The organism is Candidatus Izemoplasma sp. (genome assembly GCF_982632705.1).
The window spans coordinates 1-57,671 of sequence record NZ_CEXEES010000002.1 but is presented as its reverse complement, the minus strand read 5'-3'; the positions used below and the strand labels follow the sequence as shown (position 1 = coordinate 57,671).

53 protein-coding genes and 1 other annotated feature (1 of these 54 running past the window's edge) are annotated in these 57,671 nt (G+C 33.0%); of the genes, 39 read left to right on the top strand and 14 right to left on the bottom strand.

Annotated elements, in window-relative coordinates; genetic code table 11:
* From ispE to asnS, 5 genes are all read left to right on the top strand, one after another.
* Window positions 1–42: the 3' portion of a 4-(cytidine 5'-diphospho)-2-C-methyl-D-erythritol kinase gene (gene ispE, locus AC2LE6_RS00620; protein WP_484477294.1), read on the top strand. The gene continues 801 nt to the left of window position 1, outside the view; 42 of the gene's 843 nt are visible here — the last part of the coding sequence; its start codon lies beyond the left edge, outside the window; the stop codon is at window positions 40–42.
* A gap of 91 nt (window positions 43–133) precedes the next feature.
* The gene (gene spoVG / locus AC2LE6_RS00615) at window positions 134–397 is read left to right on the top strand and encodes a septation regulator SpoVG (RefSeq protein ID WP_484477293.1); all 264 of its coding nucleotides are present in this window, start codon (window positions 134–136) and stop codon (window positions 395–397) included.
* Between the two features lie 125 nt (window positions 398–522).
* Window positions 523–1,500 carry a ribose-phosphate diphosphokinase gene (locus AC2LE6_RS00610; protein WP_484477292.1) on the top strand — a complete coding sequence of 326 codons (978 nt, stop codon included), beginning with the start codon at window positions 523–525 and terminating at the stop codon, window positions 1,498–1,500.
* A 58-nt stretch (window positions 1,501–1,558) separates the two neighbouring features.
* Entirely contained in the window at window positions 1,559–2,734 is a 1,176-nt protein-coding gene (locus tag AC2LE6_RS00605; RefSeq protein ID WP_484477291.1) for a DNA recombination protein RmuC, read from the top strand.
* A 38-nt stretch (window positions 2,735–2,772) separates the two neighbouring features.
* Window positions 2,773–2,972, top strand: a binding site (T-box leader).
* 45 nt (window positions 2,973–3,017) lie between these two features.
* On the top strand, window positions 3,018–4,406 hold the full coding sequence (gene asnS, locus AC2LE6_RS00600; RefSeq protein ID WP_484477290.1) for an asparagine--tRNA ligase: 1,389 nt from the start codon (window positions 3,018–3,020) through the stop codon (window positions 4,404–4,406).
* Window positions 4,407–4,445: 39 nt separating this feature from the next.
* Here asnS and AC2LE6_RS00595 read toward each other — a convergent pair whose 3' ends face one another.
* From AC2LE6_RS00595 to AC2LE6_RS00580, 4 genes are read right to left on the bottom strand one after another with little or no spacing between them, the layout of a single operon-like run.
* Complete coding sequence (locus AC2LE6_RS00595; protein ID WP_484477289.1) at window positions 4,446–5,348, bottom strand: SPFH domain-containing protein; 903 nt, start codon at window positions 5,346–5,348, stop codon at window positions 4,446–4,448.
* A gap of 19 nt (window positions 5,349–5,367) precedes the next feature.
* On the bottom strand, window positions 5,368–6,039 hold the full coding sequence (locus tag AC2LE6_RS00590; RefSeq protein WP_484477288.1) for an RDD family protein: 672 nt from the start codon (window positions 6,037–6,039) through the stop codon (window positions 5,368–5,370).
* On the bottom strand, window positions 6,039–6,473 hold the full coding sequence (locus tag AC2LE6_RS00585; RefSeq protein WP_484477287.1) for an NfeD family protein: 435 nt from the start codon (window positions 6,471–6,473) through the stop codon (window positions 6,039–6,041). Before AC2LE6_RS00585 ends, AC2LE6_RS00590 begins: the two co-directional genes overlap by 1 nt.
* Window positions 6,474–6,475: 2 nt before the next feature.
* Window positions 6,476–6,862, bottom strand: coding sequence for a hypothetical protein (locus AC2LE6_RS00580; RefSeq protein WP_484477286.1), 387 nt, complete (start codon window positions 6,860–6,862; stop codon window positions 6,476–6,478).
* Window positions 6,863–6,996: 134 nt separating this feature from the next.
* On the opposite strand from AC2LE6_RS00580, the gene AC2LE6_RS00575 reads away from it, so the two are divergent.
* The 3 genes from AC2LE6_RS00575 to AC2LE6_RS00565 all read left to right on the top strand — a co-directional run bounded on the left by AC2LE6_RS00575 (window position 6,997) and on the right by AC2LE6_RS00565 (window position 10,061).
* Entirely contained in the window at window positions 6,997–7,815 is an 819-nt protein-coding gene (locus tag AC2LE6_RS00575) for a tRNA lysidine(34) synthetase (RefSeq protein WP_484477285.1), read from the top strand.
* Window positions 7,816–7,902: 87 nt separating this feature from the next.
* Window positions 7,903–9,627: a phosphoenolpyruvate carboxykinase gene (locus tag AC2LE6_RS00570; RefSeq protein WP_484477284.1), complete on the top strand. Its 1,725-nt coding sequence runs from the start codon at window positions 7,903–7,905 to the stop codon at window positions 9,625–9,627.
* A gap of 59 nt (window positions 9,628–9,686) precedes the next feature.
* Window positions 9,687–10,061 (top strand): YybH family protein, encoded by a 375-nt coding sequence (locus tag AC2LE6_RS00565; protein WP_484477283.1) that lies wholly within the window; start codon window positions 9,687–9,689, stop codon window positions 10,059–10,061.
* Window positions 10,062–10,083: 22 nt separating this feature from the next.
* On the opposite strand, the gene mnmE is transcribed toward AC2LE6_RS00565, so the two are convergent.
* Entirely contained in the window at window positions 10,084–11,445 is a 1,362-nt protein-coding gene (gene mnmE / locus AC2LE6_RS00560) for a tRNA uridine-5-carboxymethylaminomethyl(34) synthesis GTPase MnmE (RefSeq protein ID WP_484477282.1), read from the bottom strand.
* 55 nt (window positions 11,446–11,500) lie between these two features.
* Here mnmE and AC2LE6_RS00555 point away from each other — a divergent pair, with 55 nt between their 5' ends.
* The 20 genes from AC2LE6_RS00555 (at window position 11,501) to AC2LE6_RS00460 (ending at window position 35,326) form a co-directional block, all read left to right on the top strand.
* On the top strand, window positions 11,501–11,977 hold the full coding sequence (locus AC2LE6_RS00555; RefSeq protein ID WP_484477281.1) for a hypothetical protein: 477 nt from the start codon (window positions 11,501–11,503) through the stop codon (window positions 11,975–11,977).
* Between the two features lie 87 nt (window positions 11,978–12,064).
* Window positions 12,065–14,056 (top strand): DNA polymerase III subunit gamma/tau, encoded by a 1,992-nt coding sequence (gene dnaX, locus AC2LE6_RS00550; RefSeq protein ID WP_484477280.1) that lies wholly within the window; start codon window positions 12,065–12,067, stop codon window positions 14,054–14,056.
* 2 nt (window positions 14,057–14,058) lie between these two features.
* On the top strand, window positions 14,059–14,364 hold the full coding sequence (locus AC2LE6_RS00545) for a YbaB/EbfC family nucleoid-associated protein (protein WP_484477279.1): 306 nt from the start codon (window positions 14,059–14,061) through the stop codon (window positions 14,362–14,364).
* A gap of 12 nt (window positions 14,365–14,376) precedes the next feature.
* Window positions 14,377–14,976: a recombination mediator RecR gene (gene recR / locus AC2LE6_RS00540; protein ID WP_484477278.1), complete on the top strand. Its 600-nt coding sequence runs from the start codon at window positions 14,377–14,379 to the stop codon at window positions 14,974–14,976.
* 73 nt (window positions 14,977–15,049) lie between these two features.
* Window positions 15,050–15,313: a hypothetical protein gene (locus AC2LE6_RS00535; RefSeq protein WP_484477277.1), complete on the top strand. Its 264-nt coding sequence runs from the start codon at window positions 15,050–15,052 to the stop codon at window positions 15,311–15,313.
* A 257-nt stretch (window positions 15,314–15,570) separates the two neighbouring features.
* Window positions 15,571–16,716, top strand: coding sequence for an ABC transporter ATP-binding protein (locus AC2LE6_RS00530; protein WP_484477276.1), 1,146 nt, complete (start codon window positions 15,571–15,573; stop codon window positions 16,714–16,716).
* The gene (locus AC2LE6_RS00525) at window positions 16,709–17,629 is read left to right on the top strand and encodes a carbohydrate ABC transporter permease (protein ID WP_484477275.1); all 921 of its coding nucleotides are present in this window, start codon (window positions 16,709–16,711) and stop codon (window positions 17,627–17,629) included. The genes AC2LE6_RS00530 and AC2LE6_RS00525 overlap by 8 nt, the downstream gene beginning before the upstream one ends.
* A gap of 11 nt (window positions 17,630–17,640) precedes the next feature.
* Window positions 17,641–18,699, top strand: a complete 1,059-nt coding sequence (locus AC2LE6_RS00520) for a carbohydrate ABC transporter permease (RefSeq protein WP_484477274.1) — start codon at window positions 17,641–17,643, stop codon at window positions 18,697–18,699.
* 37 nt (window positions 18,700–18,736) lie between these two features.
* Complete coding sequence (locus AC2LE6_RS00515) at window positions 18,737–20,215, top strand: extracellular solute-binding protein (RefSeq protein WP_484477273.1); 1,479 nt, start codon at window positions 18,737–18,739, stop codon at window positions 20,213–20,215.
* A gap of 23 nt (window positions 20,216–20,238) precedes the next feature.
* A complete protein-coding gene (locus AC2LE6_RS00510) occupies window positions 20,239–21,684 on the top strand; it encodes an immunoglobulin-like domain-containing protein (RefSeq protein WP_484477272.1) in 1,446 nt (481 codons plus the stop codon).
* Between the two features lie 29 nt (window positions 21,685–21,713).
* Complete coding sequence (locus AC2LE6_RS00505) at window positions 21,714–25,373, top strand: immunoglobulin-like domain-containing protein (RefSeq protein WP_484477271.1); 3,660 nt, start codon at window positions 21,714–21,716, stop codon at window positions 25,371–25,373.
* Between the two features lie 101 nt (window positions 25,374–25,474).
* Window positions 25,475–26,614 carry a thermonuclease family protein gene (locus AC2LE6_RS00500; RefSeq protein WP_484477270.1) on the top strand — a complete coding sequence of 380 codons (1,140 nt, stop codon included), beginning with the start codon at window positions 25,475–25,477 and terminating at the stop codon, window positions 26,612–26,614.
* A 98-nt stretch (window positions 26,615–26,712) separates the two neighbouring features.
* Window positions 26,713–27,651: a DHH family phosphoesterase gene (locus AC2LE6_RS00495; protein ID WP_484477269.1), complete on the top strand. Its 939-nt coding sequence runs from the start codon at window positions 26,713–26,715 to the stop codon at window positions 27,649–27,651.
* Window positions 27,648–28,610 carry a DHH family phosphoesterase gene (locus tag AC2LE6_RS00490; protein ID WP_484477268.1) on the top strand — a complete coding sequence of 321 codons (963 nt, stop codon included), beginning with the start codon at window positions 27,648–27,650 and terminating at the stop codon, window positions 28,608–28,610. The genes AC2LE6_RS00495 and AC2LE6_RS00490 overlap by 4 nt, the downstream gene beginning before the upstream one ends.
* 143 nt (window positions 28,611–28,753) lie before the next feature.
* Complete coding sequence (locus AC2LE6_RS00485; RefSeq protein WP_484477267.1) at window positions 28,754–30,478, top strand: Na/Pi cotransporter family protein; 1,725 nt, start codon at window positions 28,754–28,756, stop codon at window positions 30,476–30,478.
* Window positions 30,479–30,549: 71 nt separating this feature from the next.
* A complete protein-coding gene (locus tag AC2LE6_RS00480) occupies window positions 30,550–31,215 on the top strand; it encodes a response regulator transcription factor (RefSeq protein WP_484477266.1) in 666 nt (221 codons plus the stop codon).
* A 92-nt stretch (window positions 31,216–31,307) separates the two neighbouring features.
* Complete coding sequence (locus AC2LE6_RS00475) at window positions 31,308–32,537, top strand: sensor histidine kinase (protein WP_484477265.1); 1,230 nt, start codon at window positions 31,308–31,310, stop codon at window positions 32,535–32,537.
* Window positions 32,538–32,656: 119 nt separating this feature from the next.
* A complete protein-coding gene (locus AC2LE6_RS00470; RefSeq protein WP_484477264.1) occupies window positions 32,657–33,031 on the top strand; it encodes a DUF1934 family protein in 375 nt (124 codons plus the stop codon).
* The gene (gene rpoE, locus AC2LE6_RS00465) at window positions 33,031–33,612 is read left to right on the top strand and encodes a DNA-directed RNA polymerase subunit delta (protein WP_484477263.1); all 582 of its coding nucleotides are present in this window, start codon (window positions 33,031–33,033) and stop codon (window positions 33,610–33,612) included. The genes AC2LE6_RS00470 and rpoE overlap by 1 nt, the downstream gene beginning before the upstream one ends.
* 115 nt (window positions 33,613–33,727) lie before the next feature.
* Entirely contained in the window at window positions 33,728–35,326 is a 1,599-nt protein-coding gene (locus AC2LE6_RS00460; RefSeq protein WP_484477262.1) for a CTP synthase, read from the top strand.
* Window positions 35,327–35,354: 28 nt separating this feature from the next.
* On the opposite strand, the gene AC2LE6_RS00455 is transcribed toward AC2LE6_RS00460, so the two are convergent.
* Window positions 35,355–35,786 (bottom strand): hypothetical protein, encoded by a 432-nt coding sequence (locus tag AC2LE6_RS00455; protein WP_484477261.1) that lies wholly within the window; start codon window positions 35,784–35,786, stop codon window positions 35,355–35,357.
* A 10-nt stretch (window positions 35,787–35,796) separates the two neighbouring features.
* Entirely contained in the window at window positions 35,797–36,321 is a 525-nt protein-coding gene (locus tag AC2LE6_RS00450; RefSeq protein WP_484477260.1) for a LytTR family DNA-binding domain-containing protein, read from the bottom strand.
* 279 nt (window positions 36,322–36,600) lie between these two features.
* Here AC2LE6_RS00450 and AC2LE6_RS00445 point away from each other — a divergent pair, with 279 nt between their 5' ends.
* From AC2LE6_RS00445 to AC2LE6_RS00410, 8 genes are all read left to right on the top strand, one after another.
* Window positions 36,601–37,995, top strand: coding sequence for a TldD/PmbA family protein (locus AC2LE6_RS00445; protein WP_484477259.1), 1,395 nt, complete (start codon window positions 36,601–36,603; stop codon window positions 37,993–37,995).
* On the top strand, window positions 37,995–39,302 hold the full coding sequence (locus tag AC2LE6_RS00440) for a TldD/PmbA family protein (RefSeq protein ID WP_484477258.1): 1,308 nt from the start codon (window positions 37,995–37,997) through the stop codon (window positions 39,300–39,302). Before AC2LE6_RS00445 ends, AC2LE6_RS00440 begins: the two co-directional genes overlap by 1 nt.
* A 106-nt stretch (window positions 39,303–39,408) precedes the next feature.
* On the top strand, window positions 39,409–42,114 hold the full coding sequence (locus tag AC2LE6_RS00435; RefSeq protein WP_484477257.1) for an HD domain-containing phosphohydrolase: 2,706 nt from the start codon (window positions 39,409–39,411) through the stop codon (window positions 42,112–42,114).
* Between the two features lie 174 nt (window positions 42,115–42,288).
* The gene (fba, locus tag AC2LE6_RS00430) at window positions 42,289–43,155 is read left to right on the top strand and encodes a class II fructose-1,6-bisphosphate aldolase (RefSeq protein ID WP_484477256.1); all 867 of its coding nucleotides are present in this window, start codon (window positions 42,289–42,291) and stop codon (window positions 43,153–43,155) included.
* A gap of 11 nt (window positions 43,156–43,166) precedes the next feature.
* Window positions 43,167–43,991, top strand: coding sequence for a ZIP family metal transporter (locus tag AC2LE6_RS00425; protein ID WP_484477255.1), 825 nt, complete (start codon window positions 43,167–43,169; stop codon window positions 43,989–43,991).
* Window positions 43,984–44,565, top strand: coding sequence for a hypothetical protein (locus AC2LE6_RS00420; protein WP_484477254.1), 582 nt, complete (start codon window positions 43,984–43,986; stop codon window positions 44,563–44,565). The genes AC2LE6_RS00425 and AC2LE6_RS00420 overlap by 8 nt, the downstream gene beginning before the upstream one ends.
* Before the next feature lie 93 nt (window positions 44,566–44,658).
* A complete protein-coding gene (cysE, locus tag AC2LE6_RS00415; protein ID WP_484477253.1) occupies window positions 44,659–45,216 on the top strand; it encodes a serine O-acetyltransferase in 558 nt (185 codons plus the stop codon).
* A gap of 51 nt (window positions 45,217–45,267) precedes the next feature.
* On the top strand, window positions 45,268–47,283 hold the full coding sequence (locus AC2LE6_RS00410) for an HD domain-containing phosphohydrolase (protein WP_484477252.1): 2,016 nt from the start codon (window positions 45,268–45,270) through the stop codon (window positions 47,281–47,283).
* Between the two features lie 8 nt (window positions 47,284–47,291).
* Here AC2LE6_RS00410 and cysK read toward each other — a convergent pair whose 3' ends face one another.
* The 7 genes from cysK to tilS form a co-directional block, all read right to left on the bottom strand.
* Entirely contained in the window at window positions 47,292–48,200 is a 909-nt protein-coding gene (gene cysK / locus AC2LE6_RS00405; RefSeq protein ID WP_484477251.1) for a cysteine synthase A, read from the bottom strand.
* A gap of 119 nt (window positions 48,201–48,319) precedes the next feature.
* The gene (lysS, locus tag AC2LE6_RS00400; protein WP_484477250.1) at window positions 48,320–49,810 is read right to left on the bottom strand and encodes a lysine--tRNA ligase; all 1,491 of its coding nucleotides are present in this window, start codon (window positions 49,808–49,810) and stop codon (window positions 48,320–48,322) included.
* A gap of 82 nt (window positions 49,811–49,892) precedes the next feature.
* A complete protein-coding gene (locus AC2LE6_RS00395; protein ID WP_484477249.1) occupies window positions 49,893–50,873 on the bottom strand; it encodes a metal ABC transporter substrate-binding protein in 981 nt (326 codons plus the stop codon).
* Window position 50,874: 1 nt separating this feature from the next.
* Window positions 50,875–51,141, bottom strand: a complete 267-nt coding sequence (locus AC2LE6_RS00390; protein WP_484477248.1) for an RNA-binding S4 domain-containing protein — start codon at window positions 51,139–51,141, stop codon at window positions 50,875–50,877.
* Between the two features lie 59 nt (window positions 51,142–51,200).
* Window positions 51,201–53,138: an ATP-dependent zinc metalloprotease FtsH gene (gene ftsH / locus AC2LE6_RS00385; protein WP_484477247.1), complete on the bottom strand. Its 1,938-nt coding sequence runs from the start codon at window positions 53,136–53,138 to the stop codon at window positions 51,201–51,203.
* An 11-nt stretch (window positions 53,139–53,149) separates the two neighbouring features.
* Window positions 53,150–53,692: a hypoxanthine phosphoribosyltransferase gene (gene hpt / locus AC2LE6_RS00380; protein WP_484477246.1), complete on the bottom strand. Its 543-nt coding sequence runs from the start codon at window positions 53,690–53,692 to the stop codon at window positions 53,150–53,152.
* Entirely contained in the window at window positions 53,692–54,996 is a 1,305-nt protein-coding gene (tilS, locus tag AC2LE6_RS00375; protein ID WP_484477245.1) for a tRNA lysidine(34) synthetase TilS, read from the bottom strand. The genes hpt and tilS overlap by 1 nt, the downstream gene beginning before the upstream one ends.
* Window positions 54,997–55,133: 137 nt before the next feature.
* Here tilS and AC2LE6_RS00370 point away from each other — a divergent pair, with 137 nt between their 5' ends.
* The 3 genes from AC2LE6_RS00370 to AC2LE6_RS00360 all read left to right on the top strand — a co-directional run bounded on the left by AC2LE6_RS00370 (window position 55,134) and on the right by AC2LE6_RS00360 (window position 57,656).
* A complete protein-coding gene (locus AC2LE6_RS00370; RefSeq protein WP_484477244.1) occupies window positions 55,134–56,489 on the top strand; it encodes an MFS transporter in 1,356 nt (451 codons plus the stop codon).
* Between the two features lie 16 nt (window positions 56,490–56,505).
* Window positions 56,506–57,015 carry a Maf family protein gene (locus tag AC2LE6_RS00365; RefSeq protein WP_484477243.1) on the top strand — a complete coding sequence of 170 codons (510 nt, stop codon included), beginning with the start codon at window positions 56,506–56,508 and terminating at the stop codon, window positions 57,013–57,015.
* Between the two features lie 119 nt (window positions 57,016–57,134).
* Window positions 57,135–57,656 carry a LytTR family DNA-binding domain-containing protein gene (locus AC2LE6_RS00360; protein WP_484477242.1) on the top strand — a complete coding sequence of 174 codons (522 nt, stop codon included), beginning with the start codon at window positions 57,135–57,137 and terminating at the stop codon, window positions 57,654–57,656.
* Window positions 57,657–57,671: the final 15 nt, after the last annotated feature.

Below are 57,671 nucleotides of genomic sequence, written 5' to 3'. Positions count from 1 at the left end.
GTTAGAGATGATTACTATAAAATTATTACAAAGATAAGATAACGGCTTCACTACTAAATAAAATATATTTTGTAAAAGTATGTACCTATGTTATAATTATTATAAGTAGAATATGAAATTGCGAGGTGGGAAGATGAATATAACAGACGTTAGGGTAAAAAAATTTAATGGTGAAAATCGCTTAAAAGCAATAGCAGCTATTACAATTGACGAATGTTTTGTTGTTCATGAATTACGCATAATCGATGGGAAAGCTGGATTGTTTGTTGCAATGCCAAGCCGTAAAATGCCTAATGGGGAATTTAAAGATGTAGCGCATCCGATTAACCAAGAGACTAGAAACCGTATCGAGCAAGCTGTAATTGAGGCTTACAACAATCTTGAAGAAGAACAATAAACAATAATTGAGTGCAACTTTTTCAGTTGCATTTTATTTTGCAATTTACTTTTGCAATTTTTAGATTATAATGATATTGTATAAAAGGTTTAAAAAATTTAATCATATTTGGAGGTCTATTTCATATGGCGATTATTGACGGATATAAAGTCAAGTTGTTTAGTTTAAGTGCTAATCCTGAATTAGCAGAAGAAATTTCAAAATATTCTGGTATTCCACTGAGTTCTATAGATTTAGCTAGATTCGCAGATGGTGAAATCGGAATAAATGTAGCAGAAACAGTTCGTGGTTATCATGTTTTCCTTGTACAACCTACACACGAACCAGTAAATGAAAACATAATGGAATTATTAATAACAATTGATGCAATGAAAAGAGCATCAGCGAAAACTATTAACATAATTATGCCTTACTATGGTTATTCAAGACAAGATAGAAAAGCAAAATCGAGACAACCGATTTCAGCTAAACTTGTTGCAAACTTACTAGAAACAGCTGGAGCTACTAGAGTTCTAGCAATGGATTTACATGCTTCTCAGATCCAGGGGTTCTTCGATATCCCAATCGATAACTTTAGAGCTATGCCACTAATAGTGGAATACTTTAAGAAAAAAGCACTTGAGGAAATCGTAATTGTCTCTCCAGATCATGGTGGAGCAGTTAGAGCTAGAAAAATGGGAGATGTTATGGGCTGTGATATAGCCATCATTGATAAACATCGTCCAGCACCAAATGTATCAGAAGTTATGGGGCTAGTTGGTAATGTATCAGGTAAAACTGCGATTATTATCGATGATATGATAGATACAGCAGGGTCAATAACAGCTGCAGCGCAAGCTGTATTAGATGCTGGGGCAAAAGAAGTATACGCTGCTTGTACTCATAGCTTGTTATCAGGTCCAGCAAGTGAGAGAATAGAAAAATCAGTACTAAAAGAAGTTATTTGTACAAACACAATTAATTTACCAGAACATAAAAAAACACCAAAAATCGAACAACTTAGTGTTGGGAAACTTTTAGCACAAGGAATTATAAACATAATTCAAGACAGACCGTTAAGTATTTTATTTGAATATACAGAAAAAGACGTTGATGATAAGTAGATGGAATCCATCTACTTTTTTCATACAAAAAATGCTATAATGTTACAGAGGTGATAACATGGATGAATTAATGATTGCACTTGGCGTAATAGCGGTTTTATTGCTAATCGTAGTAATAGTACTATTATTAAAAAACAGTGGAAATAATGAAACAAATGTTAAAGAGGACTTAAAAGACTTTTTTAAAGATGAAAACTTTAAATTGAGTAAGGAAATGACAAAGGAATACTCTGGTTTAAAAGTAGAACTTGTAGAATCACTTGGTAGAAATGCAAAAGAAAGCATTAATGATCTTAATAGGTTTAAAGAAGGACTGAACAAAGATATTCTTGAGAACTTTAATGCACTAAATAGAAATATAAATGATCAAATGGAAAATATAAATAAAAAAGTAGAATATCGCTTAAATGAAGGGTTTGAAAAAACAAATAAAACATTTGAGAACATCGTTGTTAGATTAACAAAGATAGATGAAGCACAGAAAAACATAGAGAAATTATCGACAGATGTTGTCTCTTTGCAAAACGTTCTTACAGATAAAAAATCAAGAGGTACGTTCGGTGAAGTTCAATTAAACAATATCCTAGAAAGTATCTTTGGTGTTGGTAACGATAAAATATTCGAGACACAATTCACGCTATCAAATGGTAAAATCGCTGATGCAGTACTTCATGTGCCTGAACCAATGGGTAATTTAGCGATAGACAGCAAATTTCCATTAGAAAATTATCAAAGAATGGTAGATAACGATATCTCAGAACATGAAAGAGTTGAAGCAACACGTAAATTTAAATCTGATTTAAAGAAACACATCACAGATATCTCCGACAAGTACATCATTCCTTTAGAAACTGCAGAACAAGCAGTCTTATTCTTACCTGCAGAAGCCATTTTTGCAGAAATCAATGCATATCACCAAGATATCATTGAGTTCTCACAAAGAAAACATGTTTGGATAGCATCACCAACAACGATTATGAGTTTACTAACAACGGTACAAGTAATCATCCAAAATGTAGATAGAAATAAGAATATGAAAGTTATTCAAGAGGAGTTAGTAAAACTTGGTGATGACTTTAAACGTTATAAAGAACGCTGGGACAAATTAAAATCTAATATTGAAACGGTAAACAAACGCGTTAACGAGATTCATGTCTCAAGTGAAAAAATAGGAAAAAGGTTTGACGCTATTAAAGCTGTCGAATTAGAAGAACAAGATCAAATAGAAGAATAGTTATTGACATTACATTTGGTTTTGTTATTATATGTGTATATAAAACGTTGATTGGAGAAGTAATACTTTCCCCTGTGCAAAGCGAGTCTAGGTTGGTGGAAGCTAGAACATAAGAATAGTATGAATAACACCATGAGTGATGGAAGAACATAGTAGAACCATCCGTATGCCTGCGTTAAAGGTCGAGAGCTCAGAAATGAGAACTAAGGTGGTACCGCGGAATATATTCGTCCTTAAACATTTGTTTAAGGGCGTTTTTTATATAAAAAAAAGGAGGAATAATATGAAATATTCAGTAAGAAGGCTATATAAAGAATATAGCGACCTAGATCAAAAACAAATAACTTTGTTTGGGTGGGTACGAAATAATCGTGCACAAAAGGAATTTGGGTTCATCAATTTAAATGATGGAACTTTCTTTGAAACAATCCAAGTTGTTTATGAGAGTGAGTTTCTAAATAATTTTAAAGATGTTCAAAAATTCAGAGTTGGTAGTGCGATTAAAGTAGAGGGTATTTTAATGGCAACTCCTGATAGAAAACAACCATTTGAAATCAAAGCACGTGATGTAGAATTGATAGGTGATTCACAAGAGGATTATCCAATTCAACCAAAAAGACATACTAGAGAATTTCTAAGGGAAAACGCACATTTAAGACCTAGAACTAACTTATTTAGTGCGGTGTTTAGAGTTAGAAGTGTTTTAACTCATGCGATACATACATTCTTTCAAGAAAGAGATTTTGTATATTTAGCAGCACCATTAATCACAGCATCTGATGCTGAGGGTGCTGGTGAAACGTTTAAAGTTACTACTCTTGATTTAGATAAACCACATCGTACCGAAGAAGGAGAAGTAGATTATAATAAAGACTTCTTCCAGAAAAAAACCAACTTAACAGTATCCGGACAATTAGAAGCGGAAGCTTGGGCATTGGCATTTAGAGATGTTTATACATTTGGTCCAACGTTTAGAGCTGAGAAATCGAATACAACGACTCATGCATCAGAATTTTGGATGATCGAGCCTGAAATTGCGTTCGCAGACTTAAAAGATGATATGCAGTTAGCTGAAGATATGGTTAAATACATCATTAAGTACGTATTGGAGAGATGTCCTGAAGAAATGCAATTCTTCAACAAGTTTGTTCAAAAAGGGTTATTAGAGAAACTTGATAGTGTTGTATCTAGTGCATTTGAGATTAAAACACATAGAGAAGCAATTGATATCTTATTAGCATCTAACCAAAAGTTTGAGAACTTACCCAAACATGGTGAAGATTTAGCTACTGAACATGAAAAATTCTTAGTGAAACACTTTGATGGACCTGTCTTCGTTACAGATTGGCCAAAAGATATCAAGGCATTCTATATGAGATTAAACGACGATAATGAAACTGTGGCAGCTATGGACTTATTGGTTCCTGGTAGTGGAGAACTTATCGGTGGATCTCAACGTGAAGAACGTCTAGATTTACTTGAAAAACGTATGGAAGAGATGGATGTTCCTAAAGAAGATTTATGGTGGTATTTAGATCTTCGTAAGTACGGTGGATGTAAACATGCAGGCTTCGGACTTGGATTTGATAGAATGTTAATGTATTTAACAGGTGTTGAAAACATTAGAGACGTAATCCCGTTCCCAAGAACACCAAGAAACTGCGAATTTTAGTATTAAAAAAGGACCTTATTCGGTCCTTTTCTTTTGTAATTATTTTTTTAAATTAAATGTTTCTGCTAAAGTTCCTGCTACTCCAACCATTCCTTGTAAATCAGATGGAATAATTAATTTAGTTGCTTGTCCTTTAGATACTTCAACCATAGCTTTGTAAGCTTCTAAACGTAAGAATGCTTCATCTGCACCAGCTTTTTTAATTAAAGCGATACCTTCAGCTGTTGCACTTTGTACTTTAAGAATAGCTTGTGCTTTCCCTTCAGCTTCTTGAATACGTACTTCTTTTTCTGCTTCAGCACGTAAAATTGCTGATTGTTTTTCACCTTCGGCATTTAAGATAGCTGATCTTTTTCCACCTTCTGCTAGTAAGATACCTGAACGACGTTCACGTTCCGCACGCATTTGTTTTTCCATTGCTTCACGGATATCTTTTGGTGGGATGATGTTTTTAACTTCAACACGGATAATTTTGATTCCCCATGGATCTGTTGCTTCATCTAAGATGTTTCTCATTTGAGTATTGATTAAATCACGTGATGTTAATGATTGATCTAACTCTAAATCCCCGATGATGTTACGTAATGTAGTTGCAGCTAAGTTTTCAATAGCTCTTAATGGATATTCAACTCCATAAGTATATAACTTAGGATCGGTAACCATATAGAATACTACTGTATCTATTTGCATAGTTACGTTATCTTTTGTGATAACTGGTTGTGGTGGAAAATCTACTACTTGTTCCTTAATTGAGATTTTCTTTTTAACGCGATCAAAGAATGGAATAATGAAATGTAAACCTTGATCTAATGTTTTGTGATATCCTCCTAGACGTTCAACAACAAAGCGGTTGGCTTGTGTTACTAAAGTGAACGCTTGCGATAAAAGGATTAAAAAGAATACTAATAAAACTACTACAATAATAAGTCCTGTACCTGGCATAATGTTTCCTCCTTGTGCCTTAGAATGGGTAATTTACCCCTTTATATGTTACTTGTGTTTGTGACATAATATCTCTTACAGCTCTCTTCTTAGCAGAGAACCCTATAAGTGCTACATCAAATGTGATTCCTGAAACAGCGAATAGTGCTACAATTAACAACGGAACGGTCATAATAGTGCTCATAAAGGTAATAAAGATTAAGAATAATATCCAGAAGAAGTGCTTCCAAATAACTTCTCTACTTAGGATAGTAAACCATGTTACTTTTCCTGTAAGCTCTATTCCCATTAGTTTTCTACCAAATGAGTTACCTTTCAGTATCAACATATATAAGTAATATATAGATACAAACGCTACAAATCCGTAGGTCATTGTCAATATCAAATGAGCAACAACTGCGTTGTACTCCTCTGTGTTGTCATCCCAAAAATCTTCGTATAAACCGGTAGACATAGTTTGAAAATCATCTTCTGTGATTAATTCACTCTCTACGTCTGCTCTTAAATCTGCAATATCATCAGACAATATATCTGAATTATCGTAATATGTGGCTGAAAGTTCTTCATAGTTTTCTATACTGTTTGAAATGATAGTACCAACAAACAAGTTATTCATACCGATAACTATAAATAATATAGGTAATGCATCTACAAAATAAGATACAATACGTCGAGATAAATTAGCTCGCATTATTTAATACGATCTACAACAAGTTTAACGCCTTCAACAGCTAAAACTTCTACTTTCTCGTCAACATCGATATCTTCTTCACTAGTAGTTACAGCCATCCAGTATTTACCATCAATTTTAACTTCCCCACGCTCTCCTGCAGGTATTACTTTTGTGCAATTTGCAACTTTACCTACAAGCCGATCGGTGTTAGTATGTACAACATTTGTTTTTAAGTATTTCTTTGTGATTGGTCTTACCAAAGCGATAAGCATCAATGATGTAACAACAAATACAGAAACCTGTATCCATAATGCAGCACCAGCTATTGCTAATATAAATGCGAATAATGCCCCAGCACTAAACCAAATACTAGTAAGATCCATTGTATTCATTTCAATCAAAGCAGCTACTATAATTAAAACAAACCATATGATAATTTCATATTCTACCATAGTTAATCCTCCTCATTGTTCAGATCTATAATAAGAGCTGAATCTTCTTTGCTCCATTTTGCATTGAATTTACGAGAATTATTGTTCTCAAAATTAAAATCCATAGCATCTGAAACTTCTTTCATAAATTTCTTATTGCTAACTCTAGCATAACTAGGTTTCAGAGTAATTCTATGTCTTTTTTCTTCAGGAATAATTCCTAACTCTAAATCCTCTTTTGATAGAGGTTTAATAGCAATGCGTTTCCCTTGTAGATCTAGACCTAAAAGGATTAACTTCTTATGTGCAGTTTCAAAGTGTGCACTAGCAACTTTGTTTAAAGTAATGTTGGTTTCGTAAAGCGTTGCTACGCCATCAGTAGGTTTTTTGTTTGCCCATATAAAAGCCATTTTAACACCTCCAATTTCATTTTCATACCTTAATTATACTCTTTAATTATTGATTTTGCAAGAATATTATTTTTTATTATTTTTATTTCCAAGGGTTGTAATGTATAATTGGTTTACGAGAAAAAGGTGATCATATGAATGAAGTAGTAACTAAGCAGTTTGAAAAAGATATTATCAAGAAATATAGAGGCGGTTTATGGAGTAAATTCATAAAGGCTATTAAAAAATATAACATGATTAAAGAAGGAGATAAAATCGCGATTGCAATGAGTGGTGGGAAAGACAGTCTATTACTTGCGAAGCTGTTTCAGGAACTTAAGAAACATCCCCTTGTAAACTTCGACATTGAATTTATAAGTATGGATCCAGGTTTTAGCCCAGAGAATCTTAAAATGCATTTTGAGAATGCAGAAAAACTAGGAATACCTCTAAATATAGGGAAATCTGACATCTTTGAGATAGTGGGAAAAATAGCCAATGATTATCCTTGTTATATGTGTGCAAGAATGAGAAGAGGGTTTCTATATAATATGGCTAGAGAAAAGGGTTGTAACAAACTTGCCTTAGGACATCACTTCGATGATGTAATAGAAACAACAATGATGAATATCCTATATGCAGGTTCATTTAAAACGATGTTACCTAAAGTTAGAGCTAAAAACTTTGAAGGTATAGAATTGATAAGACCAATGTATATGATTAAAGAAACAGATATCATAAAAATAATGAATTCTAACGACATTGAGACAATGGATTGTGGATGTGAAATTACAGCATGTAGTACTTCTAGTAAAAGGTATCAAACAAAACTTCTTATTAAAGAACTAACAAAACAAAGCAAAGATATTGATAAAAACATCTTCAGAGCCGCAGAAAACGTACAACTTGACGGTATATACAGATGGACTCAGGATAAAAAAGAATATACACAATATGATGATTGGGACGAATAAAAGGTGTTTTTGCACCTTTTTTTGTTGAAAACATTTTCATAGTGTAAGAAAGTGAATTACAGTATAGACTATTCATAGGGTGATATTATGATAAAAGAATATTCTCAAAATAGAAGTAATGTAATTATGAATTTCAGTCTTAAATATTGTGAGACGAAAGATGAATTACTGAGTAGTAAGGGTTTTAAAAAAGTACTTACAACTTATATATCATATTTACATAAAAAAGATTTAGCTTTGTATGATAAAATAACCTATTTATGTGGTGATGTAGATGTTACAAAGAAACTTATAACATTGTTTAAACTTCTCTTAGTACTCGATAAAAGGGAAATCAGTGTATTAAACAATGGATACAAGAATATCTTGAATCAAAAAGATGTATTGTTTGAGTTGATAGAAGGATTATATTCTCATTGGAGAAAACTAGAGAGATATGCATTGATCCAATCTGGAGATTCAGATACAGGAATTCAAAATATCAATTTTATAGAGGCGAGTAATAATTTTTTAAATCTAGTACTCAAAACTTATAGGAAAATAGAGGAAAACGTACTTGGTTATCAGCATTCTGTGTATAGGCAACTATCCGCTGGAATAAACGCTGGAGTAGTACTTGCAGATTCGGGAATATCTTTTGATGAAGAACTAGAAGTGCTAAATGGAATACAGTACATAAATCAAATAATTTTAACACCACCATTTGTGATATATCCAAAGAAAAATAAAAGATCTGGGATCTTTCAAGAGGTGTTTGAGAATCCGATTAAGGATTTACCTTTAAATAAATCACATTACTTTTGCTATCCAGCAAAAGTAGGGAAATCATTAGCATTCATTTACTTTCATAGAAATTACATGAATCACGGTATAAGTCTATGTAATCTGTTTGAAATGGCTAAGCCAGAAGAATATAAATACAAAAAGCCAAACCTAGTTTACGTGTTTGGACAACGACTAGACATTAAGGAAAAGAAGACAGTATTTTATCACGAACGTAAAGGTGATACTTACATTGGATTCACGGCGATGCATGATGAGATAGATTATTTCGGATATATGAAAAAAATGATATTAACATTACATAATGTAAGAATGATAGATCAAAACAAATTACCAATTCATGGAGCTATGGTTAATGTAACCTTAAGAAATGGAAAACAAGCTAATATTGCCATAATTGGTGATAGTGGTGCTGGTAAATCAGAAAGCTTAGAAGCATTTCGCAAATTATCCGAGAAATACTTGAAAGAAATAAAAATAGTATTCGACGATATGGGATCGTTTGAGATTGAAAACTCAAAAGTCTACGGATATGGGACTGAAACGGGCGCATTTGTCCGATTAGATGATTTAGAAGGCGGGTATGCTTTTAAAGCGATGGACCGTGGGATTTTCATGAATCCAAACAAGATAAATGCTAGATTATTAGTGCCAGTATCCACATACGCCGACATAATTAAAGGTTATAAGGTGGATATATTATTATACGCAAATAATTATGAGAACAAAAAATATCCTTTGAGTATAATTGCAGATAAGGAAAAAGCGGTTGAGATCTTCAAGCAAGGATTAAGAAAAGCAAAAGGGACTACCACAGAAAAAGGATTAGTAGAGTCGTATTTCGCAAATCCATTTGGAGTTGTACAAAGGAAAGATCAAGTGGAATTATTAATCGAAAAAGTATTTAGTAATCTTTACAATAGCAAAGTTGAAGTAGGTATACTTTATACAAAACTAGGTATAGAAGGACTAGAACAAAAAGGGCCTGAAAAAGCCGCAAAAGAACTCTTCGAATGGATTATGAATTAAAAGCTCTTTTGAGCTTTTTCTTTTATGTTACAATAATACATATATAGTAGGAGGTCACTATGAGTAAAATTAAACAGTTATTTGATGTGGACAAGAAGTTTTGTAGCGAGTGTCAAGTTGACAAAGAAAAAGCATGGATGAAGTATACAGCTAAGAAAAGTATTATGGGTACAGGATCTCATAATCCCTATATAACAGACCTTTCACAAATTGAGGCTGGAATTAAACATGTATTTAATTTAGAGGGTATCTCATTCACATGGCAACCTATACACGGGTTTATTAGTGAAGATGAGACTTTAGGTGTAACTACTGGGACATATGTTAGAAAGCATATTGTCGAAGGTAAAGAAGTTACAGAATTAGGGAAATATTGTACTACGTGGCAAAAAGAAAACGGAGAATGGAAAATTGTTCTTGATATTGGGAATTAAAAAAAAGCGCATTTGCGCTTTTTTATTTACCTAAACAGAATTTGCTGAATAGTTCATCTAATAAAGATGTTGTTGATGTGTCACCTATTATTTCACCTAGAATATTCCAAGCATTCTTAAGATCAATCTCGGCCATATCAATTGGCAATTGATCGGTGATGGCTTGTAAACTATCTTTTAAACTTTCTAATACTTCGCTTAATTTAGCTATGTGTCTCGCATTTGAAATATACGTTTGATCTTTTATGTTTACTTCTCCTGATAAAAACATATCTCTTATAATTTGTTCTAAATCTTCAATTCCAGTTTTGTTTAATGCACTAACACTAACACTGTTTTCAAAATGATGATTTAGTTCTTTTGATAAATCTGTTTTGTTAATAATTATAATCCTTTTTTTATGGTCTGTGATGCTAAGTAATTCTCTATCTTCCATTGTTAAAGCTTGGTTGTTATCAAGAACAAACAGAATTAGTTCGGCTTCTTCAATTGATTTTTTGGCTTTATCAATTCCGATTTGTTCAACAATGTCTATTGATTCTCTTATTCCTGCAGTATCGATAAGATTTAAAATTATTCCTCCGATATTTATATTTCCTTCTATAGTATCCCTAGTTGTACCTTTGATTTCTGTAACAATTGCTCTTTCTTCTCGTAATAAAGCATTTAGTAGACTAGATTTACCTACGTTTGGTCTTCCGATAATTGCTGTTTTAAGACCTTCTTTAATTATTTTTCCGTATTGAGCTTTTTCTAAGAGAATTTTTATTTTACCAATTAATGATTGTACTTCTGGTTCAATGATCTTTGTCGATAGCTCAATAACATCATCATATTCAGGATAATCTATGTTTACTTCAATATGAGCTATTGTTTTCAACAATTCATCTCTTAAATCAGTTATGAGTTTATAGATAACTCCATCCAGACCTTTATTGGCTAAAGAAAGACTCATGTCAGACTTTGCCTCTATAATATCCATAACGGCCTCCGCTTGTGTTAAATCAATTCTTCCGTGTAAGAAGGCACGTTCTGTGAATTCTCCCGGTGTAGCCGGTCTAGCACCGTTTTTAAGTAGTAATTCTAGTATTTTGTTCGCAACAAAAACACCACCATGACAATTGATTTCTACAACGTCTTCAGTCGTGAATGTTTTAGGTGCTCTAAACACTGTAACTAAAACTTCATCAATGTTTTCTAATCCATTGAATATATGTCCATAATGTACTGTGTGAGAAGCAACGGTTTCAAGGTTTTTACCTTTAAAAACTTTACCCACTATTTCTATTGAATCAGCACCACTTAGACGTACTATACTTATAGCACCTTGTCCTAACGCTGTACTGATTGCCGCTATTGTTTCTGTATTCATAAATATCACCAACTTAATTATACCACAATGTTATTTTTTATAGTATAATACATCTTGGGTGATTATTATGAAAAAATCTAAAGGATTTAAGTATTATGCATTTATATTTGGTGTATCTTCGGTAGCTATTGCGATTTATGCAGGTGTTCTTGTATTAAGAGATGAAGTTACCATTGATTTAAAGTCGGCTTTATACCTTGTTACACTTCCATTAATGTTTACGAGTTTACTTTTTGTTTTTGATAAGATATTTGGACTGATAATACCTAATAAGTATAAAGAAGGTAATGAAGAAGTAACTGATTTCAAAGAATTTTTGAATCAGGTAAATGCAATTGTTGATGCGAAGACCTCTTTTTCTATTGAAGGGTATCGTAAACTAAGGGAGAGCACAAAGTTCCAAAAAGCAATCGGACAAGTGTTCACTATTAAAGAAAATGGTGAAACACCAGAATTAACATGGGCATATATATCTAAAAAATTTAAAAAAGATACCAATGAATACATAGCATTAAATCATATAATTGAATCAGTGAAAAAATAATCAAAGTTTACTAAAAAGACTATAAAATCTAGTCTTTTTGTTTTATAATAGAAATACGGAAATTTATCCGTTTTTAGGAGTGATTCTATGGCATATAAGGCACTTTACAGAACTTATCGACCAAGAAATTTTGAAGAAATAGCAGGACAAGAACATATTACTAGAACATTTAAGAATGCATTAAAAAACAATAAGATTGCACATGCTTATTTATTTAGTGGACCTAGAGGTACAGGGAAAACAACTATAGCTAAGATTATATCTAAAGCTGTAAACTGTGAACATGCTCCAGTATCAGATCCATGTAATGAATGTGATATTTGTAAAGGAATTGATAATAATTCAGTTACAGATGTAATTGAGATTGATGCAGCTTCAAATAATGGTGTAGATGAGATTAGAGAAATTAGAGATAAAGTAAAATACTTGCCAGGGCTTGGAAAGTACAAAGTCTATATTATAGATGAGGTACACATGCTTAGTACTGGTGCTTTTAACGCACTTTTAAAAACTTTAGAAGAACCTCCAAAACATGTTATTTTTATATTAGCAACCACAGAACCTCACAAAATTCCAGCTACAATACACTCTAGATGTCAAAGATTTGATTTTAGAGGGATCAGTGTACCTGAAATGATTGGGAGATTAGATACAATTATCGAAGAAGAACATATATCTATAGAAACAGAAGCTATTAAAGTAATTGCCGAAGCCGCAGAAGGTGGAATGAGAGATGCAATTAGTTTGTTAGATCAAGTGGTTTCATATACTGAAACAGAAGTAAAAGTAGACGATGTACATGCGATTAGAGGTACTGTTTCTAATGAAAGCTTACTTCAAATTGCAAATGCCATATTCAAAAATGATTCCGTACAGGCAATCAAAGTATTAGATGAGTTAGTGGCAATTGGAAAGGAATCACAGAGACTTGTGGAAAACCTTATTAAATTCTATAGAGACTTATTGATTTTTAAGAACACAAGATCTTCGGACGACTCACAATTGTTATATACAAAACCAGAGTTTTTATCACTGGCAGATAAAGTAAGCAACAATTTAGTGTTCTTCTATATTGATGTATTAAATAGGGCTAGAAATGATATGAAGTTTACTAATAGTGCCAAACTATATATGGAACTTGCACTTATAAAAATGGTAGACAAGATAGAAAAACAAGAAATTGTAATCGAAGATGAATTTTCTTCTCTACAAAATAGCATTAAGAGTTTACAAGAACAGTTAACTAAAGTTGAACATATGAAATCTGAAGTTACTGTTGTAGAGAAAGTAATTGAAAAACCGGTTGTAGAAGAAGTCTTTGAACAAGATGAGACAGAAGCATTTGATTCTGCACAAAGTTTTGGGGCGGAAAACAGTGAACAAAACACTGATGAAGTTGAACAAGACATACCAGTAAATAAAACTGAGCCTGAAATTAATGTGGATTCTGTTCAGGAAGACACTACTGAAACACACACAGATGAACATATAGAAGATCGTACAGAAGAAGAAAAGTCTGAACTTGATCTATTTAGTTTACCTGAAGATGAGATTGAAGAAATTGAAGAACCATACTCAACATATGACATTAGACTTGTAGAAGAAGTATTAAATAACGGAGACAGAGAAACTAAAATCAGATTAAATAAAAGATGGTTTGATATCGAACGTGATGTGGAACCAGAGGATTTACAATATGCAAAGTTGATTAGTAGTGGACGTGTCGTAGCTACAAATGGTTCATTAATAATTATTGAGTATCCAGCGCCATCAACATGTAATCGTATGATGAAAGAGGATATCAAAGAGAAAATAGTTAAGTTATTAAGTGATTTCCATGAAATAGAATTGAATTATCTTGCGTTACCATCAGAAGTGTGGAAAAACAAAAGTGATGAATTCTTAAAAAAATGGAGAGAAGACAAAGATAGATATATAACATTAACACCGATAGAACATCCAGGACTGAAAGATATAAAAACAGTTCATCACGATGTAGATGACATGACTCCAGATAGTGTTAAGGAAGCATACAACATGTTCGGTAAAGACAATGTCAAAGTTAGAAAAGGGGAATAATTATGAATCCAGGTATGATAAAGAAACTACAAAAAATGCAAAGAGAAATGATGGATGCACAAAAAGAATTAGAAGCATCAACATTTTATGGTAGTGCTGGTGGAAAAATGATTGAAGTTGAGTTTTATGGTAATAAAATCATGAAAAACATCACCATTAATCCAGAAGCATTAGAAGATAAAGATGATTTAGAAATGATACAAGATACAATTACACTAGCTGTAAATGATTGTATTAAAAAAATCGAAGATGAAACACAAAGTGTAATGGGACAATTCACTGGTGGTGGAGTTCCAGGCCTATTCTAAGGGGGAATTAATATGAAATACCCTGATAGCATCGAACAACTTATCGAGAGTTTACGTAGATATCCAGGTGTTGGTAAAAAGACAGCAGAAAGATATGCCCTTTTTACTGTAAACAGAATGGATCACGAATCGATTGATAAAATAATAGAAGCATATCAAAAAATCAAAACAGACATATTTGATTGCCCTATCTGTGGGAACATCACAGATACAGATCCTTGTTATATATGTTCTGATGAATCAAGAGATAAAAAAACAATCATCGTTGTTGAAGAAGCAAAAGATGTTATTGTTATGGAAAAAACAAATAGATACCACGGACTATATCATGTTTTAAATGGAGCAATATCTCCATCAAATGGTATTGGACCGGACAACATAACCATTAAGGAGCTATTAGAACGTCTGAAAGATGAAGAACTACAAGAAGTTATATTAGCTACAAATTTAAACAATGAAGGTGAGACAACAGCACGATATATTTCAAGGTTACTTCAGGGCACAGACATCCTTGTTACAAGGATAGCTCATGGTATACCAGCTGGTGGAAATATAGAATATGCAGATGAAATAACCATCTTTAAAGCATTAGAGGGTAGAAGAAAAATATAAAAATCCCGAAATTCATAAAATTTACACATATTGTTTGTTATAATGTAGGTAGAATAATTAGAGAGGTGATATTATGTTAGAAAATTTCCGTACGCTATTAGAAGAATCGTTTCTAGGATCATTTGGGGATCAAATAAGTGGAATATTCGAAAGATTGTATAATATGGTAACTGCATTAGATCCTATTTCGCAAATTGGAGTTTTAGTACTTGGAAGCATTATTACTATATTAGGTACATTTTCATTAATTAAAAAATTATCAAAATTGATTTTCGTAGTGGTAATAGTGTTTGCAATTTGGTATGTTTTGACTAATCAAGGAAGCTTACCATTTTAAATTAACAAGTTAGGACACAAAAGTGTCCTTTTTTGTTACGGTAATGCGAGATTTAATGAAAACCCTTTACTTTTTCAAAAATTGACCTCTAGAAGGTTTGCATACTGAATATTAACTAACGGCCTAACTAGGCCGTTTTAATTTACAAAAAATTAATAAAATCAATACAAATTTATTTCTAAAATTATATAGAAAATTCACCGAAAATATGGTACTATTAAATGTTAAAAAAGTTAAAGTGATTAGGAGAGATAAATATGGAGATTAGACTAGAAAATATCACAAAGATATTTCAAGCAAAAGATAAAACAGAGACAGTTGCTGTAAATTCTTTTGATTTAACAATTCCATCTGGAAAGCTAGTAGGGTTATTAGGACCTTCTGGTTGTGGAAAATCAACAACATTATATATGATTGCGGGGCTTTTAGAGCCAAACAATGGAAGAATATATTTTGGAGATGAAGATGTAACGGATATGTCACCAGAGAATAGAGGAATAGGATTAGTATTCCAAAATTACGCACTATATCCACATATGACTGTAAGACAAAATATTATGTTCCCACTAGAGAACATAAAGGTACCAAAAGATGAGGCATTGGTAAGAGCACAAGAGATGGCTGATTTAGTAGGTATTGGAGATTTAATGAATCGTAAACCGCGTCAACTAAGTGGTGGACAACAACAACGTGTTGCTATTGCTAGAGCGCTTGTTAAAAAACCAAGAGTATTATTATTAGATGAGCCATTATCGAATTTAGATGCTCGATTAAGATTACAAACTCGTGAGGAAATTAAACGTATCCAACGTGAAACTGGAATTACAACTATTTTCGTTACACATGATCAAGAAGAAGCTATGAGTATTAGTGATGAGATCGTTTTAATGGAATTAGGGATAAAACAGCAAGTTGGAGAACCTCAAGATATTTATGATACGCCAGATAATTTATTCGTTGCGAAGTTCTTAGGAACTCCACCAATTAATATATTTGCAGGTGAGATTAATAAAGGATCATTAATGTTTAACGATTTCAAATTAGCGCCACACGACGCTGCTGACGGTGAATGCTTTATAGGTATTCGTCCTGAAGGTTTCGAAGTTGTAGAGCAAAAAGGTAAAATCAAAATGGAAGTTGCATATGTTGAAACTATCGGTAGAGACACAACTTTAATATTTGAATACAAAGCCCCTGCAGAGTTAGAAGAAGTAGAACTTGAAGGACAAGAAATAGTCGAAGAAACTGACGAACCACAGGAAATCAAAATGATTACTAAGACATTTAGAGTTATTGTTGATGCATCACACAGAATTAGGCCAGGTGATGTGGTTAGTTTAGATATCAAATCTGATAAATTATTCGTATTCAATAAAGAAACTGGAGAGCATATTCTTGCTTGAGAGAGAGAGTAATTTAAAGGCCTGGCTATATCTTACGCCAGCGTTATTATTGTTGAGCGTATTCACATTTTACCCTTTATTCAACTCGTTTTACTTAACATTCTTAGTGAGATATAACTATTTATCTCCTGTAAAAACATTTGAAGCATATACATTGATTGGAAACTTTCAAAAAGTGCTTTCGGATCCAATATTTCATCAAGCACTTAAGAATACAGTTGTAATTGTATTTGTAAGTGTACCAATAAGTGTATTAGTATCCTTATTAATAGCAGTAGCGTTAAACGGAATTAAGAAATTACAAGGAACATTCCAAACTATTTTCTTCTTACCATACGTTACAAATGCAATCGCAGTTGGGATGGCATTTGCATTCATCTTCAATACTAAGTATGGATTAATTAACCAGTTCTTAGGTTGGTTCGGGATGGATCCAGTTAAATTTGTTACATTAGGTGCAACTTGGGGTACATCAATGATTGCATTACTTGTTTATACTGTTTGGGGAGGACTTGCATTTAAAATAATGGTCTTCTTAGCAGGATTACAAAATATTGATAAGCAATATTATGATGCAGCTAAAGTTGATGCAACACCAAAAGCAAGAGTATTAAGAAGAATTACTATACCTTTACTTTCTCCAATGATTGCGTATATTACAATCACATCATTTATTGGAGCATTTAAAGCTTACCGTACTGTAATTGGGATGTTTGGAGCAACTCTAGCTCCTCCAGGTTTATTACCTAAGGATTCTTTAATTACAATAGTTGGTTATATTTACAAGTTTATTTATGATGATGCACCTGGAGCTATCTCGATAGCTGCTGCATCAGCCGTTATTCTATTTGTTATCACGTTAATCTTTACTTTCGTCCAAATGTGGGTTAGTAAAAAGAGAGTACATTTCTAGGAGGCTGACATATGGATAATAATAAATCATTCATGGACAAAGTAAAAGATTCCATGAGTAAGTTCACTACTAAAGTGAAAGATGCATTCAAAGAATTCTGGAGTAACTTTAAATCTTTATTCCAAAAAGGTGAAAGTGAAAAAGAACAAAGAAGATTAAGTGATAAAAGACATAGAGTAATGGTAAAAATAGGAATTTATACATTCCTAGTAGTATTTGCAATAATTATTATAATTCCGTTCTACTTCATGTTAATAACTTCATTAAAAGATGTAGACAGAATTTACGAAGAAATCCCACCGAGTTTGTGGGTTAAATTTAAAGATATGATGTTTATAAACTATAAAGCATCATTAGAGAACTTTGATTACTTCGTTTACATGAAAAATACAATTATAGTTGCATTATTTGCAACTGTAGGTACAGTAGTAACAACAGTATTAGCATCATTTGCCTTTGCAAGGTTAAACTTTAAAGGTAGAGATCTATTATTCTTAGGATTCTTAATGACAATGATGATACCAGGAGAAATGTTTGTTATAACGAACTATTTAACTGTTTCTGATTTAGGGTTATTAGGAAAAGAAGGTGGATTGTTCTCAGGATTGATTGGAGCAGATGGCGCACAATCGGCTTTACAGGCCAATATAGCGTTAATTGCACCGTTTATGACGAGTGTATTCTATATCTTCTTCTTAAGACAAGCATTTAAACAAATACCTGATGAATTATATTTAGCAGCGAAAGTTGATGGAACAAGCGACTTTAAATATTTAAGAAGAGTTATGGTACCAATCGCTGCACCAACAATTATTACAATAACGATTTTAAACATGATGGGAACTTGGAGTGCGTTCATTTGGCCAAACCTAGTTGCCGATAATGAAAAATATCGTTTAATTACAAATGGTCTGCGTAAGGCATTTAGTGTAGTTGGTACTGGTGAAAGACCAGCCTTCAACTTACAGATGGCAGCAGCAATGTTAGTAACATTACCATTATTAGTAGTATTCTTCTTATTGAAGAAATACATTATGCGTGGTGTATCAAGAAGTGGAATCAAAGGTTAGAAATAACTATAATATATATAAAATATAGGAGGAAACAATGAAAAAGTTATTATCATTATCATTATTATTAATTACTGTTATAGCTTTAGCGGGATGTGCAACTAAAACTGCTCCAGAACCTGAAGTAAATTGTGATGATTATCCAAACGCTTCACAATGTCAAGTAGCAGATCCAGACAATCCTCAACCAGGGCTTGTTGAAGTATTAGATGCATTACCTACAGAAGAGATTACAATCGATTTCTGGCATGTATATGGACAAGAAAAAGAAGCGTTATTATTAGATTATATCGCTGAATTTGAAGCATTATATCCAAACATTACAGTTAACGCTACTTCTCAAGGTGGATATGACGATTTACGTAACAAAACTATCTTAGCAATGTCAGCTGGGAACACACCTACTATGTTAGTAGCGTACCCTGATCATGTTGCAGGATACTTAAACGGAGACGCAGTTATACCTCTAGATGACTTCATCTATGATGAAACTTGGGGTGTTGATGTTGACGATTTCATCGAATCTTATTTAGATGAAAACAGACAATATCAAGGTGGATTTATGTATTCATTACCATACAGTAAATCAACTGAAATGATGGTTTTCAATAAAACTATTTTTGAAGCAAACGGAATTACAATCCCTATGGATGAAGCATTAAGTTTTGCTGATTTAGAAGGATTTATGGCTACAATGGTTGGCGATGGAGCTAATCAATGTGAATACTTAATCAATTATGATTCAAGTTCTAATTTATTCATTAATAGTGTACGTCAATGGGACGCAGGGTACACAAATAGTGAAGGAGATATTTTAGTAGGAGATTCAAAAACAAACGATATGTTATCATATTTAAAATCAAAATTTGAGAATAAAATGATCGCATTACCAATCGCTTGGGATCAACAATATGGTTCTACAAACTTCAAAGCTGGAGATTCTTGTATGACTGTTGGTTCAACTGCAGGTATTAGCTATAATATTCCTGATCCTGGTACATTTGAAATTGGTGTTGCACCAGTTCCTCAATGGGATGAAGATCATTTATCAGCTGTACAACAAGGTCCAAACGTTGCAATTATGAAAGACTCAACATCTGCTGAAAGATTAGCAGCTTGGTTATTCATCAAATATATTACTGATACAGAGCAAACTGCAAAATGGTCTATGTTAACTGGTTACTTACCAGTTCGTACTAGCGGATTTGAGTCACCAATGTATCAAGAATTCTTAAGTATTTCTGATATGGATGCTGCTGGAACATTAGACGCATATGTATTTAGTGCTGGATTACAAGATTTACTTGGAAACCCTGCAGATTACGTATATGAATCAATGACAGCTCAAGCTGGATTTGCTCAAATTGATTACAATCAATATGATCCTGCATTCTCAATGGAACATGCATCTTCATCAGATGCAAGACTTCAAGCAGGAATCATCACTGAAGCTATCTTTGGTGGAACTGTTTCTGTTGAAGAAGCTATTCAAGCTATGCTGGATGAATTAAGCTAGTATATAAGGAAAGTGTGATTTAAATGATCAAGAAGTTTTCAATACTAATAATGATTTTAACTGTTTTAAGTCTTGCAGGTTGTAAAACCGGTGAGACTAAAACAGATATTGATACCGTATATGAAGTGAAGAGTGAGTTAGTTTTTGATAACTTTGAAATCACAGAAGATATAGTATTGCCTACTACAAACAATAGTGAAGTTACTGTAGTTTGGGGATCAAGTTCTCCAATGTATTTAGATAATACAGGTAGCGTAACTAGACCTACATTTTTAGAAGGTGATCAACAAGTTAGTTTACAAGCAACAATTACATTGAATGATGCAGTAACTATTGCAACATTCACTTTTACGGTTCTGAGGGAAGAAAGAACATGTATAACGTGCTATACAGATGATTTACAAATGGACTTTAGCTACGACACTACTAATTTCATCGCAGATGGAATCGGTGAAGTAGATCTAGTAAGTTGTGTTGATGGTGACACAGCTATATTCACTGAAGGTAATGGGACTTTTAGTGTAAGATTCTTAGGAATCAATACTCCAGAATCAACTTACAAGTTTGAACCATGGGGTAAACCAGCAAGTGATTTCACTTGTGACAAGTTAGAAAATGCAACAGCAATAGTTCTTGAGTTTGACGCAGCTACAACAAGAACCGATGGGAATGAAAGATACCTTGCATGGGTTTGGTATGATGGAAGATTACTTAATTTAGAGTTAGTCGAAGAATCATATACAGGTTCTAAAGGTGTTGGCGGACTTAAATACGAATCAGAATTTTATGCAGCAGAGTTTGCTACTCAAGATTTCGATTTACGTATTTGGGGAGAAGATGACCCTACGTTCGATTATAGTTTAGACGGTATTCAAGTTACTATTGAAGAATTGGTTACAAATCAGGAAGAATATATAGGATTAAAAGTTGTAGTTAGTGGTGTCATTACGAGAACAGTAGGCGGACATCCATATATACAATCCGGAGATTATGGTATCTACCTATATAAAGGGTTCTCGAACACTAGTGGACTTGCAGAAGGAAATGAAGTTACAATTTCTGGAGTAAGCCTTACATATCATCCTGATGTAGAAACTGGAGCATTACAATTAACAGGTTTTGCAAGACAGAATTATTCGATTGTAAGTACTGGAAATGTAGTTACTCCAAAGATTGTTACTTTCGGTGAATTATCTAGAGATTCGATTGGAAGTTTAATCCAAATGGACAATCTTACTGTTGTTAGCATTTATGAAAATGCTGATGATAATGCATTCACTGTAACCGCAGAAGATAGTGAAGGAAATACAATATTGATTAGAAGAGATGATTCTGTCGATAGCGATATTACTGGAGACTTATTTACTGTAGGTACAGAATTTAGTATTGTTGCACCTCTGGGGAGATATAATAGTGATTACCAATTATTGGTTGTTCATTTAGAGGATGTAACTTTTAGTACAGACTAGAAGAAAAGAAAGAAGGAGGAAGTACAAAGATGTTGAAAAAAATATTAACATTAACACTTGTTTTTGTTGGGATCTTTACGTTAACAGCTTGTGGTGGAGATGATACACCTACAATGTCTGAATTAGAGAAATTGCAAGAAGCTTTTGACGGATTAGATGAACCAACTATCACAGAAGGACAATTAACGTTATTAGATTCAGGTTTACACGGTGTTACAATTACATGGGCTTCAGATAAGCCTTTAGTAATTTCAAACGACGGAATGGTTACTAATCCAGTATTTGGAGAATTAGATCAAACTGTTACATTAACTGCTACCTTAACTTTAGGTGATAATGAATTTACGAAAGATTTTGAAATCGTTGTTCCAGCAATTACTGTTGAAACTGATGATGCGAAAGCAGCAAGATTAATCGTTTCATTAATTTTCGCTAATCAAGATGTAGTTACTGATGTAGCATTAGTTGAAACTCATCAAGGTTTCCCTGTAACTTGGGCAACTGATAATGCAGATTTCTTAGCTGCAGACGGTACTGTTACTAGACCTGCTGCTGGAGCTGCTGATGCAACTGTTGTTTTAACTGCAACTTTCGTTGTTGGTACTGCAACTGTTACAAAAGACTTTACATTTACTGTATTAGCTGAAGAATCAGGAACAGTTTATACTACAGTTCTTGACTTACATACAACTGCAGCTTATCAAGAATTAGTTCAATTCACAGGAATCGTAACTGGAGTTATGGATAAAGGTTACTTCTTAAGTGATGGAACTCATGCTATTAGTGTTTATTTAAATGTTGAAGTAACTGGAATCGCTATCGGTGATGAAGTACAAGTTACTGGACAATACGTAAACTATAATACTTTATACCAAATCGGGAACATTACAGCTGAAGAAGTTTTATCAACTGGAAATGCTAACCCATTAGAAGGTACAGCTACTGTTGCTACTGTTGCTGAAGTATTAGCTTTAGATTCAACTGTAAGAGAAATGCATGGTATGTACTATGAAATTACTGGTACTGTTGCAATTATCGGTGATTACGGAAACGTATATATCGTTGATGGTGATGACCAAATATTAATCTCATATTATGGTACTGCATCTGGTTTAGCTGCATTAGAAGCTGAAGTTGGTAAAGATGTTACTATCACTGTATTTTATTACACTGAACATGGTACTAACGGACCTATCGTTGCATTCGACGGTGGAACTGCTGATATAACAATTAACACATTACCTGATGCTGACGCAATTGCTGCTGATATCGCATCATTAGATTCAATGATCCCTAGCGCGACTGTTTCTACAATCGTATTACCTACTGAAGGTGCTAACGGAACAGTGTTCTCTAACTGGGCTTCTGATACTGTTGCAGTATTAGACGACATGGGTGCATTCGTAGCTTATGGAGCTGAAACTACTACTGTAACTTTCACTGCTACTGCTACAAAAGGTTCATTAACTGAAACAGTTACTGTTGAAGTTATGGTTCCTGTATTAAGTACTGTTGCTGAAGTAAATATGATGGATTTAGGATCATATGTACAAGTTTCAGGAACTGTATATGAAATTTCATATTACGGATTATATATTGAAGAAGCTGGTTCTTACTTATTCGTATTTGGTTCAGACTATGTTGCTGATGTAGTTGTTGGAGACAACGTTACAATCATCGCTAGTTTAGGAGCATATAGTGGATTAACTCAAGCTTCACCTGTTGCTGATATCGTTGTAAATTCTCAAGGGAATGCTGATGCTGTTACTCCTGTAGTTACTACAGTTGCTGCTGCATTAAACGACTTAGTTGCTCGTGGAACAAGAGCTACAATTACTGGTACTGTTTCAATAGAAGGTTCTTATAATAACGCATTTATTACTGATTCAGCTGGTGGAAAAGTTCAAGTTTACTACCGTTCAAATGCTGATGATGTTAAATTACATGATGGACAAATCATTACATTAACTGTTATCACTTATCAAGATGGTACAGTATTATTTAATGGTGTAGATGCTGATATCGTTGTAGAAACTGCAATGACTGAAGCGTATACTGCACAAGCTGCTACAGATTTATTAATGATCAACCCTATGGTTGAAATGGACTTAGTATTACCAGTAGAAAACACTGATGCTGTTGCTACTATCGCTTGGGCTTCTGATAATGAAGCTGTAATCGCGACTGATGGTACTGTTGTACGTGTTGCTGGTTCAAATACTACTGTTACATTAACTGCTACTGTTACTGTTGGCGGAACTGTTCTTACAAGAGACTTTGTATTAACTGTATTAGATGCTAACGATATGGATGCATTAACTGTTACTGACGCTTTATTATTAACTGATGGAGACAATGTATTAGTTAAAGGTGTTGTAATTGGTAAATACTACGACGAAGTAGTGATTCAAGATGCTACTGGTGCTTCTTTATGGATAGATAGTAATATCGGTTCTGATATTGGAGATGAAATCGTTGTACGTGGAGATTTAGATACAAAAGATACTTATGGAAACAACAATAGAATTTTAAAATCTGCTTCATTGATTGATACATTATCAATGGACAACGCACTTGTTGTTAATGCTGAAACTGACGTTGCTGTAATTTTTGCTGAGTTTAACGAAATGCAAAGATATACTGCTACATTCACAGTTACTCATGTAAATGATGGATTTGGATATGCAATGTTCAATACTGACGGTGGAGACATCAATGGATTTAAATTCAAAATTGCTGATTTTGCTCCTTACTTCGAAGACATTTATGTAGTTGGAGATATGATTGAAATTACATTTACTGCATTAGATTTTAGTTTTGACAATGTAAGAATGGTTAACGTTGTATTACCTGCATTAAGTGATGCTGACGCATTATCAGTAGCTGTTGCTGCTGTTGATGTTGCTGCTGTTGCTGCTGTTGATGTTACACTTCCTACAGAAATGTACGGTGTTGCAATTGCATGGGCTTCAGATAACGCTGCTATCACAGATATGGGTGTTGTTACTCAACCTGCTACAGGTTCTGGAGATGCAACTGTTACTTTAACTGCTACATTTACAATCGGTGTTGAAACTTCTACACAAACATTTACTGTTACTGTACCTGAAGTACCTGCACCAACAACTACTGGATTATTCTTTAGCGAATATGCTGAAGCAGACGGTGGAAACTGTAAATATGTAGAAATTTATAACGGAACAGATGCAACTGTTGACTTAAGTGAATATTCAATCACTAAAGGTGGAAACGGAACTTTATTCGCTGCTTCTGGTGATAACGTAACTTTATCTGGTACATTAGCTGCTGGAGCTGTTCTTGTTGTTGGAAACAGTGGTTGTGTTGACGTTGCTGATGCTGCTCAAACTACTGCAACTGTTTTATTCCCTACAACTGGTATTGATTGGTTAGTATCAACTGTTGTTGGTTATGTAAACGGTGATGACGCTATCGGGTTATTCCACAATGGTGTATTAATTGATGCTATTGGACAAGAAGGTGTAGACCCTGGTACACACTGGATGGTTGGTAACGGAAATATTACTGATGGTGAAACTAGAAACGTAATCTTAATCAGAGTACCTGCTGTAACTCAAGGTTCTGATGATTGGGCTGTTGGAGCGATGCAATGGATCGTTGCTACAGATGATAGAGATTATTCAACTGTTGGAGTTCATACAGTAGACTAATTATCACAATAATTTAAATAAAAACATCACTTGTAAAAGTGGTGTTTTTTTTATGATTTTAAAGTATAATGTAATGTTACTAATATTAAAGAGGTGTTTATATGAAAAAAGGACTATTTTTAATCCTTACAATTATCCTTGTATTAACAGGATGTGGAACCGATGAAGAAAAATCTGGTTCATTTTATCAGCTACCTGATTTAAATGGATACACATTAGATGAAATTGAAGAGTTATTCAATTCTAGAGATAGAGAATTTAGTATAGTATATGAAACAATAGAAGACGAGGACCTTGAACATCAGTTTAGTATGTATATAGGTTCTAACACAGGGGATATCGTAACTACTGAAGATGATATAACTATCAAAGTGTATCCTGAATTCACTGGAGAACGTACTTTTATTAGATTACCTGATTTAAGGACGTTAAACGAGGATGAGATTGAGGTACTGTTCGAAGAATATGATGTAAGTATATCTTTCTCAGAGACATTATATGTTCATAGTGATAAAATTGCAGGAACGTTTTATGCATACAGTGATGGTAAGATCGCAGGAGAGAAGTTTTTCTTAACAAGTGCTCTAGGAATTATTCTTTATAAGCAAATGGATGATTTAAATCAGTATTTCTTTCCCTTAGAAATGGAATATGATGGACCTTTACTAGATGAATCATTTGGAGATATCGGATATATAGACCCAAGAGGTGGATACTTTGATGTTACTCTTAGTTATTGTACTGATGGAGATACAGCTGTATTCAATTATCCTCAAGATATATACGATTTAATTACAAGTGGTGCAAAATCCTCAAGATTCCTAAATATGGATACCGAAGAGACCTATAACGGTGGAGAAGAAGAATGGGGAAAACCAGCAAGTGTATATACTTGTGAGTTGTTGACAAGCGCTGAAGCTATTAGAATACAGACAGATCCTGGAGACGCTTTAACTGGTACATACGGAAGATTACTAGCTTGGATTTGGGTTAAACTTCCGGGAGAAGAAGAATACTTCCTATTAAACTACATGGTTGTTAGGCAAGGACTTGCACAAGTGAAGTATGAATTTGGTGCTGGAGAGACAATTAGTTATGGTGATTACACATATAATGAATGGATGCATATCGCTGAAGATTACGCAAAAGCAAATAGCATAGGACAATGGGGTAATTTACTTGATTATTACTGGGATTATGAAGAGAATTTACCTGATTACGATAGATGGTATAACGACTAAGCAAAGACCATATCAAATGATATGGCTTTTTTATTGCATTTTGTATGAATTGTTAATGCATTATGGTATAATATAATGTTATTTTGGAGGGTGAAATTATGTATAATAAAATAAAAGAATTAATCGAAAAATATAATACGATAATCATTCATAGACACTTTAACCCAGATGGTGATGCTTATGGCTCACAAATGGGATTGAAGCATGTTATTGAAGAGAATTATCCAAACAAATCTGTCTACGCTGTAGGTGATGTAAATCAATTCGCATTCATTGGTGATGTCGATCATATTGAAGACGAGATTTATAAGGGAGCCTTAGTAATTATTGTTGATGTCAGTGTATCTCATCTAATTAGTGATAATAGGTATACTTTAGCGGATCACGTAATTGTTATTGATCATCATTTAAACCCAAGTAATGTAGCAGATACAGAGCTTAATGATTCAACACATATTGCCTGTGCTCAAATCATTGCAGATTTTGCAATTGAGATGAACTTAGAGGTTAGTAAAAAAGCGGCAAAAGCGTTGTTTACAGGTATCGCAACGGACAGCGGAAGATTTAAATATCCAGCAACTTCAGCAAAAACATTTGAGATTGCTGCATTCCTTATCAGTAAAGGAATAGATATCCAAGAGATTTACGAAAGACTATATACAGAAACATTTAACTTTAAAAAGCTAAGAGGTTACTTTATTAACAATTTTCAGCTTACTGAAAAGAAAGTAGCGTTCATGAAAAACGACTTATCTGTTAAAGACCATTTCAACGTGTCAACATTTACAGTATCACGTGCAATGGTAAATCAAATGGCAGATTTAGAGAACGTTGAAATTTGGGCTAATTTCACGTTAAACGAGGAACAACAAGTATTTGTAGAACTAAGAAGTAAAAGACACTCTATCGTCCATATAGCACGTAAATATGGTGGAGGAGGACATGCCTTAGCATGTGGTTGCACAATAAATAGTTTAGAAGAGAGTGAATTGGTACTAAATGACTTAGATCAATTCTTAGAGGAAGTAAACCAATGAATTTAGAAAAACTAAAAGAAATAAAGAGCGCAATAGAAGAATTTAATACAATTGTTATTTTTCCACACGGAAGACCTGATGGAGATTGTATTGGGACATCGTATGGTTTAAAGAACATTATTGAACAAACATATCCAAATAAGAACGTTTATGTTTCAGGAGAATCAAGCTTGTTTACAAGTTATATAGGAACTCCTGAATTAGTAGAAGAGGATATCTTAAATGGTGCACTAGCAATAAGTGTTGATACTGCGAATAGCATTCGTATCGCAGATCAAAGATATAAACAATGTAAAAAATTAGTTAAAATCGATCATCATATCCCTCAAGAAGGGTTTGGAGATATTGATTATGTTGATACTTCACGTCCAGCAGCAGCATTAATCATCTTAGACTTATATATGGCATTTAAAGATGAGTTAAAAATGAATGCAGATGGAGCAAAAGCGCTATTTTTCGGTATTTTAACTGATACAGGAAGATTTAAGTATAGCGGTGTTGATGGAGACACATTTAGAAATGTAGCTGCATTATACGATTTAGGATTAAATACAAATGAAATATATGTATACCTTGATCAAAGAAGTGAAGAACAAACAAGATTCAGAGGGTTCTTACTTCAAAATTATGTAAAAACAGAAAACGGGGTTGTATACTTCAAAGTATTACCTGAATACTTAGATAGATTCGGTGTAACATTAGATGAAGCAACAGCACTTGTAAATGATTTAGGAGTATTCGCTGATTGTCCTGTATGGATATTGTTTGCAGAATACGAAGAACAAATAGTTAGAGCTAGAATGAGATCTCGTGGTATCGCTATTAATGAACTTGCAAACAAGTTTGATGGTGGGGGACATGCAAACGCATGCGGAGCTAACTTAGGTACTTGGGACCGTGCAGAAGATTTAATAGATGCATGTGATCAATTAGTAAAAGAATATAAAGAGTCGATCTAATCGACTCTTTTTTATAATTTTTCTCTTTGTTAAGATTGTGTTAAGAATGTTAAATTTACAATTTTTCTCTATTCATTATATTAAAAATATGGTATATTTTGCTTGGAAATTGATAATAACTCAACTTAATTCGGAGGTAACATATGATTTTAGCTGGAGCAATTGCAGAAAACTTAACAAATATTGCAGATATTGAATGGACAGAAACTATATTTAAATTACTAGGTGGACTTGGGATTTTCTTATTCGGGATTAATATGATGGGGGATTCATTAAAAGCACTAGCGGGTAATAAGATAAAAGTAATTATAGAGAAGACAACTTCAAAACCAGTGTTTGGAGTTCTAATTGGTATATTAGTAACAGGGTTAATCCAATCTTCAAGCGGTACAACAGCATTAACAGTTGGACTTGTAAGAGCAGGGTTAATGACACTACCTCAAGCAGTAGGAATTATTCTTGGGGCTAATATTGGTACGACTGTAACATCAGTATTAATCGGTTTAAAAATTAAGGAATATGCATTGCCAATCATTGCAGCAGGTAGCTTCTTGATTTTCTTCTTCCAAGGTAAGAAGTACAAAAATCTTGGTGGAGTATTCCTAGGATTTGGTATGTTATTTTACGGATTAGATGTTATGGGTGGGAAGTTAAAGGCATTGGCAAGTACTCACGAATTTGTCAATATGATTGAGAATGTAGCGGAAGCACCAATTATTGGACTTGCACTAGGTGCAGTTTCAACAGCTTTAATTCAATCTAGTAGTGCAACAATAGGTATATTGCAAACAATATATAGTGAAGCTGGAGGGGCGTTCCCTCTAATTAGTGCAGTAGCTATATTGTTCGGAAACAACATTGGAACAACAGTTACAGCTGTCCTTGCATCAATTGGTGGCTCTGTTGCCGCTAGAAGAACAGCACTTGCGCATGTATTATTTAATGTGATTGGTTCATTAGTGTTCTTTTTATTCATTAATCAATATACATGGTTAATTTCAAAACTAGCAAGTTTCTCAGGGCTTGCTGAACATGATGCTCTTGTAATTAGTTATGCGCATATGGGATTCAATATTATTAATACATTTATCATGTTCTGGTTCATCAAGCAACTTGTATGGATCGTAACATATATGATTAAAGGTGATGATGGAATCATCGAAGTTGATATAGATAGTATGCATGATGAATTAATCAAGGAATCTCCAATTTTAGCGTTAGAAGCCGCTAAACTGGTAATTCAAAACATGGGTGAAGTAACAAGACAAATGTTAGAAACAACGATTAGTTACTCATATAAAAACGATAAAAAATTATTTGATAACGGTATGCAGTTAGAGGAAGTATTAGATACGATTGATAAGAAAGCACATGATTACTTAGTACACATTGCACAAGCAGGACTTACAGAAGCCGCTTCACATACCCAAGCAGAATACGTTGATACTATTAGAGACTTTGAACGTATCGGAGATCACTGTACTAACATCCTTCAGTTCTTTGAATTACGTTATGATGATAAAGTTAGATTAAGTGAAGATGCGTTTATGGAATTAACTAAACTGTATGACGTTGTAAGAAAAACCATGGATAAAACATTGAAAGCATTTATGTATCAAGATAAAGACATAGCCAGAAAAGTTATGGAGTATGAAGATGTTATCGATAAACTTGTAATCAAGAATAGAAAACGACATATCAGAAGAATCAACTCAAACGAATCAACGGAAACACAAGATCAACTATATATTGACATCCTTACAAACATTGAGCGTATTGGAGATCACTGTAACAATATCGTAATTAATATTATCCAAGAACAATACTACAATGAAGAAATGAATTACGAAGCAGATATAAAAGAGTAGATTTTTCAAAATGCATAACAGTACATAGGAATATATATAAATATGTTATTATATGATTGGAGGCTGATAGAATGGCTAAAATCTTAATAATTGAAGACGAGAAATCTATTCAGAGAATAATAGAGTATGATTTAAAACAGTTGAATTATAATGTAGATTCTGCATTTGATGGCTTAGAGGGCTATAATCTAGCCAAGGTAAACACATATGATGTTATATTATTGGACATTATGCTACCAGGAATGAACGGTATGGATATTTGTAGAAAACTCCGTGAAGAGGGTAATACGTCATACATAATTATGCTAACAGCAATTGATGATGAATATAATGTTATTAAAGGCTTTGACATTGGTGCAGATGATTATGTAACAAAACCATTTAGTCCTAGAGAATTGTTAGCAAGAATAAAAGCAGGATTAAGAAGACAGAATACACCTGAAAAAGCAGATGTTCTTATATATAACGAGTTTAGAATTATCCAATCAAGTTATGAAGTCTATTTGAACGATATCAAATTGGAGTTAACATTAAAAGAATTTGAATTGCTTGTGTATTTTGTTCAAAACAAAGGTAAAGCTTTATCAAGAGATCAACTTTTAAAGGACCTTTGGGGGTTTAGTTATGATGGCGATAGCCGTGTAGTTGATGTTCATGTATTCAAACTTAGAGAAAAAACTGATCCAACGAATAAATACATTAAAACAGTTCGTGGGGTCGGATACAAACTTTTATAATAATAGTTAAAGACGAACACTTGTTCGTCTTTTGTTATTATTAAAACTATAAATTATTAAAAATTTGATATAATGATTATAGAGGTGATCAAATGAATATTAGGAGAGACATCATAAATATAACGATTGTATATTTAATGACTATACTTTATGTTGTGTTTATTCAAGAGATATTTGGAATTGCAATTTTTATTCTTGTCCTATACGGTGTAACAATAACAATATATATTTCTATACAGCAAAAACTAGGTGAAGATAAAGAATCTACTCTCGGAGTTGTTCTACAGAAACTTAACCAAACAAAAAAAGAGAACGAAGAAACCTACAAGCATTTTCTTTCACTATCTAAAACTCTTGGTAGTGGAGTTTTTATGGTAAATGATGAAGGTATGATCACTTTCTCTAATAAAGATATAGAAAATTATTTTGACATTGATTTGAATCAAAAGAATTACAAGGAAATTGTAGAAGTTACACCTCTATATAGATTTGTTGATAAAGCGTATCTTACAGAAGAAACACTTAAAAATCAAATTAAGTATAATGAAAGATATTATGAACTGATAAGCAAACCTATATTCGAAAAGGACATCTTCACAGGGTCTTTAATACTTGCTCACGATATCACACAGTTAAAAACAGCAGAAAAATTCCAAAAACGGTTTACTGCAGACGTTTCACATGAACTAAGAACCCCTTTGTCCGCTATAAAAGGGTTTAGTGAAATACTTAATAGAGATGATGAAATGAAAGAAGAAGATAAGTCCGAATTCATTTCATTGATTCAAAAAGAGGCAGACAGAATGGAAATAATCCTTAGTGATTTACTTGTTATTAGTAAATTAGACAGAATAGATTACGAATTAGAACTTCTCCCTGTAAATATAAAAGACATAATTGAGGAATCAATAACTGTACTTAAATCAAAGATCAATGAGAAATCATTAGAGCTAAATATAAATGTAGAAGATTGCACTTTAGCAATAAATAAAGTTAAAGTAACACAAGTTATCCTCAATCTTATTAAAAACGCACTAAACTATACTGACGAAGGCTATATAAGTATTAGTGGAAAGATAGATCAAAAGTTTTACATAATTACAGTGTCAGACTCAGGGATTGGAATAGCAAAAGATAAACAAGACGTTATATTTAAGCGATTCTATAGAGTTGATAAAGCACGTAGTAGAGACACAGGTGGGAGTGGGCTTGGTTTATCAATCAGTAAGAATGTTGTCCTAAAACACGGAGGAGATATTTCAGTAGAAAGCGAGTTAAACAAAGGTTCAGTTTTTACTATAAAACTACCAATAGAGAAATAAGAACTTAGCTTCTTATTTTTTTCTTGTGTTATGATAACCTTTAATATATAATTATTAAGCATTAAATCATTTAAAAGTAAGATTGATTATGCTATAATATTTTTTAGCGTGGTGATTAAATGGAAACAATTAAATTAGTATTTAAAATAACATCACAGGAAAGCAATGTAGAATTTACAACAATTGCGGAACATAAGAACAATAGAATTAAGTTTGAAGACTTAGATAATATTATGAATTATGTCATTATCAAAAAAGACATCATCGAATACTATAAAAAAGGTGATGTTGATATGAAATACATATTTGATTTAGACAGAGTAACAAAAGGGTATTATAGGGTTATGAATACTGAATTAACATTTGAGATCGTAACCAATACACTTTTAATAAAAAATGGAAAAATATTCGTAGAATATGACTTATACCAAGAACAGGAACGTGTAAACCAATCAAAACTATCGTTGGTTTATGAATCAAAGGAGGAATCGTAATGTCAGTAGAAGTGTTATCACTAGTAGATATTGCAGAACTAGTATTAAGAGAAACAAAGGAACCTTTAAGTGTTTATGATCTATACGATAAAGTATGTGAAAGAAAAGTAGTTTCTGAAAAGAATAAACTTGCCTTTATTTCACAATTTTACGCTGATATAACTACATCAGCTAGATTTGTTTATGTTGGACAAAACACATGGGATTTAAAAGACAATCAAAAAATTGAACTATGGGAAAAAGATGGTTCATATTACAAAGAATATACTGAAATTGAATTACCTGAAGAATACAAAGAAAAACCAAAACCTAAAGCAGCTAAAGCTCCTTCAAATGCAAAAGCGAAAGCTAAAGTAAAAGAAGAGGTAGTTGTTGTAGAAGAAGTTAAAGAAGAAGTAATTGTAGAAGAAGTAGTTGTTAAACCAGATACAGTAAAAGCTACACAGGTAAAAGACGCAACTAAAGACATAGATGCAGAAGCTGGTAGTGAAGAATTCGAAGATCCATTTTTCAATGATTTTGATGAAGAAAAATACAATGAATACATGGATACATACGAAGACAAGTACGATAAGAAATAATTTAGAAAAACATTGTATTTAAATATCGTGTTTGTTATAATTTTAAAGGGCACACTAATAAAGAGTTCTCCTACTTAGGGAGAACTTTTTTTATATATAAAATCGAGGTGAAAAGATGAAACAAACTAAATTTATTTTTGTTACTGGAGGAGTAGTTTCCAGCTTAGGGAAAGGGATAACGGCTTCTTCGTTAGGCCGTCTATTAAAGAACAGAGGACTTAAAGTCTTCATGCAAAAGTTTGATCCGTACATAAATGTAGATCCCGGAACCATGTCACCATATCAACATGGTGAAGTTTTTGTTACCGATGACGGTGCAGAAACAGACCTTGATTTAGGACATTACGAGCGTTTTATTGATGAGAATTTAAGTCAGGCTAGTAATATTACTACTGGTAGAGTATATGCTAGTGTAATTGAAAAAGAACGAAGAGGAGATTATCTTGGAGCAACAATCCAAGTAATACCTCATATTACTAATGAGATTAAAGCAAAACTTACACAAGCTGCACTTGAGAGTGACGCAGATGTAATTATCACTGAGATTGGTGGAACAGTTGGGGATATAGAATCTTTACCGTTCTTAGAGGCAATCAGACAAGCAAGACGTGATTTTGGATACAATAATACTATTTATATTCATAATACTTTAGTTCCATATCTTCACGCTGCGAAAGAATTAAAAACAAAACCTACACAACATAGTGTTAAAGAATTACGTAGTTTAGGAATATCTCCTGATATTATTGTTTTACGTACCTCTCATGAAACTACAAATTCAATGAGAGAAAAAATAGCGCTATTCTGTGATGTAAAAAAAGAAGCAGTAATCGAAGCTAGAGATGCTGAGGTTCTATATGATGTTGTTCTAAAATTAAGAGAACAACACTTAGATGATTTAGTATGTAAACATTTCAAAATAGAAGCACCTGAACCTGATTTAAAAGAGTGGACTGAACTGGTTGAGCGAGTTAGAAACTTGGATAAAGAAGTAAATATCGGTTTGGTTGGGAAATACGTTTCGTTACAAGACGCATATTTAAGTGTTAGCGAAGCGCTTAGTCACGCGGGATACCATCATCATGCTAAAGTAAATATCAAATGGATAAATGCTGGTGAATTGGTTGATGGCGATGTTAAGGAATATTTGCAAGATCTAGATGGAATTCTAGTTCCTGGTGGGTTTGGTCCAAGAGCAATTGAAGGTAAAATCAACGCTATTCAATATGCTAGAGAAAACAACGTTCCATATTTAGGACTTTGTTTAGGAATGCAAACAGCAACAATAGAATTCGCAAGAAACGTCTGTAACATGGAAGGTGCAAACAGCACCGAGATGGATCCAGATACAAAATATAATGTAATTGATTATCTACCAGAACAATATGAAGGCATTCATATGGGTGGAACATTGCGTTTAGGACTTTATAATTGCAACATAACAGAAGGTACATTAGCACATAGCGTGTATGGCACTACCTCAATAAAGGAAAGACATAGACATCGTTATGAGTTTAACAATGTATTTAAGAAACAACTAGAAGACTGTGGATTGGTTTTCTCAGGGATAAATCCTGAAACTAAACTTGCAGAGATAGTAGAAATACCATCTCATAAATTCTTCATAGCTTCACAGTTTCATCCTGAGTTCTTATCAAGACCTCAGCGATCTCATCCTTTGTTCCGAGATTTCATTGGAGCAGCATTAAAATAAAAAAAGCACTTATTAAGTGCTTTTTCTTTTATTTCATTTTGTTTTGTTGTTGTATTTCTTTCAATCGGTGATTGTATTCCTCTTCATTAATTCTAAAATACATCCAAATACCGAACAAAACTACAGCTGGGACAAATAAGATATAGAATACAATATCAAATCCAATACTAAACTCTCCACTAGATAAATATATCATAAGCATATATATCCCTGTTGAAGCAAGCACGGTTACAACAATCATTTGAACAAGAAACGGTATATTGTCTTGTGCATTTTTATTTGTTTTATGTGCTCTATATTCAAAATATTTATGTAAACCAGTAGCGACTAGCGAGATAAACATGGCAGAGCCAAGGAATTGAACCATCTCCCAAAATTCTAAGTATTCAAACGCAATTCGAACGCCCAGTATAGCAATCGCTATTGCTGCGTAAACCTTCATCATTAAAAATGTTCTCATAATTTTCCTCCTACATACCTAACAAATTACGAAATTTCTTAATGTAGTGTCTTGATACTTCAAGTTGAACTCCATTATGTAACTCAAGATTGAGTTTTCCGTTAAATGTTGGCTTGATTTTTGATATATGGTGTAAAGATACAATATAAGATTTTGAAATACGAATAAATAATCTGTTTTGATACATTTCATCAATCTCATACAATTTAAGTTTCGTACTATATTCCATATCTTTTGTATGAATATATGTATCGTTATTGATTCCTTCAAAATAAGCAATGTCCTTTAAATGTATTAATTCCATCTGATCATTTTGCTTACCTAGTATATGATTATTACTTTTGGTAAAATAGCCGGCTTTGCTAAGTAAGTCTCTAACTAGAACCTTATTATAGGATGTAAAAACAATGTTAATACAGTCATCTTCTGATGCAAACCCAGATTCAATTAAAGCATATGGGCTATCATTGTCCAAAGAAAGACCTAAGTCATTTATAATTATATTTTCATCCATTTTTGATTTTATAATCTTCATATCTTTCACCTCGACTTCATTATAGGAGATACAATCTATTATAACAATAAAAGGACGGTAAAGTGACATAATCATAATGTAAGGTGGAAACACCTTTAAATACATCAATAATTTAAATATGACAATAATATATAATTTGTCTCTTTAGTTATTGGTTAAAAACGGCTATTTAAAGCCGTTAAAACACGTATGACAAAGCGTCGTTTTTCGCTTGTTTTTTGTTGTTTTATTATGATATAATTACACTATGACATTAATAAAAATCAAAAGGAGGATTTTATGTTAGATAAAAAACTAATCAAGAAAGTCCTAGAAGCAGCGTTAACTACAAACGCAGATTTTGCAGAAGTATTTATTGAAGATAAATTTTCTACTTCGGCATCATTATTATCAAACAAAGTTGAATCAGTAAACAACAGTATTGATTTCGGTGTAGGTGTACGTGTTGCAAAAGGATTCCAAACAGTATATGGATATACAAACAGTCAAAAAGAAGAAGATTTGGTAAAACTAGCTTCTGATTTAGCACAATCATTCCCTGGTGAACCATTAGGTATCACTTTTGAATTAGAAGAAATGAAAGTTGGAGACGCTCATACTATCAAAATGTTACCATCGGATGTAGCTATTGAAGACAAAACAGCAGTTATGAAAAGAGCAAATGTAGCTGCAAGAGCTTATAGTGATGAGATATCACAAGTAGCGGTTCGTTTCCAAGACTATGCACAAAAAATTTGGGTAGCTAACTCTGAAGGTACTTATGTACATGATGTACGTGTTAGAACTAGACTTGCTATCAACAGTGTTGCTGGTAAAGACGGAGAAATGCAATCAGGATTTAATGGTCCTGGTGGACATTATGGATTTGAATTCTATTCGGATCAAATTGATGTAGAAGCAGAAGCAAAAGAAGCTTCAAGAATCGCAGTTACAATGTTACATGCAGACGAATGCCCAAGTGGTAAAATCCCAGTTGTTATCGATAACGGATTTGGTGGAGTAATCTTCCATGAAGCTGTAGGACATAGTTTAGAAGCATCAAGTGTTGCAAAAGGTGCTAGTGTATTTACTGGTATGAAGGGGCAAAAAATTGCTTCAGAGTTAATCACAGCCATCGATGATGGTACAATCCCTAATGCTTGGGGTAGTGCTACTTACGATGATGAAGGTAACTTACAAAAACGTCGTGTATTAATTAAAGATGGAGTTTTAAACTCTTATATGATCGATAAATTAAACGCAAAACGTATGGATGACGAATGTACAAACAGTGGTCGTCGTCAATCGTACAAATTTGCACCAACTTCTCGTATGACGAATACGTATATTGACAACGGTGAATCTACATTTGAAGAAATCATTGCTGCTACTAAATATGGTTTATACGCTAAGAAAATGGGTGGAGGATCAGTTAATCCAGCTACTGGAGACTTTAACTTTGCTGTTGGTGAAGGGTACATAATCAGAGATGGTAAAATCGCTGAAGCAGTACGTGGAGCTACATTAGTTGGTACAGGTAGAGAAGCGTTATTAGGTGTAGATATGGTTGGTAATAACTTGAAAACTGCTCAAGGTATGTGTGGTAGTTCTTCAGGAAGTATTCCTACTGATGTTGGGCAACCTACAATCCGTGTGTCAGAAATGACAGTCGGTGGAAGAAAGGGGGCAAACTAATGAATTTCGATAAATTATTTGCTTTAGCCAAGGAAAAAGGATTAGAAGATATTCAAGTAACAGTTTCAGGTGGAACAGAGTTCGACGTTGAAGTGTTTAAAGGTGAATTAGAGAAATATACTATAGCAGATACATCTAGACTTAGTGCTAAAGGTATCTATAAAGGTAAAATGGGAACAGTTGCTACTGAAGTTATAAATGATGATATTAATGATTTCATAGTAGATAGCATTATTAATAGTGCACTTCAAATTGATAGTGAAGATGAAGTATTCATCTATGCTGGAGATGAAGAGTACCCAGAGATCAAAGGATTGCTTAATCCGGATTTAGACAAAGTTGCTGCCAAAAAGAAAATCGAAGATACATTCAAACTTGAAGCTGCAGTTCTTGCTAAAGACGACAGAATGAAAATGGTTCAAGCCTTTTATGGAGAGGGTACTACAAAAGTAGTTATCCAAAACTCTAAAGGATTAAAACTTGAAAAAGTAGTTAATAGTGCATTGTTTGGTGTATATGCTATTGCTAGCGATGGTGAAGATCAACGTACAGCTTATGAATTTATATTTACAAATGATTACAACGACTTCGATTTCGAAGACTTAGCAACCAAGGCTGCAAAAAAAGCTGCAGCATTGTTAGGAGCTAAACCATGTAAATCAGGAGAATATGAAGTATTATTAACAGCAGATGCATCTAATAGCTTACTTCAGCCATATGTTGGAATGTTTAGTGCTGAAGCCGTTCAAAAAGGTGTTTCTTTATTAAAAGGAAAACTAGGAGAACAAATTGCCAACAAATTAATTACAATTGTTGATGATCCATTCAAAGCAAAATCTCCTAAATCAGGTTCATTTGATGATGAAGGTGTAGCAACAAAATATAAAGAGTTAGTATCTAAAGGTACATTAACTGGATACATGCATAGTTTAAAAACTGCTAAGAAAGATAATGTAGCAGCTACAGGAAACGGTTCAGCAGTTAGACCTTCTAACTTCTACATCTTACCTGGAGATGCAAAGTATGATGATTTAGTATCATCTATGAAAAAAGGATTAGTAATTACTGATTTAGCAGGAACACATGCTGGAGCAAATCCAATTAGTGGAGACTTCAGTTTACAAGCATCAGGGTTCTTAGTTGAAGATGGTAAAATCATCCGCCCAGTAGCATTAATAACTGTTGCAGGGAACTACTTAGAATTACTAAATAACGTTGAAGCTGTAAGCAATGATTTAGCATTCAATTTTGGATTTATTGGAAGTCCATCATTAAAAGTAAAATCACTTGTTGTTTCAGGATTATAAAAAATAAGGACCACTTAGGTGGTCTTTTCTTTTTGTCGTTTTTCATATTATCAAATATATGGTAAACTATTAGTACTAAATAAAGAATAGAAGTCGAGGTGTTAATATGATTGTAAAGAAACGAATTACTCAAAAAGATATACGCGAATTCTTTCAATTTGAATTAAATAAACTTGATAAATCGCTAGGATTAGCGATCCTAAACACAGAGACAAATACAATTAAATTTGATAGTTTAGGAATTGAGATATTGAAATTGAACCTTGATCGAAATACTGAATACATAATCGAGAATGTCAATATATATCCAAGACTTCAGAAATATTTAGCAAAATTAGATATAAATACAATAAACAAGAACGAAGAACTTATCTATTCAGATATAAAGAATGAAGAGATAATCATAAAAGTAACAATTGAAGATAAATTACTTAAATTAAGTATTATTAGCATGCAAAAACTATTAAGTACAGAATCACAGCTTATGCATTTAAATAAGGTGTTACAAGCATCTAACAATATATTCAGTGTAAGTACATGGTGGAAAGATTATGATCAACATGATAATAAGTTCTATCAAACAGACATTGGTGCTAAATTACTGGGTGTTGATTTAAATGAGAAAGGTCTGTATAGTGTAGCCGAATTTCAAAAAGTGAGAGACAAAGCTGCTGTATCATCCCCTTTTTACGACGAATGTATAAAAGAGGAACGAGTAGCTTTCGAGTTAGTTCGCAACAATAAAACGGATTATTTTGGGGGTAGAACACCTGCATTCACTGTGGATAATGAGGAAATTTGGGTTGAGGCATATGGTATATGTATACTAAGGTATCCAGATGGAAGTCCTAGATTCTTTGTTGCTGTTGATATCTATTTAAGTGATATATTTGAGAAAAGTAATCAAATCGCAGTATTAAACAGTCTAATAAATCAGGGCTTAAATAATTCAAACATTGGTATTTGGTATTATAATAAATTTCATGATGAGGGAAGATACTATTTTACAGAGTCACAGTTAAAAGTTATGAAGTTAGATACAGCTTTAACAAACGAGACAGTAAGCCAGAGACTAGATGACCATTTTGAAAGTGTTGTAATGCATACACCTAGCTATAAGACTTATTTAGATGATTGGCGAGAAACACATAGTAAAGTCTTTACTGAAGGACTAGATTCCTATACAAAAGTTATACCCAATAATATCGATAAAGATATACCTCAGTGGGTTGAAGTTAGAGGTAATGTACTAGAAAGAGACGAAGCTGGAGAAGTTAAACTTTTTGTAGGTGTGAATGTTGATGTTACAGAAACAGTAGCTAGAAATCTTGAACTAGAGAAGTTAAGACAAGAAAACGAGCGATTGCAACTTGCTGAAAAACTAGCTATTAAAGCAGGAAATGTATTGGTTTGGTATCAGAACTTTGACGAATCACATTATGATAAATATATATATGGAAATGAAATGTTTTCGAGTAGACTCGGAATAAAGCGTAATGAGAAAGGGTTATTTAGTATAGCCTCATTAAGAAAATCAATTATAAAGTCTGATAAAGAATCTAAAATCTTATCAAGACAGTTTATCGAAAAGCTAAACGCTTTATACACAAACGACTCAAATGGATTTCACGATTTACTTGTAAAACACAAAAATACAGATACTGGTAAAATTGTTTACTTTGAACATACCGCAGAAATTGAAGAACGATTTGAAGATGGATCAGTTAAATTAATCGGTGGATTTATGCGAGATGTTTCAGATAGAGTTGAAAGACAAAAGAAAATTGCATTTTTGGCAAATAATGATATTTTAACAGGATTAAGAAACAGAAATTATTTCGATACATTTATTTCTTCTGGAGCTTTACCACCTAGTTACTCTGTTCTAATGTTTGATTTAGATGGTTTAAAACTAATTAATGATGCTTTCGGACATATGGATGGAGATAATGCAATAAGATTAGTTGCAAAATTTTTAACAGATGTTTTCACAGACAATATCATTATTGCTAGAATAGGTGGAGATGAGTTCTTAATAATTACACAAGATATTGATCCTGTAACCATAACAGAGAACGCAAATAAATTAGAAGAAAAACTTGAAAATTATAATCGTGATTCTGCGATAGAGATTAATGTTTCTAAAGGTGGGTATGTTGTAGAAGACAACGATGTTGAGTTCGATAAAGCTTTTATACATGCAGAAAATCTAATGTATAGAAGAAAACTTATGAATAGATCGTCTCGAAAATCAAAGGTTTTAGAAAGCATTCTAGAAACTCTTAACCAAAAGACTGAGGAAACAAAAGAACATAGCGATAGAATCGAGATACACTGCTTGAATATATGTAAATCACTAGGAATAAGTAGAGCAAGCGATTTAGAGGATTTACGTTTACTTGCAAAGGTGCATGATATTGGTAAAGTTACAGTGCCGGATTACATATTGAATAAACCAGGCCGTCTATCAGATGATGAGTTTGAAATTGTAAAAAAACATTCAGAAGCTGGATATAAGATTATCAAAAATATTACAGATAGTGATTTTGTTTGTGAAGCAGTTTTAAGTCACCATGAGAAGTTTGATGGTACAGGATATCCTCAAGGATTGAGTGGGAAGAACATTCCTTTATTTGCAAGGATAATTAGTGTTGCCGATGCATTTGATGCAATGACGAATGATAGAGTATATCACAAAGGTATATCTGATAAAGAAGCAATTGAAGAGATTATTAGATGTAGTGGAACACATTTTGATCCCGATATAGTACAAGCTTTCATTAAAAGTCATTTCAATGTAGATTTAAATTAAAAACGACTCATTTGAGTCGTTTTTTTGTGCTTATATCCTAGAATATAACAAAAAAATTAATTTATTTAGTTTATTCACTTTTAGAAAGCGTTTTTAAAAGCCTGATTAGTTTACAATGACAAACTACTAGTATATAATACTAGATGAAATGATAAAAATTAGGAGGAATTAATTATGAGACTTATATCTGCAAAAGAAATGCTTGTTAAAGCGAGAAACGAAGGATATGCTGTAGGGCAATTCAATATCAATAATTTAGAATGGACAAAGGCAATTTTACTTACTGCTGAAGAAGCTCAATCACCTGTTATCTTAGGTGTATCTGAGGGTGCAGCCAAATATATGACTGGATTTACAACAGTTGTTGGAATGGTTAATGGTATGTTAGAGAACTTAAAAATAACTGTACCAGTAGCTTTACATTTAGATCATGGTAGTTTTGATGGAGCGAAAGCTTGTGTTGAAGCAGGATTTAGTAGTGTAATGTTTGATGGAAGCCATTTTGACATTGAAGAAAATGTTCAAAAAACAAAAGAAATTATTGAATTCGCACATGCTAGAGGAATCAGTGTAGAAGCTGAAGTTGGTAGCATTGGTGGAGAAGAAGATGGAATCGTAGGTGGAGGAGAAGTTGCGGACCCTATGGAATGTAAATTAATTGCTGACTTAGGTGTAGATATGCTTGCAGCTGGAATTGGTAATATTCATGGACAATATCCTGAAAACTGGACTGGATTACGTTTAGATGTTTTAGGTGAAATCCAAGATGCTACTGGTAAAATGCCTTTAGTATTACACGGTGGTACTGGAATTCCAAGTGAAATGGTGAAAGAAGCTATCTCATTAGGTGTATCAAAAATAAATGTAAATACGGAACTACAACTAGTATTTGCTGAAGCAACTAGAAAATACATTGAAGCTGGAAATGATTTAAAAGGAAAAGGATTCGACCCTCGTAAATTATTAAAACCAGGTGTTGATGCATGTATGGAAATTGTAAGAGAAAAAATGGATTTATTTGGTAGTACAAATAAAGCATAAGGGGGATTATTATGACGGAATGGATTTATAACAATCCTGTTTTAGCCGCCTTACTAGGAACATTATTTACATATGGCGTTACAGCCTTAGGAGCATCTTTAGTATTCCCATTTAAGAATGTACCAAAGAAAGTTTTCAATGGTATGTTGGGATTTAGTGCTGGTGTTATGATAGCTGCATCATTTTGGAGCCTATTAGCACCGGGTATCGAATTAGCTGAGGAGTTAGGACAAATACCTTGGTTACAAGCAGCAATTGGATTTTTAAGTGGAGGACTTTTTATTCTATTAATAGATAAATATCTACCTCATGAACATATTGAATCGAAACATCATGAAGGACCTCCTTCGTCTTGGAGAAGGAGTGTTTTATTAGTTTTAGCAATCACGCTTCATAATATACCTGAAGGATTAGCTGTGGGTGTAGCATTTGGTTACGCTGCAACAATCGCAGGTGGACCTGCTGATCCAGCTGTAGTAGCTGCAATAGGTGGAGCCATTGCATTGGCAATTGGAATTGGACTTCAAAACTTCCCAGAAGGAGCAGCAGTTAGTGTTCCTTTAAGAAGAGAAGGTATGTCTAGAAAGAAGGCATTCTTCATTGGACAGTTCAGTGGAATGGTAGAACCAATAGCAGGTGTTATTGGAGCATTACTAGCATTTCATATGAGAGCTATTTTACCATTTAGTTTAAGTTTTGCTGCAGGAGCAATGATTTACGTAGTTGTAGAAGAGTTAATCCCCGAATCACAAATGTTGGAGACAACAAAAATTGCAACAATTGGGGCAATGATTGGATTCGCTGTGATGATGATGTTGGATGTTGCTCTTGGATAATATACTATACAGAGACTATGCTGCCTGGAAATTAGAAAACATAAAAATGCTAGAACAATTTCAAAACAACAAATCAGTAGTGTACGAGAGATTAGAACCAGTATATGTAGTATTAGAATACATATATGAATTGGTTTGTGATCAAACTGAGCTTGATGAAGATTATGAAACAATATTTGAAGTAGGATTTAATTATTTAAGTTCACAGTTTGAAATAATAAAAATATATTTTGAGACATTGTTTCAAAGTAAATGTGAAGATTTTCATGATTACTCTAAAATATTACTGTATCTTATTTATTTACTAGATGTTCGTAATGACTTAGAGACCCAAGGGTTCGATTCAGATATAGAAGAATTAAATGAGTTAGAAACAACAATTGAAAATATGATTATGGAACGCAAAGCAGATTACACATATATTAGTGATTTAATGAATGAGACTTTATCTAAAGTTTTAAAGGAATTGAATTTCGAATTTGTGAGTATTGTGGATATCTTTGTAGAAATTGCTGAGAGTTTAGGTATTTTCTTATATGAAGATGATGATTTTGTAGTTGGAAGAGAAGTATAGAGGAAGTGAACGTTTTCACTTCCTTTTTTAATGTATATTGTTTGAGATATCCTTTACATAGGAATATAATTACATTGCAATCGAGGTGATTACATGGGACTTATAAGTGATATAAGAACAGTGAAGCAAAAAGACCCAGCTGCAAAAAGCGCTATTGGGATTATTCTTACTTCAAATGGGATGCATGCTGTATGGATATATAGGTTTAGTCATTTACTATGGAAAATAAGGTTAAGACTATTAGCAAGAATCTTTAGTAACTTAGGAAGATTTTTTACAGGTGTAGAAATACATCCTGGGGCCAGTATTGGTAAAAACTTGGTAATTGATCATGGTACAGGAACTGTAATAGGTGAAACAGCTGTTATAGGGAATAACGTATTAATATATCATCAAGTTACTTTAGGTGGTACGGGAAATGAAAAAGGCTTTAAAAGACATCCTAGCTTATGTGACAATGTTATGGTAGCAGCTGGAGCTAAGATTTTAGGTGATATTCATATCGGAACAAATGCTAAAATCGGAGCTAATTCAGTTGTATTAAAAGATGTACCAAAAAATGCAACTGCAGTAGGTATACCAGCAAGAATTATATATAATGGTGATGTAAATGATGAAAACTGTAGTTTAATCAAGAAGCAAGGCAAATAGCCTTGCTTTTTTTATAGAAATAATATGTTATAATAATAAAAGGTGATTATTATGATAGAGTCAATGAGTAATATACAACAAAAGTTAACAATCATACTAATAATATTTTCTACAACATTTGTTAGTTATATACTTCATTTTAATGATATTAACCCTTTATTGATTTGGCCAGGTCTTGGCTTCAGTATTGGATTTTTCTCAATGTTTAGAAATAAGCACTTATTTCCGATTCTACTAGGATCGTTCCTTGGACATCTCGTAGGGGTGGGATTATCCTTAGATTTGTCTGTTATTAATACTATATTGTTAAGTGTTACGTCAGTAGTGACAACGTATATAGCTATGTTTTTATTTACTTCAATCATGGATAAAACATCCTCGTTTGGCCGAATTGATAGAAGCAGTGCCATCCTGTTTTATCTTGCCCTTCTTTCAATCGGATTGTTGGTTTCATTGATAAAGACAATGTCCTTTGGTTTATTTATTGCGTACCCTATACTTTTTGATGAGTTTTTAAATTGGTTGTTAAGTATAACCACAGGTTTAGTTGTCTTTGGTAATTTAGTGCTACTATCGTTTTATTTTGATTCAACATCAAATATAAGAAAAGTATTGCTATCATTTGGGTATATGGCGTTTTTTGCTAGTATTTCTGTAATCATTTTTAGTGATGGATTTTCAATGATTAATGGAAATCAGTCCTTCGTTTTTGTAGCTCTTATTTTCTTACCTGCATTGTTTTTTAGTTATCGTTCAATTCTAACAATTATCTTCTTATATATTTTGCTTTATAAATTCCATTATGTTGATGGTTTTAACAGTAATCTAATGTTTATGGTTTTTGATTTTAATATATTCGTAATTATGACATCATATATTGCTATCATCACTAGAATGACATACTATAATTTAATCTTACAGAATGAAGATTTACAAGTATCAAACAATAAACTGGAAATGTTAATTAACTCTACAAATCAATTACTGAATATTAGAGACTTTGAATTAACAAACAAAGAAACTAATATACAGTATTTAAAGAATATCTTTAGTATTGCAAACAACCTGTTTGATAATTTTGATGCTGCTTCTTGTTACATTAAAATCGATGATAAACCAATGTTTATTGATGCAACCTATTATGATGAAAAAATGCTAAATGAATTAGATTTTAGTCGAGATTTTGTTTGGGCATTGCAAGAACCCGAACACATTACTAACGCTGAGGTTCATTTAAGGCAAAGATTAAAAGTTGATTATCAGACTTATTCTGAAGTGGTCCCTGAAATTAAAGAATCAATACGATTTGGTATATATATTGATGAAGTGTTTAGTGGAGGAATTAGTTTTGATATTTTTCAAAAAAGTGAGAAGCGTTTTTCTCAAGAAGATCTCAATGGTCTCCGTGCATTTCAAAGATTAATGAACAGTTTTTACGAGATAAACTACTTGAATAATAAACACCAATTCATTAAGAATGATTTGGTTGTTAGTCTAATTAAAACTTTAGAATTGTATGATCAGTATACAGGGGGACATAGTGAAGAAGTAGCTATGTTTTCAAGAGCAATTGCTCAGGAGATGAATCTTAAAGATGATGATGTTTATTCGATATACTGGGCTGGTGTTGTTCATGATATTGGGAAAGTAGGAATCTCAAACGAAGTAATCAATAAATCTGAAAAATTAACATTAGAAGAGTACGAAGTCGTTAAGAAGCATTCTGTATTTGGATCTGATATATTAGAAGCCAGTGATGAATTGAAAGATATTGCACTATTAGTAAAACATCACCATGAGTGGTGGAACGGAAATGGGTACCCATCAGGGTTATCTGGAAATGATATTCCTCTAGGTTCACAAATACTATGTGTTTCTGATGCGGTGAGTGCAATGGTTGGAGAAAGACCATATAGTGGCCAAAAGGAAAAATCTGAAATAATCAAAGAGTTAGAAATGTATTCTGGTGTTCACTTTAGCCCAGAACCAGCAAAAGTAATGATTCAATTGATTAAAGATGGTTTGATAGATGAGTTTTATGTTAAAAAAGAAAAAGAGAGCAAATAGCTCTCTTTTTAATTGAATAACTCAGTTGATAAATAACGTTCCGCATTACTTGGAGATACGGTAACAACTTTTTTACCTTTTCCAACCTCTAATGCTTTTTGATATGCAGCGTAGACATTTGCACCTGTTGATATTCCAACAAATAATCCAAGTTCTTTAGCAAGTCGTCTAGCCATATCAAACGCTTGATCATCGGTAACCTTGATAATACTATCAATAACAGTTGTATCTAGTATATCAGGGATAAATCCAGCTCCAATACCTTGTATTTTGTGTTTTCCAGGGGATTCACCACTAATAACAGCACTATTATAAGGTTCTACAGCTGTTATTTCGATATCTGAGAGTGTTTCTTTCAAAATAGAACCAACTCCTGTGATTGTTCCACCCGTACCAACACCGGCCACAAAATGGGTGATGTCTGGGACATCTTTTAAAATTTCTTTTACTGTATATTTCATATGTGCTTTTGGGTTATTTAAGTTCTTAAACTGCATAGGCATAAAGTATCCGTGTTCTTTTTGAAGGTTTTCTGCTACTCGGATAGATTCTTTCATACCTTTCTCTGCGGGTGTCAAAATTAACTCGGCACCATATCCTATAAGGATTTTTCTTCTTTCGATACTTAAGCTATCTGGCATTGTAAGAATAGCTTTGTATCCTTTACTGGCAGCAACAAGTGCAACTCCGATACCAGTATTACCACTAGTTGGTTCAATTAATGTATCTCCAGGTTTTATAAGTCCTTCATTTTCTGCGGCTTCAATCATATTAATGGCAATTCTATCTTTTACACTACCACCAGGATTATACCACTCTAATTTTAAAAAGATGTCTGCGATATCCTCTTTGAATAGTTTGTTTATTTTTATGATAGGTGTATTTCCTATCAATTCATATATATTATTATAAATCATATTCTCACCTCGTAATTTCATTATATAGACAATTTAAATATTACACTAATGATATGATATATTACTTTTGTGGAGAATTATATAAAAAAAAGACTATTCAAAGAATAGTCTTTTGTGATTTATTTACCTCTTGGTTTCATATGTGGGAATAACAGTACATCTCTGATTGAAGCGGAGTTTGTCATTAACATAATGAATCTATCAATTCCAACTCCTAGCCCTCCAGCAGGCGGCATACCATATTCCAAAGCTTCAACATAATCTATGTCCATTTCATTTGCTTCTGCGTTACCAAGTTCTTTCTCTTTTAATTGATTCATAAAGCGTTCTTTTTGATCAATTGGATCATTTAACTCAGTGAATGCATTTGCATATTCACGTCCATCAATGAATAATTCGAATCTATCAGTGAAACGAGGGTCTTCAGCATTCTTTTTCGCTAAAGGACTTATCTCGATTGGATGTCCAAATACAAATGTAGGTTGAACAACTGTTTCTTCACAGTACTCTTCGAATAGTAAATTCAGGATATGTCCTGTTCCTGTATAGTGATCAGGGACATCTAGCTCTTTATCTAAAGCAAATTGTTTTGCTTTTTCGAATGTCATTTCTTTGTCCCAGAAATCGATACCAACCGTATCTCTTACTGCGTCAGCCATATGTAATTTTACCCAAGGTTTTGTTAAGTGAATTTCTTTGTCATTGTATACAACTGTTTCTCTACCTAGTTTTTTAGCTACAGAGCTAAACATGAATTCAGTTAACTCCATCATTGTTTCAACATTACCATATGCTTGGTATAACTCTAGCATAGTAAATTCAGGATTGTGTTTAACACTCATTCCTTCATTTCTAAATGTTCTACCAATTTCATAGACACCATCTAATCCCCCAACGATTAATCTTTTTAAGTAAAGTTCAGGTGCGATTCTTAAGTAGAACGGCATATCTAAAGCATTATGATGAGTTTCAAATGGACGAGCAGCAGCTCCTCCAAGAATTGGATGAAGGATTGGTGTTTCAACTTCTAAATATCCTCTATCATTTAATAACTCTCTGATTATTGTGATGATTTTAGAACGAGTTATAAATGTATCTCTTGAATCTTTATTTGTGATTAAATCTACATAACGTCTTCTATAACGTTCTTCAATATCAGTTAATCCGTGAAACTTCTCAGGAAGAGGTCTAATTGCTTTTGAAAGGTGAGTAAGATTAGTAACTCTTATACTAAGTTCACCCATTTTTGTTTTCATGATACTTCCTTCAACACCAACGATGTCTCCTAAATCTGATTTATTCCAAAGTTCAAATTGTTCTTCTCCAACTGCATCAAGTCTAACATATAGTTGCACTTGTCCGAATTGGTCCATAATATGCGCAAAACCGGCTTTTCCTTTACCACGTTTTGTCATGATTCTACCAGCGATTTTTACTCCATCAGTTTCCATATCATGAAGTTCCTCTTTCGAGAATTCATCATATTTCCCTCTTAATGTTTCAGTATTGTTGTTTCTGTCAAATCTATGTCCGAATGGATCGATATTTTTAATGCGAAGTTCTTCTAGTTTTTCTCGTCTTACAACTTCTTGTTCTGATAATTTTTCCATTAATATCACCTCAATCAATAAATGTATGTTTGATTATAACATATATGTTATATTTTAAAAGAAAAATAGCACAATAAATGTACTATTTTGTAACCTCATTTAATACTTCAAGATTTTTGTACATTAGGGTTAGGTAATCCTCTAGATTATTTACTTCATCTGTCGTTAAAACACCAAGTCCATGGATGTATCTTCTCTCAGCGTTAGGGTTTTGTTCTTGCAGACCTAGTAAAACGGCATCACCAGAAGGACTGTTTGCATTTGTTTCAAATAAAATACACTCAATATCATGTGCGATTGCCTCTTCGACAAACCCAATTATATCACTTGGTATTGTATTGTCGTTGTGTGCATCTGCAGTTAAACTTAGGATCTCAATATCATATGCTTCATGCCAATAGTTAAATAGCATGTTTGTTGTGATGATTGGTTTTGTTGCTTCTGAAGCCATTAAATCATAAGCTGCGTCTAATTCTTCTAGAGTCATTTGTAAGTCCATATAATTGTCGTTATACATAACTGCATTTTGAGGATATTTCTCTATCAATAAATCCCTGATCATATCTGCAGCGATTATCATTCTGTTTGGGTCTAACCAAAAATGTGGATCTACAGATAATTGTGCTGAATCGCATGTCTCATCTATTATTTCTTCTTCATGCTCATCGTGATCTTCTTCTCCATGAACATGAGTGGTATCGTAACAAACATTTGCGTAATCAACATAATCACCAATATGTATTAAATCTACATCACCATCATCAAATATTGCTTCTTTGTTATTAGGAATATAGTTATCTGTATTTGCACCAACATAAAATATAAATGATGCATTCTGCATTGATATAATTTCCTTTGCGCTCCAATCATAAGCTTCGCTGTGGACGTTGCTGCCAGGTACTCGTTCAATAGAAACGGTATCTCCAGCAATTTCTTCAACTAAAAACATTATTGGATAAATTGTTGCATAAATTACTGGTTTATCATCACCACTATTACGATTGCACGCACTTAGAGTGAGAACTATTAGTAATACAGAAATAATTGTTATAATTTTCTTCATGTTATTCACCTGTTTCTTTATATGTTTCGCTAACTATTTCAAACATGTTTTGTGCGTCTTCTTTTTTTGTTGAATTTAACATTTCTTTCACTTTGATTTCAACTACTTTGTTACCAAAGGTTATTGATATGATATCATCAACTTCAACTTTTGTGCTTGACTTAGCGATTCTGTTATTTATTGTTATTCTCCCGTTGTCAGCTACTTCTTTTGCTAAAGTGCGTCTTTTAATTACACGAGAAACTTTTAAAAATTTATCTAATCTCATATTTATCACCAACCATATTATAGCATACAAAAAAGGGTATAAATATACCCTTTTCATTTTTATTCTATTTTTGTTTCTTCTTTTGTTACTGTTTCTTCAGTTTCAACTTTATCGGCTTCTAAAGCAAGTTTTTGTTGCTTTTTCTCCCACCAATCTAGTTTCCCTGTATCAACGATTTGATAAATGTCTTCTTTAGTTAATGTTTCTACTTTTAATAAGTAATCTGCAATTAGTTTAACCAGCTCTAAATGTTCAGTTAATACTACTTTTGCTTTGTCATAACAAGTATTGATAATATTTCTAACTTCATTATCAATTTCTAATGCTACTTGATCACTAAATGATTTATCTGCGGCATAATCTCTACCTAGGAACACTTGTCCTGCACGTTTTTCGTATTGGATTGGTCCTAGTGAACTCATTCCATACTCTGTAACCATTGATCGTGCAATTGCTGTAGCTTGTTGGAAGTCATTGTGTGCACCTGTTGATACTTCGTTGAAGTTGATTTCTTCACTAACACGGCCACCTAGTAATCCGATTATACGGTCTAATAAGCCTTTTTTAGTCATTAAGAATGATTCTTCTTCTTCAGGTAACATTAATGCATATCCTCCTGCGTTTCCACGAGGGATGATTGTAACTTTGTGAACAATATTTGCGTTATCAAGTTTGATACCTAGAACAGCATGTCCTGCTTCGTGATGTGCTATAAAGTTTCTTTCTCGTTTTGATAGTACTCTAGATTTTTTTGCAGGTCCCATCATTACGCGATCTACAGCTTCATCAATATGGTATAGCTTGATGTTTTCTTTGTTTTCACGAGCTGCAAGTAATGCAGATTCGTTTAATAAGTTTTCTAGATCTGCTCCTGTAAATCCTGGAGTTCTTTTTGCAATCTCATTAAATGTAACTTTTGGAGATATTTTTTTATTTTTAGCATGAACTTTTAGTATCGCTTCTCTACCTTTAATATCTGGTCTTCCGATAGTGATTTGTCTATCAAAACGTCCAGGTCTTAATAACGCAGGATCTAATACATCAGCTCTATTTGTAGCAGCCATAACAATGATTCCACTATTTGTTCCAAAACCATCCATTTCAACTAGTAATTGGTTCAGTGTTTGTTCACGTTCATCGTGTCCTCCACCAACTCCAGTACCACGTTGACGTCCTACTGCATCGATTTCATCGATAAATACGATACATGGAGCATTTTGTTTTGCGGCTTTGAACATGTCACGTACACGACTTGCTCCAACACCAACAAACATTTCAACGAAATCAGAACCACTGATTGTATAGAATGGAACATTAGCTTCACCGGCAACGGCTCTGGCTAATAATGTTTTCCCTGTACCTGGTGGCCCAATTAATAAGACACCTGTAGGGATTCTAGCTCCAAGTTCCATGTATTTCTTAGGGTTACCTAGGAAATCAATTAGTTCTTCTAATTCTTGTTTTTCCTCATCTACTCCAGCTACATTTTTGAATGTAGTTGTTTTTCCTCTGTTTAATTTCGCTCTTGATTTACCGAAATCAAACGCTTTGTTGTTCCCTTGGTTGTTTCTCATTAGGAACATAAAGATTGCGATAACGATAATGATTGGGATCAAAATACTTAATACACTTAAGAATGTGTAAGTATCTCCCTTTTCAGGTGAATATTTTACACCTTGTAACAAGTTCTCTGAGATAATAGTACCTAGTGCAATCTCATTTGGGATGATTGATTCATATTTCGAACCATCGTTTAATTTTCCACTAACATCATATGAACCTATATTGTTGTCACCTGATACAGGTTTTGTTGTCATAGTATCAATATTTCCTGCTTCTAGTTCTGTTATCAATTCAGTATAGTTATACACATGTATATCATCTGAATCGTTATTGTAGTAGAACATTACAGTCGTAATGATTAGTAATATGATTGCGATTATAGCTATATTACCAGTTCTTGATTGTTGTGGTTTCTTTTGTTTTGCTTGTGCCATGTTACCACTCCTTACTTATTGTATACCTCTGGTTTTAATACACCAATATATGGTAGGTTTCTGTATTTTTCTTCATAATCTAATCCGTAACCAACTACAAATTCTTTTGGAATTATTGTTCCTACGTATTTTGGTTCTAGAGTTACTACACGCCCAGTAGGTTTGTCTAGTAATGTAACTATTTCAACAGATTTTGCACCACGGTATTCTAGTAAATCCATAACTACCTTAAGTGTTCTTCCTGTATCGACGATATCTTCAGTTAATATGATATGTCTATCTTGTACAGGAATACCTAAATCTTTATTGATTTTGATATCTCCACTAGATTCTATACCACCATGATAACTAGATACATCCATAAACCCAACTTCCATTTGAATGTCCATTCGTGTCATTAAAGTTCCCATAAATGGGATACACCCTTTTAATAACCCGATAACAAGAGGAAATTTATCTTTGTAATCTATTGTTAGTTGATTACCTAGTCTTTGTGCTATTTCTTCGATTTGTTCTTCTGAAACTAATACTTTTAGAATGTCTTTTTCTAACATTATCTCACCTCGTAAATATATAGTTTATTTGGTTGTTCTTTATTTTGCTCCGCTTTCTTAATTCGCGGAATCCACATTACTGTATCATTATTAGATAAAAGAATCAAGGATTCACGGATAGATGACGGTACTTTTTGGTCTATTAAGATATCTTTTACCTTTTTAGTACCAACTTTCAACTTCATTTTATCGCCATTATCTTTGTTTCTTAGATATAGCGGAAATACTAATTCATTATACCATACTTCAAAGAAATTAGAATGTCTTATGTCTTGTTTTTCAAAGCTGAAAACATATTTTATTTCCTTAGAAACACTATACTCTCCAACGTCATTTATTTCAAGAAATACACGTTCTGATTCTTTGTGTTCTCTGATGAAGAAGTATGAATATTCTTTTATTAATTCAAAACCTTTTGATAGGTTGTATTTGACGTTTGGAGTATCTTTTTCTAGTAAGTTTATAATGTCTTGATATTGTGTATAACTTACTTCAACTGTATTGTCTGATTCATTGTTTACAATATGTTGAATTATTTTGAATTTTAGGATTTCATCAACATTAGAATACTGCTTGATATCTACTTTACCATCAAAGATATGCTTGGATGTGAATTTAGTAAGTTTTTTGTCAATGAATTCATCAGCCATTGATATATAGTTTGAAAACTGTTCTAGTTTTGAATGAAGTAGTGGGTTCTCTTTTAATAGTAATGGGATGATGTTGTTTCTAAACCTGTTTCTTGTATAACTATCCTCATTGTTTGATGTATCCTCAAAATAGGTTAATTTGTTTAAATGAGCATATTCTATAATTTGTTCTTTTGTTACAGTGAGAAGAGGTCTGATGATTTTACAGTTATTGTATTGTGATAGATTTGAGATACCACTATATCCTTTGAATGAGGTACCTCTTGTTAATCTCATTAGGATTGTTTCTATTTGATCGTCTGCGTGATGTGCTAGGACGATTTGATCTGTATTGTATTCTTTGGCAACAGCTGTAAAGAATGTATATCGTTTCTTTCTAGCTATTTCTTGGAAGTTGCCTTCTATATTTTTGTTTAATACTAAGCCCTCAAATGGGACGTTTAGTGAGTTTGCGATTTCCTGGATGTTTTTGTATTCCATTTTTGATTCTATTCTTTTATTGTGATTTACATGAGCTATTATCAACTTGAATCCTGCCTTATATAGCACATCAAAAAGAACCATTGAATCTACACCTCCGCTAAGAGCTACGATGATTGGTTTTTCGATATCCAGATTCGATTTTTGAATTGCGATTTCAAATATATCTTTCATGTGATCACCTCGGTTTATTATAACACAAATATGAAAATCTAGACATATGATAAATACTTTGATTACCAAAATATTTACTTACTTATGAAGGCTTGTATGGTATAATATTTTTGAATGTTAAAAAAAGGAGAGATTCTATGTTTAAGTTACCAAAATTAACAAAAAAAGAGAGAGCATGGGTATTATATGATATTGCGAACTCTGCGTTTGTATTAACAGTAATTACAGTATTATTTCCGATTTTATACGAAACAGTATTTGCACAAGCAGAAGGTATTGCTCATTTAGACAAAGTTATTGAAGTAAACGGAGTCAAAGAGGCGAATGCTGCTTATGGTGATGTTTGGGCCAGAGGGTCACAAATATTTAAATATTTAACAAGTGGTATTGCATTAACAGTTGCTATACTTAGTCCAATTATGGGTTCTTGGAGTAACTATGCTGGAAACAAGAAGAAATTCTTTAAATTATTCTTGTTAATGGCAATTATTGGTGGATTTGGATTAGCTATTCCTGGATTAAGCTGGGTTGTATTATTAGTTATATTTACAATTTCTAGTATTGGGTACAACTTAACTAATGTTGTGTATGACGCTTTCTTAGTGGATGTTACTGGGGAAGAAACAATGGATGAAATCAGTGCTCAAGGATTTGCTTGGGGATATATCGGTAGTTTGATTCCATTCTTTATTGGGATTATCCCATATGCACTTGCTACATTCGGAATGATTCCAGAAGAGTTTGTAACGTTAACGATTAGCTTTGCGTTTGTAGTTTCACTTGTATGGTGGTGGATTTATAGCCAACCTATATTAAATGATGTTGAACAAACGTATAGTATAGATCAAACAGAGAATTCATTGGGTAAATCATTTAAGAGATTATGGGTTACTTTGAAAGAAATAAGATCATTCAAGTATATCTTTATCTTCTTGATAGCTTACTTATTATATATTGATGTTGTTAACTCTGTAATTAGATTAGCAGTTAATATCGGTTCGGATTTATTTGTTTCTGCACCTGTTATGCTTGGTGTAATTGTAATGGTTCAAATCATTGCGTTCCCATCAGCAATCATATATGGACGTTTAACAAAAAAACACGGTGGTAAAAAAATGATTTACTATGGTATCTTCATTTATGCTATTGGTGTATATGTTGTTACATTAATTCAAGCGGATTCAACGTACTTAATGTGGGTTGTTGGGGCTTTAATTGGTACCGCTCAGGGTGGTATACAATCTGTATCTAGAAGTTACTTTGCTAAAATGGTTCCATATGAAAAAGCGAATGATTTCTTTGGTTTCTTTAGTGTATTTGGGCGTTTTGGTGGTATCATTTCACCATTCATCATTGCATACTTCTCAGGAAGAATGGAAACTGGTGTTAATGGTGCAGTAATGTTATTATTGATCCCTTTAGTAATTGCTTCAATTCTATTATTATTTGTTCACCCTCCTAGAAATGAAGAAATTCATACTAGCGAGCAGTAGTCCTAGAAGAAGTGAGTTGTTACAACTTCTAGACATTGAATTTATAAGAGATCCAAGTGATACTGAAGAAATAATAGATGAATCGATCTCAAGTATTGAGCTGGTTCAGAATTTGGCTTTACAGAAAGCACAAGATGTATCTTTGAGACATCCTGGAATGTATGTTCTTGGGTTTGATACACTTGTTATATTAGATGGAAAGCCGTTAGGTAAACCTAAAAGTAAAGAAGATGCGTTTAGAATGTTATCATTATTATCAGATAGAAAACACATGGTTGCGACTGGGTGTGCGATTGTCAAAGATGATTCATATGAGATTTTCTACGATTACGCAGAAGTAATCTTTAATCCTATGTCTGAAGATGAAATTAATGAATACATTTCTTCTAACGAACCAATGGATAAAGCTGGTGCATATGGTATACAAGGTCTTGGGGCTAAGTATATAAAGTACATCAAAGGAGATTACTATTCAGTAATGGGATTACCGTTTCAAAAATTATATAATAAACTAAAAGGTCTGTAACATAGACCTTTTTTGTTTATAGATTATGCAGTTTGGTGTAAAATAATTGTATGATACTATTCCAGTGTTTAAATATAGAAAATAGCGTGATACTGTTAAATCACCAGAAGGAGGCTGTTATGTTTAAGCTTAAAGTGAATGAGGAGAAACATAAAAGCATATCAAATCGTCTAGATCTAATAGAAACTACTAAATATGATTACATTCTGACAGACGATAAAAACAAGATTGAAGAAGATAAAATAAATATAGTCTTCAACGAAGCGAATATTCCAAAAGTTAACAATCTACTTGATTTGATAGTTAAAGGGGAAGAAGTACTTATAACTGGATCAAATCAATATGGACAAAAAACAGTTGAATCACGAAATTTCTACTACTTCATCGTTGAAGGGGAAACCGTATATGGTGTTTTACACAATACAAGGTTAATAATACGAGAGAAGTTATATGGAATTGAAGAGTTATTACTGAATAAAGACTTTATCAGAATCAGTAAATACTGTTTAGTAAACATTGGGAAAATCGATTATATTAAACCTGCGTTAAATTCAAAACTAGACTTACTTATGAAAAATAAGGAACATTTAGAGGTAAACAGAGCATATTTAAAAGAATTTAAGGCAGCGTTAAAAATTTAGGAGGTATCATATGAC

What these genes read in the sequence shown, in the direction of transcription:
- AC2LE6_RS00545 (WP_484477279.1), top strand. Translation starts at nt 14,059, where the DNA reads ATGAATCCAGGTATGATAAAGAAACTACAAAAAATGCAAAGAGAAATG.
- cysK (WP_484477251.1), bottom strand. Translation starts at nt 48,200, where the DNA reads ATGATTTATAATAATATATATGAATTGATAGGAAATACACCTATCATA.
- AC2LE6_RS00390 (WP_484477248.1), bottom strand. Translation starts at nt 51,141, where the DNA reads ATGAGATTAGATAAATTTTTAAAAGTTTCTCGTGTAATTAAAAGACGC.
- AC2LE6_RS00610 (WP_484477292.1), top strand. Translation starts at nt 523, where the DNA reads ATGGCGATTATTGACGGATATAAAGTCAAGTTGTTTAGTTTAAGTGCT.
- AC2LE6_RS00500 (WP_484477270.1), top strand. Translation starts at nt 25,475, where the DNA reads ATGAAAAAAGGACTATTTTTAATCCTTACAATTATCCTTGTATTAACA.
- AC2LE6_RS00480 (WP_484477266.1), top strand. Translation starts at nt 30,550, where the DNA reads ATGGCTAAAATCTTAATAATTGAAGACGAGAAATCTATTCAGAGAATA.
- AC2LE6_RS00515 (WP_484477273.1), top strand. Translation starts at nt 18,737, where the DNA reads ATGAAAAAGTTATTATCATTATCATTATTATTAATTACTGTTATAGCT.
- AC2LE6_RS00570 (WP_484477284.1), top strand. Translation starts at nt 7,903, where the DNA reads ATGATAAAAGAATATTCTCAAAATAGAAGTAATGTAATTATGAATTTC.
- recR (WP_484477278.1), top strand. Translation starts at nt 14,377, where the DNA reads ATGAAATACCCTGATAGCATCGAACAACTTATCGAGAGTTTACGTAGA.
- AC2LE6_RS00485 (WP_484477267.1), top strand. Translation starts at nt 28,754, where the DNA reads ATGATTTTAGCTGGAGCAATTGCAGAAAACTTAACAAATATTGCAGAT.
- AC2LE6_RS00435 (WP_484477257.1), top strand. Translation starts at nt 39,409, where the DNA reads ATGATTGTAAAGAAACGAATTACTCAAAAAGATATACGCGAATTCTTT.
- hpt (WP_484477246.1), bottom strand. Translation starts at nt 53,692, where the DNA reads ATGTTAGAAAAAGACATTCTAAAAGTATTAGTTTCAGAAGAACAAATC.
- AC2LE6_RS00425 (WP_484477255.1), top strand. Translation starts at nt 43,167, where the DNA reads ATGACGGAATGGATTTATAACAATCCTGTTTTAGCCGCCTTACTAGGA.
- AC2LE6_RS00605 (WP_484477291.1), top strand. Translation starts at nt 1,559, where the DNA reads ATGGATGAATTAATGATTGCACTTGGCGTAATAGCGGTTTTATTGCTA.
- AC2LE6_RS00495 (WP_484477269.1), top strand. Translation starts at nt 26,713, where the DNA reads ATGTATAATAAAATAAAAGAATTAATCGAAAAATATAATACGATAATC.
- AC2LE6_RS00575 (WP_484477285.1), top strand. Translation starts at nt 6,997, where the DNA reads ATGAATGAAGTAGTAACTAAGCAGTTTGAAAAAGATATTATCAAGAAA.
- fba (WP_484477256.1), top strand. Translation starts at nt 42,289, where the DNA reads ATGAGACTTATATCTGCAAAAGAAATGCTTGTTAAAGCGAGAAACGAA.
- asnS (WP_484477290.1), top strand. Translation starts at nt 3,018, where the DNA reads ATGAAATATTCAGTAAGAAGGCTATATAAAGAATATAGCGACCTAGAT.
- AC2LE6_RS00370 (WP_484477244.1), top strand. Translation starts at nt 55,134, where the DNA reads ATGTTTAAGTTACCAAAATTAACAAAAAAAGAGAGAGCATGGGTATTA.
- AC2LE6_RS00410 (WP_484477252.1), top strand. Translation starts at nt 45,268, where the DNA reads ATGATAGAGTCAATGAGTAATATACAACAAAAGTTAACAATCATACTA.
- AC2LE6_RS00590 (WP_484477288.1), bottom strand. Translation starts at nt 6,039, where the DNA reads ATGCGAGCTAATTTATCTCGACGTATTGTATCTTATTTTGTAGATGCA.
- AC2LE6_RS00460 (WP_484477262.1), top strand. Translation starts at nt 33,728, where the DNA reads ATGAAACAAACTAAATTTATTTTTGTTACTGGAGGAGTAGTTTCCAGC.
- AC2LE6_RS00470 (WP_484477264.1), top strand. Translation starts at nt 32,657, where the DNA reads ATGGAAACAATTAAATTAGTATTTAAAATAACATCACAGGAAAGCAAT.
- AC2LE6_RS00555 (WP_484477281.1), top strand. Translation starts at nt 11,501, where the DNA reads ATGAAAAAATCTAAAGGATTTAAGTATTATGCATTTATATTTGGTGTA.
- cysE (WP_484477253.1), top strand. Translation starts at nt 44,659, where the DNA reads ATGGGACTTATAAGTGATATAAGAACAGTGAAGCAAAAAGACCCAGCT.
- AC2LE6_RS00585 (WP_484477287.1), bottom strand. Translation starts at nt 6,473, where the DNA reads ATGGTAGAATATGAAATTATCATATGGTTTGTTTTAATTATAGTAGCT.
- AC2LE6_RS00395 (WP_484477249.1), bottom strand. Translation starts at nt 50,873, where the DNA reads ATGAAGAAAATTATAACAATTATTTCTGTATTACTAATAGTTCTCACT.
- AC2LE6_RS00455 (WP_484477261.1), bottom strand. Translation starts at nt 35,786, where the DNA reads ATGAGAACATTTTTAATGATGAAGGTTTACGCAGCAATAGCGATTGCT.
- rpoE (WP_484477263.1), top strand. Translation starts at nt 33,031, where the DNA reads ATGTCAGTAGAAGTGTTATCACTAGTAGATATTGCAGAACTAGTATTA.
- dnaX (WP_484477280.1), top strand. Translation starts at nt 12,065, where the DNA reads ATGGCATATAAGGCACTTTACAGAACTTATCGACCAAGAAATTTTGAA.
- AC2LE6_RS00580 (WP_484477286.1), bottom strand. Translation starts at nt 6,862, where the DNA reads ATGGCTTTTATATGGGCAAACAAAAAACCTACTGATGGCGTAGCAACG.
- AC2LE6_RS00450 (WP_484477260.1), bottom strand. Translation starts at nt 36,321, where the DNA reads ATGAAGATTATAAAATCAAAAATGGATGAAAATATAATTATAAATGAC.
- AC2LE6_RS00520 (WP_484477274.1), top strand. Translation starts at nt 17,641, where the DNA reads ATGGATAATAATAAATCATTCATGGACAAAGTAAAAGATTCCATGAGT.
- AC2LE6_RS00565 (WP_484477283.1), top strand. Translation starts at nt 9,687, where the DNA reads ATGAGTAAAATTAAACAGTTATTTGATGTGGACAAGAAGTTTTGTAGC.
- spoVG (WP_484477293.1), top strand. Translation starts at nt 134, where the DNA reads ATGAATATAACAGACGTTAGGGTAAAAAAATTTAATGGTGAAAATCGC.
- tilS (WP_484477245.1), bottom strand. Translation starts at nt 54,996, where the DNA reads ATGAAAGATATATTTGAAATCGCAATTCAAAAATCGAATCTGGATATC.
- AC2LE6_RS00505 (WP_484477271.1), top strand. Translation starts at nt 21,714, where the DNA reads ATGTTGAAAAAAATATTAACATTAACACTTGTTTTTGTTGGGATCTTT.
- ftsH (WP_484477247.1), bottom strand. Translation starts at nt 53,138, where the DNA reads ATGGCACAAGCAAAACAAAAGAAACCACAACAATCAAGAACTGGTAAT.
- AC2LE6_RS00490 (WP_484477268.1), top strand. Translation starts at nt 27,648, where the DNA reads ATGAATTTAGAAAAACTAAAAGAAATAAAGAGCGCAATAGAAGAATTT.
- AC2LE6_RS00475 (WP_484477265.1), top strand. Translation starts at nt 31,308, where the DNA reads ATGAATATTAGGAGAGACATCATAAATATAACGATTGTATATTTAATG.
- AC2LE6_RS00440 (WP_484477258.1), top strand. Translation starts at nt 37,995, where the DNA reads ATGAATTTCGATAAATTATTTGCTTTAGCCAAGGAAAAAGGATTAGAA.
- AC2LE6_RS00360 (WP_484477242.1), top strand. Translation starts at nt 57,135, where the DNA reads ATGTTTAAGCTTAAAGTGAATGAGGAGAAACATAAAAGCATATCAAAT.
- AC2LE6_RS00510 (WP_484477272.1), top strand. Translation starts at nt 20,239, where the DNA reads ATGATCAAGAAGTTTTCAATACTAATAATGATTTTAACTGTTTTAAGT.
- lysS (WP_484477250.1), bottom strand. Translation starts at nt 49,810, where the DNA reads ATGGAAAAATTATCAGAACAAGAAGTTGTAAGACGAGAAAAACTAGAA.
- AC2LE6_RS00445 (WP_484477259.1), top strand. Translation starts at nt 36,601, where the DNA reads ATGTTAGATAAAAAACTAATCAAGAAAGTCCTAGAAGCAGCGTTAACT.
- AC2LE6_RS00530 (WP_484477276.1), top strand. Translation starts at nt 15,571, where the DNA reads ATGGAGATTAGACTAGAAAATATCACAAAGATATTTCAAGCAAAAGAT.
- AC2LE6_RS00595 (WP_484477289.1), bottom strand. Translation starts at nt 5,348, where the DNA reads ATGCCAGGTACAGGACTTATTATTGTAGTAGTTTTATTAGTATTCTTT.
- AC2LE6_RS00535 (WP_484477277.1), top strand. Translation starts at nt 15,050, where the DNA reads ATGTTAGAAAATTTCCGTACGCTATTAGAAGAATCGTTTCTAGGATCA.